This is a genomic window from Thermosphaera sp. (genome assembly GCA_038827615.1).
Classification (GTDB): domain Archaea; phylum Thermoproteota; class Thermoprotei_A; order Sulfolobales; family Desulfurococcaceae; genus Thermosphaera.
Genome location: JAWBNK010000001.1, coordinates 1,029,719 through 1,086,529 on the forward strand (window position 1 = coordinate 1,029,719; position 56,811 = coordinate 1,086,529).

General features: G+C 46.9%; 67 protein-coding genes and 5 tRNA genes (2 of these 72 only partly in view). 45 read left to right on the plus strand and 27 right to left on the minus strand.

Going from position 1 to position 56,811, the window contains the following annotated elements:
- From QXH45_05615 to QXH45_05630, 4 genes are all read right to left on the minus strand, one after another.
- Positions 1 to 732: the 5' portion of a DMT family transporter gene (locus tag QXH45_05615; GenBank protein ID MEM2078725.1), read on the minus strand. The gene continues 120 nt to the left of window position 1, outside the view; the window shows 732 of its 852 coding nt (coding positions 1-732); its start codon is at positions 730 to 732; its stop codon lies beyond the left edge, outside the window.
- A 393-nt stretch (positions 733 to 1,125) separates the two neighbouring features.
- Positions 1,126 to 1,335: an RNA-protein complex protein Nop10 gene (locus QXH45_05620; GenBank protein ID MEM2078726.1), complete on the minus strand. Its 210-nt coding sequence runs from the start codon at positions 1,333 to 1,335 to the stop codon at positions 1,126 to 1,128.
- Entirely contained in the window at positions 1,332 to 2,129 is a 798-nt protein-coding gene (locus tag QXH45_05625) for a translation initiation factor IF-2 subunit alpha (GenBank protein MEM2078727.1), read from the minus strand. Before QXH45_05625 ends, QXH45_05620 begins: the two co-directional genes overlap by 4 nt.
- 13 nt (positions 2,130 to 2,142) lie before the next feature.
- Positions 2,143 to 4,143, minus strand: a complete 2,001-nt coding sequence (locus QXH45_05630; protein MEM2078728.1) for a hypothetical protein — start codon at positions 4,141 to 4,143, stop codon at positions 2,143 to 2,145.
- 70 nt (positions 4,144 to 4,213) lie between these two features.
- Between QXH45_05630 and QXH45_05635 the strand changes: the two genes are divergently transcribed.
- Positions 4,214 to 4,642 (plus strand): hypothetical protein, encoded by a 429-nt coding sequence (locus QXH45_05635; protein ID MEM2078729.1) that lies wholly within the window; start codon positions 4,214 to 4,216, stop codon positions 4,640 to 4,642.
- A gap of 3 nt (positions 4,643 to 4,645) precedes the next feature.
- Here QXH45_05635 and QXH45_05640 read toward each other — a convergent pair whose 3' ends face one another.
- The 10 genes from QXH45_05640 to QXH45_05685 all read right to left on the minus strand — a co-directional run bounded on the left by QXH45_05640 (position 4,646) and on the right by QXH45_05685 (position 11,466).
- Positions 4,646 to 5,146, minus strand: coding sequence for a hypothetical protein (locus QXH45_05640; GenBank protein MEM2078730.1), 501 nt, complete (start codon positions 5,144 to 5,146; stop codon positions 4,646 to 4,648).
- Positions 5,143 to 6,285, minus strand: a complete 1,143-nt coding sequence (locus tag QXH45_05645; protein ID MEM2078731.1) for a DNA primase small subunit domain-containing protein — start codon at positions 6,283 to 6,285, stop codon at positions 5,143 to 5,145. Before QXH45_05645 ends, QXH45_05640 begins: the two co-directional genes overlap by 4 nt.
- Positions 6,263 to 7,009 carry a proliferating cell nuclear antigen (pcna) gene (gene pcn / locus QXH45_05650; GenBank protein ID MEM2078732.1) on the minus strand — a complete coding sequence of 249 codons (747 nt, stop codon included), beginning with the start codon at positions 7,007 to 7,009 and terminating at the stop codon, positions 6,263 to 6,265. Before pcn ends, QXH45_05645 begins: the two co-directional genes overlap by 23 nt.
- A gap of 59 nt (positions 7,010 to 7,068) precedes the next feature.
- Entirely contained in the window at positions 7,069 to 7,413 is a 345-nt protein-coding gene (locus QXH45_05655; GenBank protein MEM2078733.1) for a transcription factor S, read from the minus strand.
- A gap of 379 nt (positions 7,414 to 7,792) precedes the next feature.
- A complete protein-coding gene (locus QXH45_05660) occupies positions 7,793 to 8,071 on the minus strand; it encodes a DNA-directed RNA polymerase subunit L (protein ID MEM2078734.1) in 279 nt (92 codons plus the stop codon).
- Positions 8,072 to 8,081: 10 nt separating this feature from the next.
- Positions 8,082 to 8,705 carry a DUF2067 domain-containing protein gene (locus tag QXH45_05665; GenBank protein ID MEM2078735.1) on the minus strand — a complete coding sequence of 208 codons (624 nt, stop codon included), beginning with the start codon at positions 8,703 to 8,705 and terminating at the stop codon, positions 8,082 to 8,084.
- 13 nt (positions 8,706 to 8,718) lie between these two features.
- Positions 8,719 to 9,273, minus strand: coding sequence for an exosome complex RNA-binding protein Csl4 (locus tag QXH45_05670; protein ID MEM2078736.1), 555 nt, complete (start codon positions 9,271 to 9,273; stop codon positions 8,719 to 8,721).
- The gene (locus tag QXH45_05675) at positions 9,260 to 9,916 is read right to left on the minus strand and encodes a methyltransferase (GenBank protein MEM2078737.1); all 657 of its coding nucleotides are present in this window, start codon (positions 9,914 to 9,916) and stop codon (positions 9,260 to 9,262) included. Before QXH45_05675 ends, QXH45_05670 begins: the two co-directional genes overlap by 14 nt.
- Positions 9,910 to 10,875, minus strand: a complete 966-nt coding sequence (gene dph2 / locus QXH45_05680) for a diphthamide biosynthesis enzyme Dph2 (GenBank protein ID MEM2078738.1) — start codon at positions 10,873 to 10,875, stop codon at positions 9,910 to 9,912. The genes QXH45_05675 and dph2 overlap by 7 nt, the downstream gene beginning before the upstream one ends.
- 66 nt (positions 10,876 to 10,941) lie before the next feature.
- On the minus strand, positions 10,942 to 11,466 hold the full coding sequence (locus tag QXH45_05685) for a 50S ribosomal protein L16 (protein MEM2078739.1): 525 nt from the start codon (positions 11,464 to 11,466) through the stop codon (positions 10,942 to 10,944).
- 114 nt (positions 11,467 to 11,580) lie between these two features.
- Between QXH45_05685 and QXH45_05690 the strand changes: the two genes are divergently transcribed.
- The 10 genes from QXH45_05690 (at position 11,581) to QXH45_05735 (ending at position 18,486) form a co-directional block, all read left to right on the plus strand.
- A tRNA-Leu gene (locus QXH45_05690) sits at positions 11,581 to 11,681 on the plus strand.
- A gap of 77 nt (positions 11,682 to 11,758) precedes the next feature.
- Entirely contained in the window at positions 11,759 to 13,099 is a 1,341-nt protein-coding gene (locus QXH45_05695; GenBank protein MEM2078740.1) for a signal recognition particle protein Srp54, read from the plus strand.
- Positions 13,074 to 13,637 carry a hypothetical protein gene (locus QXH45_05700; GenBank protein ID MEM2078741.1) on the plus strand — a complete coding sequence of 188 codons (564 nt, stop codon included), beginning with the start codon at positions 13,074 to 13,076 and terminating at the stop codon, positions 13,635 to 13,637. Before QXH45_05695 ends, QXH45_05700 begins: the two co-directional genes overlap by 26 nt.
- Entirely contained in the window at positions 13,600 to 14,925 is a 1,326-nt protein-coding gene (locus tag QXH45_05705; GenBank protein MEM2078742.1) for a tRNA pseudouridine(54/55) synthase Pus10, read from the plus strand. The genes QXH45_05700 and QXH45_05705 overlap by 38 nt, the downstream gene beginning before the upstream one ends.
- Before the next feature lie 70 nt (positions 14,926 to 14,995).
- Positions 14,996 to 15,313: a 50S ribosomal protein L21e gene (locus tag QXH45_05710; protein ID MEM2078743.1), complete on the plus strand. Its 318-nt coding sequence runs from the start codon at positions 14,996 to 14,998 to the stop codon at positions 15,311 to 15,313.
- Between the two features lie 40 nt (positions 15,314 to 15,353).
- Entirely contained in the window at positions 15,354 to 15,722 is a 369-nt protein-coding gene (locus QXH45_05715) for an RNA polymerase Rpb4 (protein MEM2078744.1), read from the plus strand.
- A gap of 36 nt (positions 15,723 to 15,758) precedes the next feature.
- Complete coding sequence (locus QXH45_05720; GenBank protein ID MEM2078745.1) at positions 15,759 to 16,391, plus strand: DUF655 domain-containing protein; 633 nt, start codon at positions 15,759 to 15,761, stop codon at positions 16,389 to 16,391.
- Between the two features lie 65 nt (positions 16,392 to 16,456).
- Positions 16,457 to 17,182 carry a 16S rRNA (adenine(1518)-N(6)/adenine(1519)-N(6))-dimethyltransferase RsmA gene (rsmA, locus tag QXH45_05725; protein MEM2078746.1) on the plus strand — a complete coding sequence of 242 codons (726 nt, stop codon included), beginning with the start codon at positions 16,457 to 16,459 and terminating at the stop codon, positions 17,180 to 17,182.
- A complete protein-coding gene (locus QXH45_05730) occupies positions 17,179 to 17,781 on the plus strand; it encodes a methyltransferase (protein MEM2078747.1) in 603 nt (200 codons plus the stop codon). Before rsmA ends, QXH45_05730 begins: the two co-directional genes overlap by 4 nt.
- Positions 17,782 to 18,486 carry an RNA methyltransferase gene (locus QXH45_05735; GenBank protein ID MEM2078748.1) on the plus strand — a complete coding sequence of 235 codons (705 nt, stop codon included), beginning with the start codon at positions 17,782 to 17,784 and terminating at the stop codon, positions 18,484 to 18,486.
- Here the strand turns inward: QXH45_05735 and pyrH are convergent.
- Positions 18,473 to 19,147: a UMP kinase gene (pyrH, locus tag QXH45_05740; GenBank protein MEM2078749.1), complete on the minus strand. Its 675-nt coding sequence runs from the start codon at positions 19,145 to 19,147 to the stop codon at positions 18,473 to 18,475. The genes QXH45_05735 and pyrH overlap by 14 nt on opposite strands.
- Positions 19,148 to 19,238: 91 nt before the next feature.
- On the opposite strand from pyrH, the gene glmS reads away from it, so the two are divergent.
- On the plus strand, positions 19,239 to 21,080 hold the full coding sequence (gene glmS, locus QXH45_05745; protein MEM2078750.1) for a glutamine--fructose-6-phosphate transaminase (isomerizing): 1,842 nt from the start codon (positions 19,239 to 19,241) through the stop codon (positions 21,078 to 21,080).
- 3 nt (positions 21,081 to 21,083) lie between these two features.
- Here the strand turns inward: glmS and QXH45_05750 are convergent, their stop codons facing one another.
- Both QXH45_05750 and QXH45_05755 read right to left on the minus strand, forming a co-directional pair.
- Complete coding sequence (locus QXH45_05750; GenBank protein ID MEM2078751.1) at positions 21,084 to 21,845, minus strand: ZIP family metal transporter; 762 nt, start codon at positions 21,843 to 21,845, stop codon at positions 21,084 to 21,086.
- A gap of 8 nt (positions 21,846 to 21,853) precedes the next feature.
- A complete protein-coding gene (locus QXH45_05755) occupies positions 21,854 to 22,951 on the minus strand; it encodes a saccharopine dehydrogenase C-terminal domain-containing protein (protein ID MEM2078752.1) in 1,098 nt (365 codons plus the stop codon).
- Between the two features lie 66 nt (positions 22,952 to 23,017).
- Between QXH45_05755 and tsaA the strand changes: the two genes are divergently transcribed.
- From tsaA to QXH45_05785, 6 genes are all read left to right on the plus strand, one after another.
- A complete protein-coding gene (gene tsaA, locus QXH45_05760) occupies positions 23,018 to 23,530 on the plus strand; it encodes a tRNA (N6-threonylcarbamoyladenosine(37)-N6)-methyltransferase TrmO (protein MEM2078753.1) in 513 nt (170 codons plus the stop codon).
- Between the two features lie 85 nt (positions 23,531 to 23,615).
- On the plus strand, positions 23,616 to 23,849 hold the full coding sequence (locus tag QXH45_05765) for a hypothetical protein (protein ID MEM2078754.1): 234 nt from the start codon (positions 23,616 to 23,618) through the stop codon (positions 23,847 to 23,849).
- Positions 23,850 to 24,635: 786 nt separating this feature from the next.
- Positions 24,636 to 25,139, plus strand: a complete 504-nt coding sequence (locus QXH45_05770; GenBank protein MEM2078755.1) for a DUF2148 domain-containing protein — start codon at positions 24,636 to 24,638, stop codon at positions 25,137 to 25,139.
- A gap of 37 nt (positions 25,140 to 25,176) precedes the next feature.
- Entirely contained in the window at positions 25,177 to 26,673 is a 1,497-nt protein-coding gene (locus QXH45_05775; GenBank protein MEM2078756.1) for an SLC13 family permease, read from the plus strand.
- Between the two features lie 68 nt (positions 26,674 to 26,741).
- Positions 26,742 to 26,951: a hypothetical protein gene (locus tag QXH45_05780; GenBank protein ID MEM2078757.1), complete on the plus strand. Its 210-nt coding sequence runs from the start codon at positions 26,742 to 26,744 to the stop codon at positions 26,949 to 26,951.
- An 18-nt stretch (positions 26,952 to 26,969) separates the two neighbouring features.
- Positions 26,970 to 27,242: a MoaD/ThiS family protein gene (locus QXH45_05785; protein MEM2078758.1), complete on the plus strand. Its 273-nt coding sequence runs from the start codon at positions 26,970 to 26,972 to the stop codon at positions 27,240 to 27,242.
- Positions 27,243 to 27,251: 9 nt separating this feature from the next.
- On the opposite strand, the gene QXH45_05790 is transcribed toward QXH45_05785, so the two are convergent.
- From QXH45_05790 to QXH45_05805, 4 genes are read right to left on the minus strand one after another with little or no spacing between them, the layout of a single operon-like run.
- Entirely contained in the window at positions 27,252 to 27,995 is a 744-nt protein-coding gene (locus QXH45_05790) for a HesA/MoeB/ThiF family protein (protein MEM2078759.1), read from the minus strand.
- 3 nt (positions 27,996 to 27,998) lie between these two features.
- On the minus strand, positions 27,999 to 28,202 hold the full coding sequence (locus tag QXH45_05795; protein MEM2078760.1) for a MoaD/ThiS family protein: 204 nt from the start codon (positions 28,200 to 28,202) through the stop codon (positions 27,999 to 28,001).
- 24 nt (positions 28,203 to 28,226) lie between these two features.
- A complete protein-coding gene (locus tag QXH45_05800; GenBank protein MEM2078761.1) occupies positions 28,227 to 29,012 on the minus strand; it encodes a GTPase in 786 nt (261 codons plus the stop codon).
- Positions 29,002 to 29,601 carry an adenylate kinase family protein gene (locus QXH45_05805; protein MEM2078762.1) on the minus strand — a complete coding sequence of 200 codons (600 nt, stop codon included), beginning with the start codon at positions 29,599 to 29,601 and terminating at the stop codon, positions 29,002 to 29,004. The genes QXH45_05800 and QXH45_05805 overlap by 11 nt, the downstream gene beginning before the upstream one ends.
- Positions 29,602 to 29,704: 103 nt before the next feature.
- Here QXH45_05805 and QXH45_05810 point away from each other — a divergent pair, with 103 nt between their 5' ends.
- Positions 29,705 to 31,417 carry a radical SAM protein gene (locus QXH45_05810; protein MEM2078763.1) on the plus strand — a complete coding sequence of 571 codons (1,713 nt, stop codon included), beginning with the start codon at positions 29,705 to 29,707 and terminating at the stop codon, positions 31,415 to 31,417.
- A gap of 17 nt (positions 31,418 to 31,434) precedes the next feature.
- On the opposite strand, the gene QXH45_05815 is transcribed toward QXH45_05810, so the two are convergent.
- The gene (locus QXH45_05815; GenBank protein ID MEM2078764.1) at positions 31,435 to 32,856 is read right to left on the minus strand and encodes an amino acid carrier protein; all 1,422 of its coding nucleotides are present in this window, start codon (positions 32,854 to 32,856) and stop codon (positions 31,435 to 31,437) included.
- Between the two features lie 139 nt (positions 32,857 to 32,995).
- Here QXH45_05815 and QXH45_05820 point away from each other — a divergent pair, with 139 nt between their 5' ends.
- Both QXH45_05820 and QXH45_05825 read left to right on the plus strand, forming a co-directional pair.
- Positions 32,996 to 33,256, plus strand: coding sequence for a hypothetical protein (locus QXH45_05820; GenBank protein ID MEM2078765.1), 261 nt, complete (start codon positions 32,996 to 32,998; stop codon positions 33,254 to 33,256).
- Between the two features lie 123 nt (positions 33,257 to 33,379).
- A complete protein-coding gene (locus QXH45_05825) occupies positions 33,380 to 34,759 on the plus strand; it encodes an aspartate aminotransferase family protein (protein ID MEM2078766.1) in 1,380 nt (459 codons plus the stop codon).
- A gap of 21 nt (positions 34,760 to 34,780) precedes the next feature.
- Here the strand turns inward: QXH45_05825 and QXH45_05830 are convergent.
- Positions 34,781 to 34,874 (minus strand) — tRNA-Gln (locus QXH45_05830).
- Between the two features lie 115 nt (positions 34,875 to 34,989).
- Here QXH45_05830 and QXH45_05835 point away from each other — a divergent pair.
- Positions 34,990 to 35,063 (plus strand) — tRNA-Lys (locus QXH45_05835).
- A 29-nt stretch (positions 35,064 to 35,092) separates the two neighbouring features.
- Here QXH45_05835 and QXH45_05840 read toward each other — a convergent pair.
- The 3 genes from QXH45_05840 to QXH45_05850 are packed head-to-tail and all read right to left on the minus strand — an operon-like array spanning position 35,093 to position 38,778.
- Positions 35,093 to 36,991: a phosphoenolpyruvate carboxykinase (GTP) gene (locus tag QXH45_05840; GenBank protein MEM2078767.1), complete on the minus strand. Its 1,899-nt coding sequence runs from the start codon at positions 36,989 to 36,991 to the stop codon at positions 35,093 to 35,095.
- Positions 36,992 to 37,018: 27 nt separating this feature from the next.
- The gene (locus tag QXH45_05845) at positions 37,019 to 37,600 is read right to left on the minus strand and encodes a DUF99 family protein (protein ID MEM2078768.1); all 582 of its coding nucleotides are present in this window, start codon (positions 37,598 to 37,600) and stop codon (positions 37,019 to 37,021) included.
- Positions 37,597 to 38,778, minus strand: coding sequence for an orc1/cdc6 family replication initiation protein (locus QXH45_05850; protein ID MEM2078769.1), 1,182 nt, complete (start codon positions 38,776 to 38,778; stop codon positions 37,597 to 37,599). The genes QXH45_05845 and QXH45_05850 overlap by 4 nt, the downstream gene beginning before the upstream one ends.
- Before the next feature lie 117 nt (positions 38,779 to 38,895).
- On the opposite strand from QXH45_05850, the gene QXH45_05855 reads away from it, so the two are divergent.
- From QXH45_05855 to QXH45_05900, 10 genes are all read left to right on the plus strand, one after another.
- Positions 38,896 to 39,618 (plus strand): DUF432 domain-containing protein, encoded by a 723-nt coding sequence (locus tag QXH45_05855; GenBank protein MEM2078770.1) that lies wholly within the window; start codon positions 38,896 to 38,898, stop codon positions 39,616 to 39,618.
- 1 nt (position 39,619) lies between these two features.
- Positions 39,620 to 40,456 (plus strand): mechanosensitive ion channel family protein, encoded by an 837-nt coding sequence (locus QXH45_05860; protein ID MEM2078771.1) that lies wholly within the window; start codon positions 39,620 to 39,622, stop codon positions 40,454 to 40,456.
- A gap of 38 nt (positions 40,457 to 40,494) precedes the next feature.
- A tRNA-Ala gene (locus QXH45_05865) sits at positions 40,495 to 40,568 on the plus strand.
- 118 nt (positions 40,569 to 40,686) lie between these two features.
- On the plus strand, positions 40,687 to 40,950 hold the full coding sequence (locus tag QXH45_05870; GenBank protein ID MEM2078772.1) for a DNA-directed RNA polymerase subunit H: 264 nt from the start codon (positions 40,687 to 40,689) through the stop codon (positions 40,948 to 40,950).
- Positions 40,951 to 40,955: 5 nt separating this feature from the next.
- Complete coding sequence (locus tag QXH45_05875) at positions 40,956 to 44,444, plus strand: DNA-directed RNA polymerase subunit B (GenBank protein ID MEM2078773.1); 3,489 nt, start codon at positions 40,956 to 40,958, stop codon at positions 44,442 to 44,444.
- 7 nt (positions 44,445 to 44,451) lie between these two features.
- Positions 44,452 to 47,097, plus strand: a complete 2,646-nt coding sequence (locus QXH45_05880) for a DNA-directed RNA polymerase subunit A' (protein ID MEM2078774.1) — start codon at positions 44,452 to 44,454, stop codon at positions 47,095 to 47,097.
- Positions 47,094 to 48,323, plus strand: coding sequence for a DNA-directed RNA polymerase subunit A'' (gene rpoA2 / locus QXH45_05885; GenBank protein ID MEM2078775.1), 1,230 nt, complete (start codon positions 47,094 to 47,096; stop codon positions 48,321 to 48,323). Before QXH45_05880 ends, rpoA2 begins: the two co-directional genes overlap by 4 nt.
- Positions 48,320 to 48,649 (plus strand): 50S ribosomal protein L30e, encoded by a 330-nt coding sequence (locus QXH45_05890; protein MEM2078776.1) that lies wholly within the window; start codon positions 48,320 to 48,322, stop codon positions 48,647 to 48,649. Before rpoA2 ends, QXH45_05890 begins: the two co-directional genes overlap by 4 nt.
- Entirely contained in the window at positions 48,642 to 49,088 is a 447-nt protein-coding gene (locus QXH45_05895; protein MEM2078777.1) for a NusA-like transcription termination signal-binding factor, read from the plus strand. The genes QXH45_05890 and QXH45_05895 overlap by 8 nt, the downstream gene beginning before the upstream one ends.
- A gap of 52 nt (positions 49,089 to 49,140) precedes the next feature.
- On the plus strand, positions 49,141 to 49,587 hold the full coding sequence (locus tag QXH45_05900; GenBank protein MEM2078778.1) for a 30S ribosomal protein S12: 447 nt from the start codon (positions 49,141 to 49,143) through the stop codon (positions 49,585 to 49,587).
- A 36-nt stretch (positions 49,588 to 49,623) separates the two neighbouring features.
- On the opposite strand, the gene QXH45_05905 is transcribed toward QXH45_05900, so the two are convergent.
- The gene (locus QXH45_05905; protein ID MEM2078779.1) at positions 49,624 to 50,115 is read right to left on the minus strand and encodes a hypothetical protein; all 492 of its coding nucleotides are present in this window, start codon (positions 50,113 to 50,115) and stop codon (positions 49,624 to 49,626) included.
- A gap of 128 nt (positions 50,116 to 50,243) precedes the next feature.
- Between QXH45_05905 and QXH45_05910 the strand changes: the two genes are divergently transcribed.
- The 13 genes from QXH45_05910 to rpsB all read left to right on the plus strand — a co-directional run.
- The gene (locus QXH45_05910; GenBank protein MEM2078780.1) at positions 50,244 to 50,837 is read left to right on the plus strand and encodes a 30S ribosomal protein S7; all 594 of its coding nucleotides are present in this window, start codon (positions 50,244 to 50,246) and stop codon (positions 50,835 to 50,837) included.
- Positions 50,838 to 51,032: 195 nt separating this feature from the next.
- On the plus strand, positions 51,033 to 52,349 hold the full coding sequence (tuf, locus tag QXH45_05915) for a translation elongation factor EF-1 subunit alpha (GenBank protein ID MEM2078781.1): 1,317 nt from the start codon (positions 51,033 to 51,035) through the stop codon (positions 52,347 to 52,349).
- Between the two features lie 61 nt (positions 52,350 to 52,410).
- Positions 52,411 to 52,722 carry a 30S ribosomal protein S10 gene (gene rpsJ, locus QXH45_05920; protein MEM2078782.1) on the plus strand — a complete coding sequence of 104 codons (312 nt, stop codon included), beginning with the start codon at positions 52,411 to 52,413 and terminating at the stop codon, positions 52,720 to 52,722.
- Between the two features lie 96 nt (positions 52,723 to 52,818).
- Positions 52,819 to 52,917 (plus strand) — tRNA-Ser (locus QXH45_05925).
- Positions 52,918 to 53,038: 121 nt separating this feature from the next.
- Positions 53,039 to 53,515, plus strand: coding sequence for a 30S ribosomal protein S13 (locus tag QXH45_05930; protein MEM2078783.1), 477 nt, complete (start codon positions 53,039 to 53,041; stop codon positions 53,513 to 53,515).
- Between the two features lie 5 nt (positions 53,516 to 53,520).
- Positions 53,521 to 54,033, plus strand: coding sequence for a 30S ribosomal protein S4 (locus QXH45_05935; protein MEM2078784.1), 513 nt, complete (start codon positions 53,521 to 53,523; stop codon positions 54,031 to 54,033).
- Positions 54,033 to 54,434, plus strand: a complete 402-nt coding sequence (locus QXH45_05940) for a 30S ribosomal protein S11 (GenBank protein ID MEM2078785.1) — start codon at positions 54,033 to 54,035, stop codon at positions 54,432 to 54,434. The genes QXH45_05935 and QXH45_05940 overlap by 1 nt, the downstream gene beginning before the upstream one ends.
- A gap of 9 nt (positions 54,435 to 54,443) precedes the next feature.
- Positions 54,444 to 55,286 carry a DNA-directed RNA polymerase subunit D gene (locus QXH45_05945; protein ID MEM2078786.1) on the plus strand — a complete coding sequence of 281 codons (843 nt, stop codon included), beginning with the start codon at positions 54,444 to 54,446 and terminating at the stop codon, positions 55,284 to 55,286.
- A 2-nt stretch (positions 55,287 to 55,288) separates the two neighbouring features.
- Positions 55,289 to 55,651: a 50S ribosomal protein L18e gene (locus tag QXH45_05950; protein MEM2078787.1), complete on the plus strand. Its 363-nt coding sequence runs from the start codon at positions 55,289 to 55,291 to the stop codon at positions 55,649 to 55,651.
- Positions 55,652 to 55,656: 5 nt separating this feature from the next.
- Positions 55,657 to 56,109 carry a 50S ribosomal protein L13 gene (locus QXH45_05955; GenBank protein ID MEM2078788.1) on the plus strand — a complete coding sequence of 151 codons (453 nt, stop codon included), beginning with the start codon at positions 55,657 to 55,659 and terminating at the stop codon, positions 56,107 to 56,109.
- Complete coding sequence (locus tag QXH45_05960) at positions 56,102 to 56,527, plus strand: 30S ribosomal protein S9 (GenBank protein MEM2078789.1); 426 nt, start codon at positions 56,102 to 56,104, stop codon at positions 56,525 to 56,527. Before QXH45_05955 ends, QXH45_05960 begins: the two co-directional genes overlap by 8 nt.
- A 10-nt stretch (positions 56,528 to 56,537) precedes the next feature.
- Positions 56,538 to 56,738: a DNA-directed RNA polymerase subunit N gene (locus QXH45_05965; GenBank protein MEM2078790.1), complete on the plus strand. Its 201-nt coding sequence runs from the start codon at positions 56,538 to 56,540 to the stop codon at positions 56,736 to 56,738.
- Positions 56,739 to 56,749: 11 nt separating this feature from the next.
- A protein-coding gene (gene rpsB / locus QXH45_05970; GenBank protein ID MEM2078791.1) for a 30S ribosomal protein S2 crosses the window boundary here: on the plus strand, positions 56,750 to 56,811 show its 5' portion. Its footprint extends 601 nt past the window's final position; 62 of the gene's 663 nt are visible here — the first part of the coding sequence; its start codon is at positions 56,750 to 56,752; its stop codon lies beyond the right edge, outside the window.

A 56,811-nucleotide genomic window follows, 5' to 3' on the forward strand; every position in this document is an offset into this window, starting at 1 on the left:
AGGAGCAATAATCGTCGGCAAAGTTGAAGCCGAGACTCCCCCAACGCTCAACGCTCTAATAAATAAAGCCATCCCAAACCCAAAGCTCAAACCCCCCGCAAAAAACCCCAGCATAAAGCCCCTGCGGGAGAAAGAATTATCTAGCACTCGTTTTTTCCTAACGGCTAATGCAAGCATGAAAACGTATAGATTTCTTAACATAGTTAAGAAAAGAACATGACCATAGTTCGTGGCAAGCCTCGAGAATATTGTACTAAAGCCCCAGAATATTGCCGTGAAAAGAGCTAGGAGATATCCTTTCACATCTCTAACATTATTCCCGCCCCCGTATATCAGGAAGACGCCTAAAATTGCCAGGAGCGTCCCGACTAGAATGTTGGAGCTGAGTTCTTCTCCGAGAAAAGCTATTGATGCCAACTGGGCGACTAGTATATACAAGTAGCCAATCGTAATCGCGTTTCCACCTCCTATCCTCCTTATGGATTCAACATAGAAGTAGTCGCCGAAGTAGGGACCTATTAGAGCGCTGGCGAATATCAATACCAATCCAATTAAATCGGCTGTTTGAAAAGATCCTAGAAGATAAATGAAAACTAAGAGAAGAGTGAAAGCGTAGAAAGCTCTAACTCCATTAACTGTCACTGCATCAAGCCCATTACCATATCTCTTTATCACGACCGGGTTCAGCCCCCATAAAACCCCGGCTAAAGCCCCGTACAACAATGGAATCATTGACTTCAACCCACCAGTTATATAAGATTGACGGCTAGGAATTAAAATGAAACCAAAGGTGTGTGAAGAGGTTTAACGTAAAACTTTATAAACACTCTATCATATGGATTTCTACATCGGAGAAGGGCGTGCAGAGAGCCCGTGACCCGGGTTCAAATCCCGGCGGCGGCGCTCTCTCAACTTTTCCTTTTAAACAAAAACTAGTTTACCAATGACTTTTCTTTAAACACAATAGTTGAACACGGTTAAGAGTCCAGTGAACCAGGATTTAAGGGATTGGAGAAGGGCGTGCGACAGGCCCGCATACTAGGCCGGGCTATACTACGGCGGCATCCGGAGTAAAATAATTCAGACAAGGCCTTTTAAATTTAATGAGCTGTTTGACAGTATTTTTTATCTTTCACCAGGGATATAGTAGGGTTTTTCATCAAGCCTTATCAAACCGCTTAATCTCTTCATTCTAACCCTATAAGCGACGTACTTGTCCTCTGGACTGAATCTGGGAGGGTGAGGGACAATGAGTTCTGAGTTGCATGCAGGGCATTTATCAATTGATAACGTGTATATTCCACACTTAGGGCATTTTCTCATCAACCAGTTCAAGCCTTCTCAACCTCTACGGATAGCTCTATGTGATTGCTTCTACAGCATTTTTCTAGAACCCCAATAACCTCATTCATGATAGCCTCACCCGTCTTATAGTCTTGTGCGTAGATATCGATGTTGTACTTCGGGGATCCGGTCACGTATATCTCGTGTCTAACATTTCTTTGGGAGAGAAGACTGGATGCCTCACCCAGGCATTTCCTAATTCTCTCAACCCCATCACTAGTTATCGACCTAATCGTGAGGACTCTCCTCACCCTAACTTCCTTAACCTTAACGTGCTTCCCTGCCTCCTTCATCAACGCTTCTATCCACTCCTGGCCAATTCCCGCCTTAGACAGGACATGAGCACCCGAGGAGACTGCTTCCTCAATAGCGTACATCGGGTCTCCATACGCATCCTCAAGTTTCCAAATAACTTCTCTATACGCATCCTCCGGCTTTTTCCCTAGTTGTTGAGAAACTATTTCAGCGATCTTACAGGCTTTAACATACCTCTTCCACCATAACAGCTTCCTTTTCCTCTCGTTATCAGCTACTTTCTTCAGCGAAACATCAACTTCTTTCTTCCTCCTATCCACTCTAATTACTTTAACAACTATCTTCTGCCCCTCCCTTACCACGTCTCTTATGTCTCTCACCCATTTCGATGCTACTTCACTCCACGGTAGGAATGCCTTCAAACCATTGTATTCATCTAAGGATACGTATGCACCGTAGTCGAATACTTCCACCACAGTAGCGATAACGTAGTCACCTACGTTTGGTAACTCTTGCCTGGCAATCGGCATTTAAGACCACCTCTCAATCTAGACTGCTAACATCTAATCTGTATATTAATACGACATAATTAACCTCATATGTAAGATATGATACACTTACCTTGTAGACAGGCTTAACTGAAGCGTTGATCAGCTCGAAATACCTAGTAGCGCTGGATAGCTTCTCCTGACTGTACAATATGTTGTACACGTTAAACCCTACTTGAGACAGCCCGTGGATGGTAAGAGAAGATATCAAAGTCTCAGCTCCCTTAGAGTTCCATGCAAGTGGAACCTCGTAAACCGTTCTCCCAACGCCAGTGTTGATGTATTCGAGGTAGGACATATTGATAAGGGATGCATACAACGGTATTCTGTATAAATCTCCTACGGCTCCGTAATAGACGGTTGGCATGCCGTAGTAGTTTTGCTCCCCCGGTACTACTGCTCCAAGATATGCATTGTTGCTACGACCGCCTGTTAGACTTATGCTGATGGCGCCAGTAACTACAACGTATGCCGTGGTAAAGTTTAATGATGATGAAATATTCTTCAATATTTCAACAGCAGTTAACTCGTCGCTCAGCAAAATCCATGAAGTAAGCCTCTTATATTCGAGACTGCTTAAGGGGTTCGACAGCATCTTTACATCCCTTACATCTCCCAAGTACCCTAGTATCCACCACGAGTAATCCCAGTATGAAACGATCAATACACTGTTATTGCTGGAGGATACAGTATCTCTCAGCGAGTCAAGGGCTTCTATCCACGCGCTCTCATTCAACAATTTCTCCCCAATACCCAAGTAAACATCAACGTCAGACATGTAGAGATTTGGTTTCGCGGCCATTATTGACGAAGAGTATAATACGTTAACTCCCACACTCCCCGCTAGAATCGTCAGTGAAAGAATCGTGAAGAATACTTTTCGCTTGAAATTCACGATATTCGTCGACGATAAAGCTACAGCGGTTAGACCTATTCCAACTAAGGGTGCAACAAAGAATCCCGCTAACACAGTTAACGTAGGATCAAAATAAGGAAGCACAAGACCCGATAGAAAGCCTATAGGGAATAATGTTTTCTCGAAAACCCTGCTCGCCAGAATCTGGCTCCTCAAGAATACTATTAAGGACATCAAGCTGAGGATGCCGAGGATCCCATAGTCCATCACCGGATTAAATCTTCGCGAGAATACCTCCTGATAGCCTGCGGCAAGCCCGCTCCTCACCAAAAAGATAGACATCGCGGCTGTGTATATTATTGCTGATGAAGTCGTGAAGAGAATAGAACCAGGTTTTCCAACTCGTCTCTCAAGAAGCAGTACCAGCGCTAATGCTGTTAAAAGCCAGATCAGCCCTAAGGTGCATATTGATTGTAGATATTCGAAGCCAAAGAACATTAATGGGATGACGTAAGAGGTTATCCAGGACACTAGAACATAGATGTATCGTTTACGCTCTCTCCCACTTATCAACGCTATACTTATTGAAAACCCCATGATTACCGAAAGAGCCCAAGCGCCGGGGTATAGTATCAGCGAAAGACCATACACCAGCGGAACAGCGATGAGAACAGCCCTCCTCCCTGTTGAAACATAGATTATCGTGAGAAGCAGAGTCAAAACAGGGAGAAACATCCATGTCTGAAAACCGTAATTGCTCGCTTTAAACCAGTAGAAGACTACGGGGACCGTTGATAGGAGAATTGTGGAGAAACCCGACACAACAGGGTTCTCAAACACATACGTGTAAATGGTAAATGACGCAATGATAAGCAGTATCGCCCCAGTTAAGGTGAGGAATGTTGATGATACCGCCGAAATACTCGCGGCGTAATAAATTGATTTCAAAACCCAAGGACAGCCCCCCGGGAAGGTTTCACAGAATTTCTCAATACTGCTGGATTTCCTCGCAAAGGTTGAAACCCATGAAAGAGAATCGTCGGGAATACTGTACGTCGTGGAGCCCGCAAAACTGAAATACGTGTACAACACGAGTGAAACGATCAAAGCCGCAACTCCGATCAATAATCGTCTATTCAATGCAACCACCTTATCCCGACTGCCTATCTTATTGACAATCCTCAGAATGTAATAAAGGTTTTTATTTCAATTGAGAAATAACTTGGGATTGGAGGTATCGATGAAGGATCGGTTCAGAAGAGACTCATACTCTCATCTGATAGAATACGATGCCGTGATTGAGAAAGCTAAGACCTTATCTCTCCTGCTCTCAAGCATTCTCATTGTAATTGTACTAGGAAATTGGGCCTATAATATAATGAACATTCAGTACTTTAATCCGAGTAGTGCAACCCAGTTAATAGCCGTTTCAATCCTATATTCTTCTCTAATCTTGTTTGCAAGTATAGTAGGATTCATCCTCCCCCACTTCTCGACATACGTTAGACCCAGGGTTTTCAAGGAGTCAAGGGATGAGAGAACGCGTCTCCTCCTCCAAGGCTCGATGATCATCATCCTCTTTACGACTATTATAATATCATTGTTCATAGCTTACAACTTCTACATGCAAGTTCTCTAAACATCAAGACTTTTCTCCAAGCTCTTCCACGACAGGATGCTTAACGACTGAGATGCAGTCCTGAAGGATGCCTTCAACCAATCCGCTCTGCCCCATCAGGGTTACATCGCCTTTCCTATAACTCCTACCACCAATCACGCAGTCTTTCAATAGCACAACTAAATATTTCTCACCTACGAGGATGTTTTCAACAGATTGAATTGCTCTCTCAGCTTTAACCAGCCTTCTCGCATGCTCGAGCAGTTCTTTATCGAACGACTCGGGCAGTTCTTCATCGTTTAAAATGGCTTTTACAAGTCTGGTTTTAGCTAGTAGCTCTATGTCCTGCTCTATGTTTTGAATAAATTCTTGAATCATCCTCCTGGATCTTGGGTCGTTTATGCTTAATCCTGAGAATGCTTTATCAATTAACCCTCTGACCTCGACCAGTTTGCTGGGAGTTACGAGTTGAATATTCTTCGTGGATAACTCCTCCCTGACAAGGCGTATCAGTGGACTGCTCAAGTCTTTACCTCCAAGGACTTCAATCCATATATATGTGCTACTCCTTTAAAAACCAAATACAAAGCGTCTTCAGCGTCTAGCTCCATTCTCAAGCCTTTTTTCAAGTCGATTTTGCTCCCGTATATAGGAAAGCCAGTAAAGTCGACTAGAGGGGTTATCGAAATTCTTCCTTTAAATGGTGAAAGATCCTTGTAGGTTAAACTGCTAAACTTCATTGGATCACTTACTTCGACAACCTTTAATCCCGCCTTACAGTTCAAGCTCCCTTCAAATCTCGAAAGCCTTGAAACATCCATCGTAACGACCTTGTCAATAGATATGCATTCATTCGAGAGTAGGGTTGAGAGGTCGCTTGCATTTATCGCGAAAGCCTCCCTATCCTTAATACGCTCTCTTTCTAAAAGCCCGGTTTTCTCGGCTTGAAGTTTGACTCTTCTCCTCAGTCCAAACTCAATGTTTGTAAACAGTATCTTTTCTCCCCTTCTAGTCCTGTATGTTGGGAAAATCCTCGCCATATCCAGGTTTGAACAGGAAACATAGTCAGCTATTAACCTCCTCTCTTCGCTGTTTAAGGGAATAACCACGTCGTCAGAAACCCTAATGTGAAAACCTCTATTACCTGAGAAGAAGACTCTGACGTCTTTGAAACCTAAGTCTACCGTAAGGATTTCCCTTAGTTTAAAGGCATCGTCCAACGCCCTCTTTATACAATCCCATTGAATAAGCGATATCTCCAGGGGTTTTTCGCCTGTCTTACACGACTCTGGCTTAACACGATATACTTGATTCTCCTTCACGCAGACATAGTATGAATCGCTACACCCCTCGTAAGCGTCAGCATCTATATCGAATATTAATTCGGAACCGGACCAGGCTTTCGCTTCCATGGGTTGTGCATCGGGGTACTCGTACAAGGCCGAGGAGTAGTATAAGTGGAGAGGGGTTTTCTTATTCAAAATGAAATCGTACAGTCTGTCGATTGATGGAAAAGAGAGATGCCGTACATAGGCCTTATCCTCTAGGCTCTCCAATGCTATTTCTCTCTTGTGAATCGCGGAGGGAGGGTTTAAAGGACGCCTCCTATAATAAGCCCTGATGATATTTCTCAAAACAATGCTAGTCTGATCTCGGAGCGACATAGAATGTCAGCTTGCCCTCCTGCGGTAGACCATATTCGAGCTTGATGGGGGCATTGTCAGATAACTCTACGAAAACATACTCGGAGACTTGGGCCGCGCTCGTTATATCGATCAAATAATCTATTGTGAACCGCGACTTTGCCGGCGAGGTTGATTCGAACTCGAGGAGAGCACCGCTCGCGACAGAGAGTTCAACCCTGGCTTCAGCTATGTCTCCCGATGCTGCCACGACTAATTTCTCTTCTTCGGGGACCGCCTCGAAGAGGATGGAATCACTGATCGGTTCCATCTCCTTGATAACATCCTTGAGAATTTTTGGAAGCATCTTAACTCTTGCGGAAAACTCCAGGGAAAGCTCAGGTATTTCTTGAGGAGGAATGTCGAGATTCGGGATCGTGAATCTTCTCAACCCCCTTCCCTTGAAAACCACTGATATTCTCCCATCAGCGGTTTTCTCGAGAAGGAGCTCATCCCCCTTAGTAGCTCTTTTTAGGATCTTCGCGAAATCATCCATGTTGACTCCGAAGTATTCGTTTCCTCTCGATTCAAACACTGTGAAGGCAGACCTTGGATACTGAAAGTCTACGAGGACTATGTTCGAAGGATCCAGTGCCCTCAACCTCACCCCTGAATCGTCCACTTGGAAGCTTGCCTCATCAAATATTTTGGCAATGGAAATCATCGAGTATCTCCACACTCTTGCATCGCGGAACTCTAGTTTCAAAAGGTCTCTCACCCAGACTAATTATTTATGCAATGTTAATTAAAAAGGCGTTTCAAAAATCACTCGTATTCCCGCCACGTGTGCCCGCATTTTACACACTTATAAAACCTAGTAGGAGGCTCGTCAGCCGCTCTGGTCTGTATCATCCAATAATATGCTTCATGGTTACCGCACTTGGGACATGTTACCTCCTTGGTAACAGGCAACTTTGACGTGTCTACATCCCCTGTGACGATCGTTTTCTCCCTTGTTGAATGCTCGATCTTCGATGATACCTTGTACTTCTCGAGGACTTTTTCATCCGCCTTTATCCTATGTCCACATTTAACACAGACGAGCTCTGTCATACTTGACGATTTAACCGGTTTCATTATGCCCCCGCACTTGGGACAGAATCTAACCATTTAAATCACCACGAGAGTCAATGTATGTTTTCAACACATTTTTATAATATCCTCGCCTTGACCGCTCAGTGTAAACGTACTGTTAAAGCATTTAATTAATTTTGAAACCAGTGAGCAGCTCTCCTCCTTCTTTATCAAATAGTCCCCTCCTTCGAAAACTCTTAATCCAAGCGAAATAAACCGGTACTTATCACCTGTGCAGTTTACGATGAAGGTTAATTCATCTCTTGTTTTCAAAGACCTGATCAAGTCTTTATCGCTTAAAACGTGGTCCCTGGGGATGATGGATAATTCTTCTAAAAATTTCCCCTATATGTTGCTAGAACGTAAAAAGCTTCAGACTCGGCAATTGTTAGAATTCGAGCCTCTCTCCTAAGGCTCATTTCACCGCGTCCTCCACGGCTCTTCTAAACTCGTTTAGGTCTAGCTTTATCTTGTCCACTATCTCCCTCAAAACATTCCCTACGTCTGCTCCTTCATGAACCGTGATTATGAATTCTATTTCATCCCTTAAGGGGTGTGGAACACGGTAGGATGCATAGGCAACTTTCGGATGCTTCAACGCTTCCTTCATTAACAAGTTGCCAAGAGTATGATCCTCACCCTTAATCCTGATCGCCAGGTGATTAGGAGTCTTGTTTAAAACCTCTATCTCCACAAAACACACCTCACATGCTAAATAGTGGGGATCCATGATATTTCTTTATAAATTCATCGACCCCCTTACTCCACTCTACCTTCAGCGTTAAACCACCGTTCTCATCAGGCTCTAAGTGACCGAGAGCTATTGCTTTCTCAACCGCCTCTTCAACACTCATCTTTGTGGCTACAAGTATGGTTGTCATATAGTATTTTCCCGCCGTCCCTCTTACAATATTCTTAACTAAGCTACTCGCAACATCTATTTGATTAATCAATTCGAGAAGAATCTCTAAGCCCGCATTAGTGTATAATGCTTCATCATCGGAAGAGTATTGGACTTCATACTTATTAATAGTTAGTAGTTTGACTAGTACTGCTGGTGGAAACGTTTTCCCCGTTCGTGCAACCAGGGTTCTCAGCGCATATTTGACCATGCCTCTTCCAGCACGGGTCTTGGACAGGGGATAGCTCTCCTTGATGATCCTCCAAGCTTTCTTAATATCCGTTGAATAACCATACATTTCTATCAGCATTCCTCCCTCCCTGATGTCATATTCTATGGATTCGATAGAAGGGAGTTTCTCAGATATTCGCTGAACCAACTCGAGGCACTCTTCATGGCTACAGGGGACGTAGAACCGCCTCTTCACCAGCGGCAATCAATCACCTTAAAATATACACGTATCCAACTCCGATACGCCTTGACTCCTCGCTTTTACAGGAGAGGCACTTGAGCTTTTCTCCAACCTTGTAAAGCACTTCTCCACAGTTGGTGCACCGAGCCATTATTACACCCAGCCCCGGGTCCTTTATCGTCACCTGATATGGTACATTACTGTTTATTACTCTGGCTTTTATTATGTCTCCAGGCCTGAGCACATCCCACATTGACCTAACGTATTCGCTTGATATCTGAGTTATGTGGAGTATGCCTGAAAAATCGACCGGCATCCCGTTGGCGTTGTAAATATTCAAAATAGCAATATCGTCACTTAGGCTGGTAACAATTGCTTCAACTACCATACCCGGTTTCAAACCGAGTTCACGCTTATTGATAGGGCGGACGAGAATAGTTTTCCTCAACTTATCCATGAATGCTGTCCCTATGATCAAGGACCTGAGATAACCATGTCTGTCAACGTAAACGCCTTGAAGAGGTAGAGCCTCCTCTTCGACACCTAAAACCTCACCGGGTAAAACCACTTTAGCGTCGCTCAACAGTGTTCACCTTCCTTAGAACTATGAATAAGCTTTTAAACCTATATATCCTTGACTTATGAGTCTCAAAAACCATTGGAATCTCGAAATCCATGATCTCCATGGACACTAATTCGGCGTTGTAAGATAACGCCACCTCCCTTAAGATCTTCACTAGCCCAGGAGAGTACTTGTGAATGCTGTAAACACTTCTAGCAAGGCTTAGAGCTTTCCTCAAGAACACCAGGTCCAAACCCCTGTTTCCTCGAACAACACCGAAAGGGGGATTCATGACAACCGTGTCAACACCGTCAATGCTCAGTCTGGAGACGTCTCCCACGATGAATAAGACTCTTCCCGTATACTCCGTGAACAACTCGTTGAATACCGTGATAGCGTGTTTTAGTACTTCCTCATCAACATCAACACATACTCCAAGTTTAGCTCCAAGTATCAGCGACGCGTATAGGAGCCTGCCATCGCCGCATCCCAGGTCTGCCACAATCTTTCCTTCAACATCATTATTCATGAAGGCCGACCACAATACGTGGGCGACCATCCAGGAGGGCGTTGGATATTGCTCGAGCCTACGCTTGAGACGCCTGTAGCTAGGTATCCCGGAAATAATCATTTCGACCTTCTTCTTATCTATCACGCTCACCATGGAAATGCGTACTCCTCCTTATCATTCAAAATCATTAGGAATTCTCCTGGAGTCAATACTGGCTTGTAGAAATCGCCAAGATCGTCTATTGGGAGCCTTGGACAGCTCGTCACAACATAGAAGTCGAGCCCTAGTGAATTATCAATAGCCATCAATCTCTCCACGGAGAGATACGCTGAGGATATAACATAGGGTTTATAACCTCTCTTCTCAGCTCGCTCTCCAAGAAACCTTACTAGTTCTGGCCTGTGCTGACCCGGCCTAGTTCCAACGACTAAACCCACCGTTCGATAGGGAGCGTTCTTGACTTTGGAGACTAGGAAGAGCCTCTTGCTAACGTATTTCTTGAATTCATTGGTGTAATCCATAACCTCCTGCCTGTACGGGTCTACGCTGATGACTGGTTTTTTCAGGGAAAAGAACGCTCCCAAATGATGAAACAACCCTCCAGCTACTAGAATGTGTGCATCGACACTGGAGTCAAATCTTGCAAGGGGTGCATACATGCATCCAAGTATTGGTGCTAGAATCTCGGTTGATTCAAACCCCTTCTCCGAGAGGTACTCGTGTATTTGCCTCCTAATCTTGCTCTCAACTATCGTTGAAGAAACGGTTACTGAGGATGCAGATTTTTCTTCCAATCGCGTTGAAATCGTTGATAAAGTCTCCTCGGTTAACAAGCGATTATAGTATGCCGGAAGATACAAGATCTTAACTTTTAAGTCTGGGATAGGTTGTAAAGGATACTCTAAGTGTCCTATATGAACAATGCCGTCGGCCCCAATTACCTCCGCTTCATCCAACGGTATGTCGCAAGCCCCGTATCCCGGACTGGAAGAATAGTAGATTTCAATATCCTCAGGAATTCTATTCTCTACGCACTTGTATAGGATCTTCAAACCATCCGGTGCATGCAGGATGAGGGTTCGCGGATTATATCTCTCGATAAAATCGTTCAACAGCTGAAAAGGAAGTTCAAAGCCTAGACAGGGATCTCCGTTTGTGAAACAATATTCTTCAACTCTTTACGCGGGTGGCAACCCTTCTTTCAAGGGACGGATTACTATTCTCGTAGGCAGTGGAAGCTTGCTTCCCGCTATTCTGAGAGCATCCTTACACGTTTTCAAATGTTCTTTCTTAACTTTCACGGTGATCACTGCGTCGCCTGGGAAAACTCTCGCCGCTGTCCCAATAGGCTTCCCGAATGAGAGCCTCATACCATCTTGAAGACGGTCAGCACCAGCGAAAGCCATCATCTTGTTTTCCCTGATAACATGGTGTGGATACTTGACGACTTTCAAGTAGAAGTTGTTCTCGCCTGCAGCAGTCGTCAACACTTTCAACGCCATGACACGTGAAGCCTCCAGAGCATTATGCCTTATCTGGCCGGGCTCCTCGACAACAAGGGTCACCTCGTAGTCATAGTCGAGTTTAGGGTTACCCATTTCGAATTTGGAGATCTTCGGTTGCGGAACACCGGGGATGTACTCTTTTCTCGTGTAAGGCGGACCGCTGAAATGCGTGTAACACCTGGCAGGTCTTAAAGGCATAGCTCTCTCCTCCTGGAAAGCATAATTTTACACAGGTATTTATATATGATTCCTCTCTCTTAGATCAGAGTAAAAATTAAAGCATGTTTCAAAACTATAATAGTCTAGGAGCATGCGGGGGTGCCCGAGCTTGGCCAAAGGGGGCGGACTCAAGACTTGCCCAGGGAGAGATCCGCTGGCATAGGCCTGCGTGGGTTCAAATCCCACCCCCCGCACTGATTCTCAGGTCCACAACACCTTAACCCTATTAATAGGGAGTAGCAGATAAGTAGGATGTGCTACGGGATAAAGAATGGTGTTTGAGAACCTCAAAGAATCTATTGCGAAGTTTTTCAAAGCTGAAAAATACGAGGATGCTGTTAACGAATTCATTAAGGATTTACAGAAGGAGTTGGTGAAATCTGATGTTAACTTGAACCTGGCTTTCGAGATCACTAAGAAGATAAAGGAGAGAGCTATCTCACAAGAACCCCCTATTGGTGTTTCAAGAAAAGAATGGTTTCTAACGATCGTTTACGAGGAGTTGGTGAAGCTTCTTGGGGGAGATGTGAAGCCTCAAGTAAAGCCCGTGAAGAAGCCGTGGGTGATAATGCTCGTAGGGCTCCAGGGGAGCGGGAAAACTACCACAGCGGCTAAGCTGGCATATTTCTACAAGCTGGAGGGTTACAGGGTTGGGTTGGTCGCCGCAGACACTTTTAGGCCTGCTGCATATGATCAGTTGAAACAACTAGGTGATCAAGTAGGCGTTCCAGTGTATGGGAATCCCTCGGTGAAGGATGCCGTCAGCTTGGCTGTCACGGGAGTTAAATACTTCGTGGAAAAAGGCTTCGACCTTGTAGTGATTGATACCGCGGGGAGGCACCATAGAGAGGAAGACTTACTCGAGGAAATGAAGATGATAAGTAATAGTGTTAAACCAGACGAGATTATATTGGTGATAGATGGCTCAATAGGTCAGCAAGCCTACAATATTGCTAGGAGGTTTCACGAAACAACCCCCATAGGATCCATTATAGTGACCAAGCTCGATGGAACAGCAAAGGGCGGGGGAGCCTTATCAGCTGTAGCCGCCACAGGGGCTTCAATAAAGTTCGTGGGTCTCGGAGAAAAGATTGAAGATTTCGAGATTTTTAAGCCTTCTAAGCTCGTGGGCAGGGTCCTAGGGTATGGAGACATAGAGGGGTTGGTCGAGAAGGTTAAGCGAATACAGCTAGAGTTTACTGAAAAAGACGTCGAAGAATTCCTTGAGGGTAAGCTAAACATGAGGCTGGTTTATAAGCAATTAGTGAGTTTGAGGAAAATGGGGCCGCTCAGGAAAATCCTCCAGATGATACCTGGTTTGGGAGTGAAGGTTCCCTTCGACGTTGACCCGAAGGAGCTTGAAGGTAAGCTCTCTAAATGGCTAGCTATCATAAACTCCATGACGTACGAGGAACTCGACAACCCCGACATTATAGATAAATCACGCTTGAGGAGGATTGCACGGGGAGCAGGGGTTGACATCGAGGATGCTAGGGAATTATTAAAACAATACGATATGTTAAAGAAGCTTAGCAAGCAACTTAGAAAGAGAAGAGACCTGTTGAAGAAACTGGGAGAAGGGTTCAATGTCAAAGGCTTACAAACCATGTAGGATTGTTTTGGCAAGAACCAGCGACTCCTGCTCCGAACTCAACTATTTGAAAAACATAATCCTCTACTCCCTTCTCGTCAGTCATGGAATAAGAGTCGATACTGAACTATGGGTTCTCGCCGACAATCTCCTTGTCAAGCTGAACGGGTTAGAGCTCAGACACCTACACTCTCAAGATGATAGCCTTGTAGGGTTCGTTAAATCGGTTTTCTGCAGGCACAAATTTCCGCCGGGCGTGGAATTGGCTTCAAGAAGCGAATTGAAGAAAGTAATTGGTCATGACGCCGTTCTCTTGACGGCTAGACACGGTGGAGTGATATCACCTCAACTCCCTGTCTCGGCAAGTAAGACGTTCGTCATAGCTCTTGGAGACAACTTGACGACCCGGGAACAAAAGGATTTTGAATACATCATTAAATTACCTGTTGAAAATATGATAGAGCTGGTTAACATAGCGCACTATATTTTAGACAGGGCGTTTGGGGCCTGGGTGAGAAGGCATGGGAGAATCCAACTATATGAGAGAAGCCGATTTTAACGCCATCATGGAAAACGTTGAGAAGACGCTGGCTAAATACCCTTTATGTCACTACTGCCTTGGAAGACTGGTTGCTAAACACGGGGTGGGTTTAAGCAATTATGAACGTGGATTATCCCTGAAGGTGATGCTTAGCTTCAAGTTGCATAGAGATTACGTCTCACGGAACATTGATAAAGATTACCTACGGGTTCTCACTGAAAATAGCGGAGATCCGTTAACGAGGTTGTATGAAAAATTGTTCAACGAGCAGGTAAAACCTAGAGAGTGCTTCATATGCAAGGGAAGGCTAAGCCTTGACTGGCTTCAATCCATTGCGGAAAGATCGTATGAAAAAATGAAGGAAGCATCTATTAGTCGATTCTTAGTGGGCGTGAAACTCGATAAAAAACTTCGGGAGAAAGAACTGTCACTTGTTTCCGAGTTCGGAATAGAAAAGGCAGAGTCCTTGAAAAACGAGTTGAAAAGAGAGGTTGGGAAACTCATTAGAGACAAGTACGGGCTCATACCTGATTTCGACAAGCCCGAAGCAATGGTTATAGTGAGGCTTAATGAGGACTTCAACTACGATCTCGAACTGATAGTATCACCAATACTATTGAAAGGTATTTACAATAAGAGAGGGCGCAATATTTCTCACGTCCCCTGGCTTTTGAGAAAGGGTGGTAAGAAATACCCTATGAGCATTCAAGAATACGTGGAGTCACGCCTAGCCGAGGTTTTCAAAGCCAAAGAAGTCAAGATACACGCTGCAGGTAGAGAGGACGTCGACGCGAGAACCCTTGGGACTGGGAGACCGCTTGTTATCGAAGTGGTCGAACCTCTCGTTAGATACTACGATATCGATTCCCTCAACAAGATACTATCCACAAGCCTTCTAGAGGTTCGAGTCGCCGGCTCAGCCAGTAGAAGGGATATTGAGATTTTGAAGCAAACCTCCAGAGAGAGGAGAAAGATATATAGAATGATGATTGTATCTTCCACGCCTCTCACCGAGTCAGACCTAGCGGTACTGGAGGAGCGCTTTAAGAACACGCTCATTCATCAGAGGACTCCCACGAGGATTTTATCTCGTAAAAAAGACGCGATGAGAGTGAGAAGAGTTTACGAGGTAGTAACCAAGATGATCAGCAACAGGAGCTTCGAAGCGATAATATATTGCGACGGAGGGCTCTATGTTAAAGAGGTCGTTCACTGCGATCAAGGTAGGACAACGCCATGCTTTGCCGGCGTCTTAAACACTTCTCTTAGACCTGTGGAACTAGATGTTCTCTACATCGAGCATTGAGTAGCTTCAAGATAAGATTAAAAATGGGGGTTTTCAATTCAGTATTAAGAGCCAATAGAGGAGATAGTGCATGGTCAGAGCTCCAAGAGGTTTACGCCACAGGACTAGGAGGTTGTTGAAGAAAAACATTAGAGAAAGAGGTAGCATACCTCCGTTGAGCTTAATGCTGGTGGAGTATAAGGAGGGTGATGTAGTTCACATCAAGATAAATCCATCTATACACTCGGGCATGCCTCATAGAAGGTATCACGGGAGGACAGGCGTAGTAGTAGGCAAGAGGGGAAAGGCCTACATAGTCAAAGTTAAAGCCGGCGATAAGGAGAAGGTTTTATTCGTTAGACCCGAGCACTTGAGGCTTGCCTCAAATCCCCAGCTCAAATCCATTTAAACTCCTACACTCATATATAGACTCTAGGTGGTGTGATTATTTGACTGAAATACCCCTCTTGGAGGAAACCCCGTTAACCAATCCCGAAGCCCTGCACGAGTTGAAGAAAGTTATAGAGAGGCTGCAGGTTCAAGGAGCTTCCATTCCATTGCTACTTACCCGCACATATGAGTATTTGAAGCGGTTTTCAAAGATCCCGTATGAGAAAGTGGGCGAGGTAAAAGAGTTTTTGAAGTCGAAAGGGCTCAGGGAAGAGTCAATCATCATGATCATTAATATATGCCCCAAGAGTCTCGACGAGTTAAGACCGCTTCTCGAGCTCGAGGAGAAAACCGTTGAAACCCAGGTTGCCGAGGAAATCGTGAACTACTTAGGAAATTACTGCGTTGAAAACCCTAGACAGGAGTAACCCGTTTAGACCCGGATTCATTCTATGGTGATCTATTTGCACTCCTTCAAGCCAGACAGCTCTAGACGGCATGAACACTCCTGGGAGAATGCCCTCATCGTTCTCGACTACATGGAGCTTGGGAACCCTTCAGACCGACATTTTGAACACAGGAACCAGCCTCTTATACAGGGTGTAGGCACGAAGTATTTTACTCTACTCGAGGGTATTCCTCTACCAGCCGTGAGGATCGACATATTGGAGAAGATCGAGCTTGGCTATCCCAGTAAGGTTAAGAAGATTGTTCAAATCTCCTACGATGACCTAACTAGTATGGCTAAAGCTAATCTCAGCGAAGCCTTGAAAATGATAATAATCGAGAATGAAAAGTTTTTCACCGAGTTCTTCAACATAGCTGACCCAGTGAACATTAGGCTTCACACCCTAGAACTCCTCCCTAATATCGGTAAGAAGACTATGAGGTTTATACTCGATGAGAGAGCGGTAAGGAGGTTCGAAAACTTTGATGATATAAGGCGGAGGGTTGGAATAGACCCTGTCAAAGTTCTGGTTGAAAGATTGTTGAAGGAGTTCATGGGGGGAGAAAAGTATTATTTGTTCCTGAGGCCGACCGAGAGGGATTCCATATATCTGAGGTATCTAGAGAGGCTCTACGGTGAAATCATATAAGTCTGCCTGAACTCACCAAGTCATCCCTCTTGAGGTGGACCATTAGGGTTCTGAAGGAAAACGGGGTGAAACCTTCCAAAAAGCTTAGCCAAAACTTCGTGATCAATCCCTTCCTGATAAAAAACATGGTTGACTCAGTAAGTTTCGAAGACACAGTTGAGATAGGATGCGGTATTGGGACATTAACTTTTTTCCTTCTCCAGAAGGTGAAGACCTTGGTTTGCATCGAGTTCGATGAGAGAATGGCAAAGATAGTGTCGAAGAACATTGGGGACCCTCGATTCATACTAGCAAGAGGCGACATTCTCACTACGGGTCTAAATAGGCCTCAGGTTGTCTCAAACCTACCATACCATATTACGTCGGACGTTTTAATCTTGATAGCAAGGGATAATGGAGTAAACAAGGCGGTACTGACTCTTCAGAAAGAGGTCGGTGATAGATTAGTAGCACCACCGGGTAGCGAATCATATGGAAGACTAAGCATTATAATTCAACTGCTTTTCGACATAGATTTGAAAGGAGTTTACTCCTCGAGATCATTCTACCCTGAGCCCAAAGTTGCTTCCAGCATAGTTGTTCTTAAACGTAAGAGGAATTACGACGAGAATATTCAAAAGGTTGAGAATGTGACCAGGGTAATGTTTAGCCAAAGGAGGAGGAACGCCCGCAAGGTGGCGGAAACACGTTTGAAAATAAAACCCGAGGTGCTGGAGAAAATTATTCCCAATGGTAAAAGAGTGTTCGAGTTAGAGCCCGAGGTGTTTGAGAGATTATCGGCGGAATTGTGAAAGAATATCGCGTAGGAGAATTAAGGATCGCAATATACGGTGATGTTTACAAACCCAGTGAGGACTCGTGGCTGGTTATGAAGGTTCTTGATGAAATCAAGCCTAGCAGGGAGTTCTGCATAGATCTCGGGTCGGGAACAGGGATACTTGGGAGTTATTCAATCTTGAAAAAATATTGTAAACGCGTAGTCTTCGTTGACGTAATGGATGATGCACTGATCTCAACCCTGAAAACTATTGAAGCAAATAATCAATCAGGAAGGGGAATTGTGATCACAAGCATAGAAGGCGTCATCGACAATAAAGCGGATATGGTCGTTACTAACCCTCCCTACCTTCCTGTGAACGATTCAAGCAGAATAGACATAGCTACAGAGGGTGGTGAGAGAGGCTATGAAACCATCGTCTACTTCGTTCAAGAAGCCTCCAGGGTTTTGAAGCAAGGCGGAGTACTAGTACTAGTGTACTCCACGCTCTCCAATGAAGATATCGTCTACGAGGCTTTGATAAGCCACGGGTTTCAACCACTCAGGACTTGGGGTTCGAAATTCTTTTATGAAGAGATAAAGGTGGTTTATTCAGAGAAAGGGGAGGTCTAGGTGATTAGGGTAGTATTGGTGGGGATAGAGGGAGCATATAATTTAGGAGTAATCTCGAGGACTTGCAAAAATTTCGGAGTCGATGAATTATATCTCGTCAAACCTGAGGCCTCCCTTGAGGAAGCCCTACTGTATGCTGCGAAAGGAAGGGATTTCCTCGAGAAGGCTAAGATAGTTGATACTCTGGAGGAAGCGTTGAAGAACGTGGACGCCTCTATAGCTACAAGCGCGAAAGGATACAGGGCTGGCGACGTGTTAAGGCAGGCGATGGAAATCGAGTCTTTCGTCAACCAAATCGCGCCAAGGATCGAGAAGATCGCATTAGTCTTCGGCAGAGAGAGCACTGGTCTGACTAGGGAGGAACTGGAGAAAACCGATTTCCTCGTATCTATACCAGCAAATCCCGAGTACCCTGTATTGAACGTTAGCCAAGCAGTAGCGATATTTCTATGGGAGATTTGGAAGGCGCGAAAGAAACATGCCTCCAACATCCCGCCGACGGCGTCGCGAGAAGATCTTGAAGCCCTTGAAAACATCTTCAACACGGTTTCCTCGAGGATCATTCCCAGTAGCGATAAAGCCCGTAAAATCGGTCTCGCCTGGAGGAGAATAATCCATAGGGCGAGACCATCTGTTTACGAAGCAAGAATCCTCAAATACTGGCTCTATAGGGTTAAGCATAAGATAGAGACTACTCCGGGATGATTCTAGTACCTGGGTTAAGTCCTTCTAGCGACTCGAATATTTTATCAGGATGCTTGAAGAAGATTAAGCGTATCTCTATTCCGCTTCTCAACGCCAGATCCAAGGCTTTCTCGTCTATCAACGCGTATTCGCCTGGAAGCTGTTTTTGCATTAATATCTCCTTTAAACGGCTACCCGCGATCTCCTTAAAAGGCTTGGCATCCGGGTACTTAGCAGGGTCTTTATCATAGACATAGTCTGTCGCCGAGAAGTAGTAGATCTTTTTAACGCCGAGGGCTTCGGCCAGCTCGACGGCGACAGAAGCCGTTGACTGCCCCGGGATTAAACCGCCTCCAACGAGGATCTTGTGAGATGTAATTGCCGATAATAATTCTATGGGAGACTCAATGGGCTTCGGATACGCTTTCCCCTCCAGTGATGCTATCAAAAAGAGTGCATTAATCCTTGAAACACTTATCCCTATCATATCTAGCCAGTAATTCGATGACACGCCTATTCTCCTAGCCATTTCAATATAGTTTCTAGCCATCCTGCCCCCGCCGGTTACTACGACAACTCTATACTTCTCGGAAAGAGTGCGCAAAACCGAGACGTATTTTCCAAGCAACTCCGGGCCATTGTCGAAGGCTTTTCCCGTAATCTTCAAGACCAATACATCCACGGTGTTCTCATCTCCAAAGAGATAAATTTCTTAGGCTCATTTTATAAGTAATCCCCATAATGATTTAACACTTAGGGATTGGTGGATTAGTTTGTGCGGGATTATCGGGGCATGCTTCGCAGGGCCAGCGTGCATGGGTTTCAAGATCGGTGAACTCCTTTTCAACGGTCTACTCAAGCTCGAGTACAGGGGTTATGACTCAGCCGGAATGGCTGTTCTAGGGGGCGAGTTAATAGTTAGAAAAGGTAAAGGAAAACTTTCGGAGCTAGACTCTCGGTTAAACTTTAAGGAGTTGACTGGTTGCCTGGGTATTGGACACACCAGGTGGGCCACGCATGGTGTGCCAAACGATGTTAACGCCCACCCCCAGGTAGATTGCAAGAATTCCTTCGCGGTAGTGCACAATGGGGTTTTAGAGAACTATTTAGAGCTGAAGAGGTTTCTCCGTGAGATAGGGCACATATTCGCAAGCGACACAGACACTGAAGTCGTGCCCCATCTCATAGAAGAATATTATGAGGAAACTCGCAGCGTTTACGAATCCTTCAAGAGGGTTGTTAAGAAGTTAAAGGGAACTTATGCTATCTTAATGATTTCCAAGTATGAACCTGATAGAATTTTCTTTGCGAAGAAGGACAGCCCCTTGGTGATCGGGGTTGGAAACGGGTTTAACCTCTTAGCTAGCGATATCCCGGCTATCCTAGAGCACACTCGAAGGGTTATCGTGTTAAGGGATCATTGGATTGGCTTCATCACTCCCACAATGATTTATATAGAGGACCTAATGGAAGAGGAGCCGGTGGTTCCTGAGAGATATGTTAGGAATGTCGAGTGGAGCGTTCAAGATGCCGTGAAAGGAGGATATCCTCACTTCATGTTGAAAGAAATTTACGAGCAGCCGAGAGCGTTGAGAGAGACTATTAGCGGCATAGTCAAAGACCCCGCGGTCCAGGAAGCGTTGAAACTCGTCTTGAATGCTGAGAGAATCTATGCTACGGGGGCTGGCACAAGCTTTCACGCCGTAGAATACTTCTCTATTGCTACCACAAGGATCGTCGGGAAGCCAGTGTTCAGTTTCATTTCAAGCGAGTATGAGACCTACTTGACCGCTTCAGGAGAGGGCGACGCACTAATCGTCGTAAGCCAAAGCGGTGAGACGATGGATTCGCTGAAAGCGTTGAGGGCATTTAGGGAAAGAGGTGTTAAGATCATTGCCGTGAGCAATGTCGTTGACTCTGCTATCCCGCGGGAGAGCGATGTAACCTTGTATACTAGAGCAGGCCCAGAGATAGGTGTTGCTGCTACGAAGACTTTCACCACTCAAACCGCTCTATTATCGTATATTACCCTAGAGCTCGGCGCTTCCTCGGGCAGACTGGATAAGGCTGAGAGAAATGAGATTATGTCTTTCATAGAGAACGTTGGAGAGCTTGCCGAGAAGAATTTACAGGCGGCAGGCGACTACGTTAAAAAGCTGGCAACCGAAATCTCGGATGCCCGGAGCATCTACTACTTGAGCAGAGGTATCGGTGTCCCAGTGGCGAGGGAGGGAGCTTTAAAGATAAAGGAGATAGCTTACATTCACGCCGAGTCGTATCCTGCTGGGGAGTCCAAGCACGGTCCTATAGCTTTAGTTGAAGAAGGGTTTCCGGTCGTTTTCATAATACCGAGCGATCCAGTGTTGGATACGCTCCTGCTTGGGAATATCGAAGAGATGCGGGCTCGAGGAGCATTCACTGTTGGCGTTGGACCATCGGACTCGAGGGCTGTTGACCTGGTTGATGTATTCATACCAGTGATCTCGCCTCACTGGATTGTTACCCCCATTACTCACACGATACCGCTACAGTTACTAGCTTACCATACCGCTGTTGAAAAGGGATTGGACCCGGATAAACCCCGTAACCTTGCTAAGACGGTTACGGTTGAGTAGGTTTCAAACCAGACTGTCGAGGAGTAGCATAGTAATGAATCCGAGGATGAAGCCGAGAGTAGCATATTCTTCGTGGCCGTACTTGTGAGTCTCGGGTATTACCTCATCGCTCACAACGTAAATCATCCCCCCTGCTGCTAATGCTAGGAGGAAGGGAATTAATCCCATGCTTGATTCGATAATCAGCCCGGTGAGGACGCTGGCGACTGTTTCGCTGAGGCCTGAGAGGGCTGATATGAAGACTGCCTTAAACTTGTTCCTCGTTAAGCTTATCAAAGGGTAAGATACCGCGAAGCCCTCTGGAACGTCTTGAAGAGCTATAGCGATCGACAAAGCCAAACCCTTCTCGAAGGGAAGGGCTGAGCCCGCTCCTACAGCCATTCCCTCGGGGATATTGTGGATGAGGATGGCTAGGACCGTCAAGTACAGCGCTTTCACTCTTCCCTTCAGCCTCAAGGGGCCTTCAAACCGCTCCTCGAGGTGCTCGTGCGGCGTGATCTTGTCGACACCATACATTAATAAGACTCCAGCGGTGAAACCTGCAGTGGATAAGAATACGTTGGATAACTCAATCGAGGGGAGAAGTAAGCTAGTGAAAGAAGCTACGAGCATTAGCCCCGCAGCAAAACCCATTCCGAGATCAAGGTATGAGTCGCGTGAACGAGGCATTATGGCGCCGACTACGCCTCCTAAAGTAGTGCCCAGAGCTGGGATCAACCCGAAAACAAGGCTTCTGAGGAGGATGTTTTCTTCGAACAAGATCATGAAATCCCCTATTGCTTCACGGCAATCTTCACTAAGACTCGCTTATCCTCCAAGTATTTCGTGAACTCGTTCTTGAACTCCCATAGGTTCTCCAAGGGTTGTACGCCCGACTTCACCTTCCCCTTAGAGACCAGGAAGGCCGAGTAAGCGTGGACTAAAGCTGTGAAGTAGGGAGTCGCCGGGTCCTCTAGAGTCCCATGGAGAATCGCCGTCTCCACATATTTTTTGCCGGAGCTGTTGAAAGCCTCGACGTGAAGTATAGCGATATCCCTCACTTCTCCCTTCAATTTAAGTTCGAATAGTTTCGACAACAGTTTAACGGGCTGTACTTCGCAATCATCCACCTTCACGGTTTCATGGCTCATTAAACCCAATTCCCTCAACAGCTTCATCGAGGATATGTGTCCAGGCCACCTCAGGGTTATCTCCCTCATGCTCGAGGCTTTAACGTTCCTGATCAACGTTCTAAGCCCATCAGATACGAATCCCTCCAGTCTTCCCACTCCTTCAATCTCCACCGTGACGATTTCGGACAACGGGTCAACTGCAACGAGTTCTCCATCTCGCACTATTCTAGCTGGTCTCAAGTATTCTTCAATCAAGTCCAGCGGATTCCACGTGACTACGTAGCCTAAGGGGGGAACTGGCTTCTCCGGTATGCCTCCGACCATTATATCGATTTTCTCGAGTCCCTTCAGGATCTGGGCGGAATATCCTGCTACCAAGTTGCTATAGCCCGGGGCAAAGCCTGCATCAGGCACAAAGACTGTCCCACACTTCTCGACTATTGGCTCGAGAAGGTACGGGTCCTCCCGCGTGAACGACACATCCACTACGTCTACACATCCCTCGCTTATAGTCCTCAAAATGTTGAACGCTCTGGAAGAAGGGAGTGCAGTTACAAACAAATCGGTGGTTTTCAAGAGCCTTCCCAGCACCTCTTGCGAGTACGTGTAGAAGGATACTCGCTCCAGTTTTTCGACCAGGGCTTTAGCCTCTGGGTTGGCGTCTACTGCGTTGAAGTTGTGTTGAGGTAGAAGTTCGAGGAGAAGTTTAAGGGTTCTAAACCCTACTCTACCAAGCCCGAGCACGGTTACTGTACTCATGGATACTCCTCCACACTCTGTGTTATTAGTCACGCTCGTTAAATAATTAGAGTGGTGTGTTTCACATTGGGGTTTGCTAAAATAGAGCTCACGCCAATAGGAGTCGTCCACGTTGATGCAAGCGATGAAGAAGTGAGGGAGAGCGTCAACGGTGTTGACGGAGTAGTCGAGGTTTACCAGGAGTATGAACAGGCCCTGAAGGGGCTGGAAGGGGTCTCACACTTGATTCTAGTGACCTACTTACACAAGGTCAGCGAGCAGGATAGGAAAGTATTACTGGTAAAGCCGCGTAGGCTCGTCAAATACGGAATCCCCCCGGAGAACCTCCCATTGATAGGAGTCTTTGCCACTGACTCACCGGTTCGCCCCAATCCCATCGGCATTTCCATTGTTGAGTTGAAAAGGGTTTTAGGGAGGTTCCTAGAGGTAAGAGGATTGGATGTATTCAATGGAACCCCAGTATTGGATATTAAGCCCTATACTGCTGGGAGGATTGTTCAGAACCCGGTGCTACCCAATTGGTATTCGGAATTGCTTAAAATGGTTGAGAAGACTGCTCCAGGAGTTAGGGAATTGTGATGTATTTAAGAATGTTATGTGAAGAATATATCTGGAAAACATGAGCGTATTTGCTTCGAGATTTATTTTCCATGGTGGAAGGAGTTTGATGTTGAAAGTGGAGTATAAGAAGAATAATGCGAGGGTTGATGTTTTCGGGGCATTCTTTGAATCCTACACTACCACACCCGATCGACTATTAATCGACGGCCGAGCAGTGTTGCCCGAGCCCGAGAGCGATATGACATTTTTCATCGACGCTGTTCTAGTGAGAATAGTTAGAAGCAAAAACATGCCTCCTTTAATAGAGATTGTGACAGCTTTGAAATCCAAGAGCTGAAAACATTAGAATTGTCAGTGAGCATATTTAGAATTAGTAAATCATGCCATAATTACTAGTGAAAAATGATTAGCTTTGTTGCTTTTTTATGATGGTATTACCGCCTTAAAGTGATCTTGAAGAAACACGGGCTCAACACCTATACCATATCCCCTAGGGTAGCCCGGCTCCCTGTTCAACAGTATTATTCACGTGCTTTGAACACTTTGAATCGGCTTCGACTTCTTTAAATCAATCTTAAACCATATCTTGAGCTCTTATTTTTTAAAATAAAAAACACCAGTGTTGAAAATCTAGGCGTATTACCCATCAAGAGCGATCTAGTACCCGAGGCTTCCTGGGAGCTAGCTCCTCAGCCCAGATGATCAATAGATGGCGTTGGAAAGTGGTTGCTAGGGTTTTATCGGAAAACGTGTAAGTGAGTTGACTCCACAATACTTCGTTCCCTCAGTGATGCAGCGTTAAAACGTTTTTGTATCACGAGACATCGGGGACCACCGTTCTACTTCGTTTTCAACGATAATCCCAGAGGATTATTTCGCGTGTAAATCGCTGTTTAACTGGACACAGGTTTAGTTAATTAGCGATTAACTACCCTATTTGATCATGTTACAGTTATCACATTACCGAGCAGTATGCGTAATTTTAAACTCCGACCAATAAACATGCAACAAGGGCGGTTCCCCGCTGGAGGCCGCAGATCTAGTCACATATTTTTGTATAAAAATCAAAAGCGAATAGCATATAAAACCTAATCCAAGATACTATCAATCCTGGTGAAACGCCGTGATCACCGAGGCAGAAGCCCTAAGAAATGCCGTGAAAACAGTTGCCGAGCTCATGGTAACCGCCGCTAAGACGGCTCCAAAGGCAAAGGGCGTCGACAACATAGTCGCATCCATAATAGACTCCAAGGAGGAGCTCGAGAAGCTCGCCGCTAAAATGGAGGAGCTTGCCCCAGAGTACGGGGAGTTCTTCAGAAGGGATGCACAGAACGTAAGGAACAGTATAGCAGTGGTTTTGATAGGGTGCAAGATATCAAGTCTTCAGTTGAAGCAGCCCAGCAATTACCCGCTTGACGCGGACACGGTTAATTCACTGGTGAATTTGGGGATAGCCCTGGGCTCAGCTGTTAAGGTGGCGGGCATCTTGAACGTGGATAACAGGATAATGTTTACGATAGGAGTGGCTGCCCAAGAACTCGGATTGTTGAAGGCTGACGTAGTCTACGGTATACCGTTATCGGCGTCGGGTAAGAACATCTACTTTGATCGCAAATGGCCTCCTTAATCGATTAAGCAAATAATCCAGGATGAGATGACTAGTAATGAAGAATAAAAAGATATTTTACGTCCTACTAATGGCATTTACTACTTCAATTATGATCTCATTTTTTCTGAAGATCCCGGGAGACCAGCTTGGCTTGGAAATAATTAACTATTGGAGAGAGACCACAGGCAACACGGGGGATATCAATGACCCGGCGAGCTTTGTAAAGCAGACAATATCGCTCGGCGTGTTCTTGACAGTGATAATCCTTACCGTGATATCCATGGAGTACAGGTATTACGGGGCCTTCCTAGGGATATCGTTGATCACGATCCTGGGAACCGTTCCACCCCAGAGCCTGATTAGCGGGGTTGAGTGGAACTTGATAATGTTCTTGATAGGGAGTATGACGCTTGCATTCATACTTAGAACCCTGGGGGTGTTCGAATACATTGCTGTGAAAATACTCGAGTTTTCACACGGCTCAGTGAAGAAGCTTCTTTTCACTATTCTATTTTTCTCCTGGTTTCTAGCTATGATCGTCGATGAGGCTACGAGTATTGTTTACGTTATGCTTTTGATTTTTGAAATAAAACGTATGTCGCATCATGAAGTAATGCCATTGGCAATTATATCGGTATTAGCAACTAATATTGGGAGCATGGCTTTACCTGTTGGAAACCCCATTGGCATATACATTTCTTTTACGGCATCTCTCTCCGTTTCAGACTTCCTGGCGAGAGCTCTCCCACTCTCCCTAGCACTGCTCCTCACTACATACTTCATCGTCTACTTCTTAAACAAGAAGTACCTGAATGGGCTCGCGCTCGAGTTGAACCCTGAGAGAGTGAAGAGAAGAGTAGAGGTTTACTACTCGAACACGCGAAAGGAGGATTTGGTGAAAATCAAGATAGGATTAATCCTCACCGTGATTTTCCTGCTAATGATATCCACGGTGGATTTCCTAGCAGAGCTTATAACGAGTTTCTCGGGTAACCAAGTGCAACCACACTCCCTACTATCGTTTATACCTTACGTCTTCATAATGCTCGCTGGACTCCTATACGGTCCCCAAAAGCTTGAACAAGCCATAATGAAGGGGGTCGAGTGGCCTTCAATACTATTCTTCATATCCCTATTCATGCTCGGGTTCTCTCTACTCTACACTGGCATAGCCTCAAAGCTAGCATACGCAACCATCAAGCTGAGAGGCATCGTTGAGGGCGATACCGGTTTTCTAGCAGAAGTGATCCTAGTCTTCTCAGCCGTTTTAAGTAGCTTTCTCGATAATTTAAGCGTCATAGTAGCATTAACGCCCATAGCCAAAACCGTTGAGGCAGTGTTCTCCACGAGAAAAGTCTACTGGAGCATGCTTTACGGCGGAGTCCTAGGCGGAAACTTCACTCCCATCGGTTCAACTGCAAACATAGTTGCAATAGGGTTATTGAGCAAGGAGAAGATGAGCGTGTCGTGGAGTGATTGGTTTAAAATCGCTCTTATTCCCACGCTGATACAAGTCTTGATCGCCCTCCTCTGGAACTCGATGCTCGCGTGAGCCATATAAGAGTGCTCATTCAATATCCCTTATCAGAAAGTAACATGGATTTTAGGGGCGCCGGATAATTGGTATGCGCGAGAATACTGCCAGACAATATTGAAAAATGTACAGAAAAGGACCGAGTTTCGCTGAGAGAGTTACTTGATTTTTTGAGAGAAGAGATAGAAGGATATGATGTAATAATACTGGTAAACGATAGTCTTGCCGAGGATCTAGATTCAACAGTATCCTCGGACGACCGAGTCATCGTGGTGAAAGAAAATATAGGGGGTTGATGATATTAATTCTTGAGGATGACATCCTTGAAGATTACAGTGATCTTCCTGGGAAGGGCAAGCGAGATATCGGGAAGGTCGCTTCTCACCGTGGAATTACCAGATAACGCCACGCTGTACGACCTGCTGAAAAAACTAGGAGAGACCGTTAATTCAAGAATATTCACTAAATTCCTGGATGGACAGTACGTATTCGTAACCTACGTCAACGATGTCCCAACGATCTCCCTTAACACGCCCTTGAAAGACGGGGACAGAGTCTCCCTTATAACTCCTGAGATGGGCGGTTAACAGCTACAACTATTCACTACATAGTTTGCAATCAAACTTCTTTAACTCAACTACTTCGAGGTTGTTTGTTTTTCCATTGAATAATGCTATCTTATTAATCATTGGTTCCCCTACTCCGAGCAGTATCTTAAATACTTCATTAACTTCCAGTAACCCCACTATTCCAGGGATATGAGGTAAAACTATCACTGGCTTTGTGTTCTTGCCGGCTATTCCTTGAAACAAGCATCTTAAACACGGAGTCACGCCTGGAATAAGCGTTGTCACCTGGCCGTAAAACTCTCCCACCCCGCCGTGAATAAATGGTTTCCCATGCCTCCAGCAAGCCTTATCAAGTATGAACCTTGTATCCCAGTTGTCTAATGCATCTACGACAACATCTACCTCCTTAACATATTTCTCGGCCACGTTTTCGTCGATTCTAGCATGAACTGGGATTATCTCCACATTTGGATTCAATTTTTTCAGTCTTTGAGAAGCAACCAGCACCTTAGGCTTACCGATGTCATCCACCGTGTAGAGTATTTGCCTTTGAAGATTGCTGAGCTCTACTACTCCTTCATCGATGACAACTATCCTGCCTATCCCTCCTGCTACGAGATAATACAGTATTGAAGAGCCAAGCCCTCCTGCGCCCGCTACCAGCACGCTCGCCCTCTTAAGCTTCAACTGACCCTCTAAGCCGATTATAGGGATCTGCCTACTGTATCTTTCGATCTCCTCGTCGGTTAGACTCAACCTCCCCGCCTCCATGAGTCAACCACCGGACTTGACGGTGAAGATCGTTAAAACATCCCCGTCGAAAACATCATCTTCATCGGTCAAGACCTCGTTGTTCCTTAAAACAACGTGCTCGTTAGAGTTCAATCCAAGAATCCCTAAGATCTCCTTGACTTTGGCTCTAGACACATTCAAACTGCGAGGCTCCTTCTCACCGCTTATTATAACAGTAAGGGGCATCGGAAGCCCTCCTCCACTACTTACTTATCCGGGTCTCTCATAAAAAGGGATCTTACCGTCATGGTAATCCCTTATAACGGCCCTAGCAGCCTCCTCGATCAATGGCTCCCTAGTCGACTTGTAAAACCAGCCCCTTTTCGCAGCATATTGTTCGAGGATCTCAAGGGGGTTTAGTGAAGAAATACCATACGCTAGTTTAAAAGCATCCTTGTTAAGCGAAATTACTTTTTCAATTAACTTTAAAGCTGGCTTAACGGGATCCCCTAGCTGCTCCGGGGAATAACCCCTCAGCACTCTTTCCAGCTCGCCGCCTTCAACTGGAATAACGCCGGGCGTGTCGATCATGTAGAGATCGTCGTCTATCTTGTATACTTGGAAGGTCTTGGTGTATCCCGGGGTCCCGGGATAGGGGCTTGTCGGAGCGGAGTGCCGCCCCTTAAGAGCATTGATTATGGTCGACTTGCCGACCTTCGGGTATCCTGCAACTAACGCTGTAGTTGGGAGCTGTTTTGAAAGATGCTTTATAGCTCTGCGAAGCCTCAGCGTACCCATATGCTTCGACGCAGCAGTATAGACAGCGTGATATCCCCGCTCCTCGAAATGCTCCTTCCACTCCTCCGCTACTTGCCTCGGCACTAGGTCGGATTTGTTGAGGACTATGAGCAACTCTTTACCATGTCTGCTCACAATTCCCTCTAGCTTTCTACTGAAAGTCTCAACCGGGGTCCTGGCGTCTAAAACCATTAATACGACGTCGCCTTTCAATATCATCTTCTCAAGCTGGCTCCAGGAAGCTAGCTTAAAAGCCATCAACCCCTCCCCCGTAGTTTTCAAACCTGTCAAGGACCTCGGGCTGAACCTCCTCCAACCAGTTGACTCTCAGGCCTGGCTCGATTTTCCCCGTGTTGTTTACGATCTCCATAACGGTTGCCAACACCTCGTCGACACTCTTTCCGGAAGCATCTACCTCGTATACCTTATCCTCGCCGAAGGCTTCAACAGCGTTTACGGAGACTATCCCCAGTATCTCCGCCATTACGTTTTCATTGATCTTCTCCCGACTCCATCCTCGCTCGGAGAGTCTCTTCTCGAGCTCAAGAGGGTGGAGCCTTAAAACAACAACCTTTTCCACGATCCCCGGATCGATTATCTCCGGGTAGTGAGTGTCCAATACTATATAATTGGACGAGCCTTCGACCACCTCTCTGACTTTCATCGAAACGCGATCTTCATCTATTATGAATGTCCTCCTGAATTCATCGTACGATAGAATAAGGTTGTTCTCTATTGCAAACCTCGACAAATCTATCGAGATTGTTTTCAAGGCCTCTGCAAGCTTCGAAGCTATCGTCGACTTACCGGTCCCGGGGACTCCTGCAATTATGATCGCCTTACCCATGGGTCAACACTTTCATTAAGTGATTCCTTTCTCTCATCCTGCTCGTATGTATGGGAACGGCTACAGACCCTGAAATATGTTTTTAATTTCCCCTCACTATAACATGTTTATAGACTTAATGGTGAGTGATTTGAGCCAACAAGTAGTGAAGAAGCCGGGCGAGATATCTTACTCTCTGCCGAAGCTTAAACAGGGTGAAGAAGTTCTCTCGGTGACCTTAAGCGTCTGCCCATACTGCTACAGGGAGTTGCCAAGCATAATTGTCGAGAGGGAGGGCAAAGTCTACATAAGGCGCGTCTGCCCTGAGCACGGGGAGATCGAGGAGCTATACTATGGTGACGTCGCATTCTATAAGAAGGTGACAAGCTGGTATGAAGAGGGGCGTGGAACACGCCACATATATACTCCCGTCAAAACTCTCTGTCCATTCAACTGTGGACTGTGCCCCATGCACAAAAACCACACAGCCCTGATCAACATGGTTGTGACAAACAGGTGTGACCTGAGCTGCTGGTACTGCTTCTTCTTCGCCGAAGCAGCAGGCTACGTTTACGAGCCTAGTCTCGAGCAGATTAGAGAAATGGTTCGCAACATTAAGAAGCAGGGCGTGACTGTAGCCATACAGTTAACAGGGGGCGAACCGCTACTCAGGGAAGACTTAGTCGATATTGTGAAGCTACTTCGAGAAGAAGGCGTTAGGCATATTCAGCTTAACACGAACGGAATAAAGTTCGCCAGGCTCTACATGGAGGACCCTGCTAAGGCTATAGAGTATGCTAGAACCTTGAGAAGCAATGGCGTAAACACCGTATACTTGAGCTTCGACGGCGTGTCCCCCACGGTTAACTGGAAGAACCACTGGGAGGTCCCATATATTTTCGAAGTATTCAGGAAGGCTGGGATAACGAGCGTTGTCCTGGTCCCAACAGTCATAAAAGGCGTTAATACTCACGAACTAGGCGCCATAGTAAAGTTCGCCGGAAGAAACATGGACATCGTTCGCGCAGTGAACTTCCAGCCAGTGAGCTTGACAGGCTACATGAAGAAGCATGAGAGAGAAAAATACCGCATCACTATTCCTGAAGTCGTGAAACTATTGGAGGAGCAAACCAATGGAGAGATACATTCCAACGCCTGGTTCCCCGTCAACGTGAGCGCCTTATTCTCTAGGTTCATCGAAGGGTTCAGCGGAGAATTCAAGTTTGAAATGAGCAACCACCCAATATGTGGTGTTGGGACTTACGTGTACGTGGAGAGAAGGGGGAACAATATTCGATTCACTCCGATAACGGATTTCGTAGATATCGAGGGATTGCTCGATTACTTGAGAGATAAGTGGGAAGACCTTGTAACCGGCTCTAGCAGAATAACAACGGGTCTACGCCTCCTCTACAGCCTAAGGAAGTTCATAAACCAGGAGAAGGCTCCGGAAGGCTTCGACCTCTACAAGCTACTATTCAATATAGTGGTAAAGAGGAGCTACGAGGCCCTAGGAGAATTACACTACAAGCTACTATTCATTGGGCAAATGCACTTCATGGACCTGTACAACTACGATATTCAAAGAGTTCAAAGATGCAACATTCACTATTCTACTCCAGACGGCAGGTTGATTCCTTTCTGCGCGTTCAACATATTCGATGACATATATAGGGACAAAGTACAGAGAGATTACAGCATCCCCATCGACGAGTACTCTGCCAAATACAATCTTCCAAAGGGTTACTTAACGAAAAAGTATGTTAGGGATAGGAGAAAACTGGAGTCAACCGAGATTTATAAGCTCGCCTATGATGGATTGTTGGAGAAAAAATAGTGAGGATGCTTGGAAAACTACTTTTTAGCCTCGCCTGTCTCATACCTATGTCTCGAGTAGAAATCCTTGATCAACTTTAAAGCCAATGGCGAGAAGTAGGCAACTGCTATCAAGTTGGGAATAGCCATTAACCCGTTAGCCATATCGGAGAAGTTCCAGAAGGTCTCAAAGTACTCGCCGTAAATAGCAGCTGGAATAATAGGTATTATCCACAGAATCCTCCATATATATCTCAACGGTTTCTCGGGAAGCCTTAGGGTTCTAACCCAGAAGTACACCCAGTTGATCTCTCCATACCACTCCCACGTTAGGAGCGTAGTATAGGCGAAGAGCGCGAGGGCTATTCCAAGGATTATGGGAGCATAACTACCGTAAGCCCTATAGAAGGTCTCCATGGCTAGTGCCGCGCCGCTTAAGTCTGGCCTGTCAATGTATGTTCTCGCCACAATGTTGGCAATACCTGTAATAGAGCATATTACGATAGTGTCCATGAATACCTCGAAAACCCCGTAGAAAGCGACTCTACCAGGGTGATCAACAGTCATGAAAGCGTAAGCGTTGGGAGCGCTTCCCAGTCCAGCCTCGTTTGAGAACAATCCTCTTGCGAATCCATACCTTATAGCAGAGTACACAACCCATCCAGATAATCCGCCTGCCGCTGCTTGAGGAGTGAACGCGTATTTAAAGATCTCGGAGATACCGGTTAAGAAGTTCCCGCCAAACTTGATCCAGACGCCTACTCCGAAGATAATGTACCAAGCCGCCATAAAGGGGATCATGTAGTTAGCTACTTCAGCTATTCTCTTCAGGCCGCCCAGGACAACCAACGCTGTGAAGATGACTATCAATATTCCTACTATCAGCCTCAGCTGGAATATTTGATCTTCAGTTTCATACCCGAATAATTTACCCACATACTCTGCTCCAAGAGCAACATTGTTGGCTTGAACCATGTTTCCAATTCCAAAGGCCGCAATGAAGGTGAAGACGGCGAATAATACTGCGAGAACAGGGCCGATCACAGGTACGAGTCGGATATAATAAGGTGTGCCTCCCTCAATTCTTCCATCGGGCGTAACTCTTCTAGACCAAACACCAAGAGTTGCCTCCACACCCTTCAAGCCCATACCCAGGATCGCGCACACCCACATCCAGAACAGAGCTCCAGCACCGCCCAGGTGTAAGGCTGTTGAGACACCCGCTATGTTGCCTACTCCGACTGTTGCACCCATTACAGTGGCCCAGATGGCGAAGGGTTTGACTTCGCCTCTTCCACCCGCCCCCTTATACAGCATTGTTTTCACTGCCGTTCCAAATTTCCGAATCTGGTAGAATCCTCCCAGTATTCCTATTGCCAATCCCGTTCCAGCCAGGATAATAATCGCGGGTAGACCCCACACTAGCCCATCTATGTAGTCAATAATTGAGACTATATCCAAATCCTCTTCACCTACAAATCTTAATATTTTATCATTGTAAATATAAATACTTTACCGCAAAGATTCAGCCTATAGAGGTGGGATGGGCTTAAAAGGTTTAAATACAAGTAGAGATAACATATATTATCATGGTGGTCTAATGGTCGAGTTTGAAGTTCCTCCTTCACAGAGAGACGCTAGCATGATCGTCTGGATTATATCCCTCATAGTGCTTGGCGGATTACTGTTGATGCTGGGATTTTCAACCAACATTGGAGATGTCGTTGGGAGCGACCCTTACTTAGGATACAGGTACATAGCCCACTTGATCGTCGTAGCCATAGTCATATTGATCGGCATCATTGGATGGCTAAGTGGTAGAGGGAGTGTTGAGAAAACTGGTCTATTCAAGTTTGAGTAGCATGGTTTAAATCAGCTTAAAAACCCGTGAAACCTCGCGATACCGTTTTTACGAATTCCCCACATACCGTCGAGCTAGACAAGATTATTAACTATTAAACGTAGATCTTAACATGTGATATTAATGGATAATTCGCTCAAAATCCCTTCTGCAAAGAAACTAGATAAGAGTATTCCCGTTGTCGAAAAATACAAGAAGTATGTCTCACAAAGTCAGGCATTCAAATATTTCCCAATCGCCGTTGCGAGAGCTAAGAATGCGAGAATATGGGATGCTGATGGAAACGAGTACATAGACTTCCTAGCTAGCGCCGCATCGTATAATATCGGGCATTCCAATGAGGAAGTGGTAAAAGCCGTTAAAGACCACTTAGACAGGTTCATCCACTACTGCTTGTACTTGTATCACGAACCTGTTGCAGAGTTCTCAGAACTCTTGGTCAACATAACCCCTTGGAGCTACGACAAGAAGGTAATAATAGGGTTGAGCGGGGGAGACGCTAATGACACGGCTTTGAAAGCGGCCCTAGCATATACTCGGAGACCGAGGATAGCCTCGTTCACATACTCATACCATGGGACTACAGCCCTCGACATAGCAGTGGGGGGTTCTTTCGACCCTGAGCTGAGGAGCGTTATACCCTTCCACAACGTCTACTTCCTCGAGTTCCCGGATACGTATAGGTGTGTCAACAATATAGATGACCCCGAACAATGCGGCGAGGAATACCTATCCATGGCTGAATCGTTCTTCAAGAGATACGCTGGCGAATCCTTCGCCGCACTAATAATAGAACCCATCCAAGGGGATGGGGGAGTCCTCGTACCGCCTGAAAACTTCATGAGGGGGATTAGAAAGATAACCGAGGAGCACGGGATAGTGTTGATAGATGATGAAGTCCAAACCGGTATGGGTAGGACTGGTAGGTTGTTTGCAATAGAACACTTCAATGTTGAACCCGACCTGGTGGTCCTCGGAAAAGCCCTCGGGGGCGGGATGCCTGTTTCAGCGGTAGTGGGGAGGAGGGAGATTGTCGAGTCGGCTCCCCCGCAATCATTCTTCGCCACCTCGGCTGCTCACGCGTCGTCTGTCGCAGGAGCAATCGCGGCTGTTAAATACGTGTTGAGAAACAAACTAGATGAAGCAGCGAGAGAGAAAGGCAAGTACCTTTTGAAGAGATTGAACGAGCTCAAGGATAGATACGAGGTAGTGGGGGACGTCAGAGGATTAGGCCTCATGCTAGGAGTAGACATTGTAAAGGATAAAAAGTCGAAACAACCCGACAGGACGCTGTCTCTGAAAATAATCTGGAGGGCTTGGGAGAAGGGACTCATAATGATGACTTATGGGAAGTATGGCAATGTATTGAGGATCGCCCCACCGCTCACGATTCCATATGAAGACCTAGATAGAGCCGTTGAGATAATCGACGAATCAATCAAGGAAGCATTAGAAGGCAAGGTACCCGATGAAGTAGTAAACTACATGACAGCGTGGAAGTAGTAAGACCCGCGGGAGAGATAGTAGCCGGGCGGGGATTCGAACCCCGGTCACGGGGGTTCTCCCCCTGGCCGAAGGGACCAGAGCCCCGCATCCTTGGCCGCTAGACGACCCGGCTATCAGTATCAATTAATCTTGACGAGCTTTTTAATCTTTAATCTTTCATCGATTAAACTTTCTTTTAAAGGACAGCATGTTTTAAAAGCCTATTCAGATTAATTCAATAATAGCCTGGGCCCGTAGCTCAGCATGGTAGAGCGGCGGGCTTTTAACCCGTAGGTCCCGGGTTCAAATCCCGGCGGGCCCGCATAAATTTTCTCCTTTACACTCGAAATCCTATGCTCTGTCAAGCTTGAATGGGCTAACAGGGTCTCCGTACTTATCCCTCGCCTTTACCAGCCTTCCCTTCTCCTCCCTCAGCACGTCAAAGAATAACTTCGGGGTATCTGGGATTTCAGAGTAAGTGACCCATATTCTCTCTATCTTCTCCAAGAGCTTGCTCACTCTCACGCTGAATAGTTTCTCATACAAGTGCTCGCTGAACTCCTTGTTCAACTCCTTTCTAAACAGCTCAACAAGGTCATTGTAGAGTGGAACATACCCTGTGGGGGTCTCCAGTGCGTCGAGTTCGTTGTGAACCCTTTTCTCCATCCAGCGTAACCAGACTTTTTTATCGACTTTTTCCGTTAAGAATCGGCCATCCTTGTCCCTTAGGAAGTAGTTTACCCCGTAAATCCTTGGCTGTCTTGAAAGCCCCTCCGCGAATCTAAAGTGGAGCTCGGTGAACTGACCCGGAGATATCGAGAGGAAGTCTAGGATGGCGTAAGGGTTGAACTCCCTAACACCTGACTGCCCCAGCACTGCCGTGGTTCTCTCAGATTCGAGTGAAGCCCCCTTAGTCACGATTCCGTGAACCCAGTTGAAAGCCTCCTCGACGGGAGGCAACGTGTCCGAGTCTCTCCCCCCGAAAATCATCCCTGAGACCGGGACTCCCATGGGATCATTTATTCTGGGGTCTACTCTACTGAGGTAGAAGATGCTCGTTGTGAACCTTGCGTTCGGATGAGACGGGGGAATCTCCTTCCCGTTCTCATCCCTAATCCCCGGCCGCCATTTTCCCGCGTAGTTTATCCCTGGCCTTGGTTCTTCACTCTTACCGTTCCACCATACATCGCCGTCTTCAGTGTATAAGACGTTGGCGAAGATTACCTCCGTTTCCCTCGAGGTCAGTATTTCGTAAATCTCTTTATCGTCAACGGGGTTAACACCATCGATGATTCCGAACATGCCTATCTCCGGGTTAATGGCCCTGGCCTCGCCGTTCACGTTCCTTATGATTGCTAAGTCGTCGCCAACCACGAGATCCGACATTAAAGCAGTAGAGGTTTTACCACAGCCAGCTGGAAAAGCCCCCGTGAAATAAGCTACCTTGTCGCCGCCGCCCTTCATTCCAATGATGAACATGTGCTCGCACAGCCACCCCTCCTTAAATCCCTTATACACGCACAGCCTCAGCGAGAGCTTCTTCAACCCAACCGTGTTGCCCGCGTACTGAGTGTTGACGCTGTATGTAATCATCTCCTCCGGATCAATGTATATCCTCCTCTTAGAAACGTTCTTGCTCCACCCGTTCTCGTCTCTCTCGCCGGAACTGTGGAGAAACCTCATGTACTCGATACTATCCGAGCGTGTGAACTCCTCATAGCAAACCCTGTAGAGGATGTTCTCGCTGTGAATCACGTAGGCCGAGTCAGTGACCTGGACTCCTAGTAGGGTGAATGGGGAACCCCTTGGTCCAAAACAGTAAAAGCCTATGTACATCTCCTTGCTTCTCATTATATCCCGATAGATTTGCCATACCTCGTTTCTCAACTCCTCTCGATCACCACTGTTAACCAAAGGTATTTGAACCCCTCTGCTAGTCATGATCTTCGTGTTTCCTCTATCCCTGGCCAAGTCCTTAATGCCGTCGAAGTGAACCGTGTGCAAGGAGTTGTAGCGTGACACATACTCCTCTCCGTTTTCAACGGCTCTTCTACGAATATAATCGAGGTCTTCTCTTGAACCAGTATTGACAAATATCGAGGAGGGATTCAAGTGTTCTGCTACCTGCTTGATCCAATCTAGTAGTTCACAATTCTTTATCCTTGCCAGCTTCTCGATTTCAACACTACTTGCATATTTCTTAAGGACGCTGATAGATTCGACGCATTTGTCACGAGGTTCTTTAAGCATTGAAACACCCGTTTATAATGAGAATTTTCAACCAGTTATTAAAAACAAACTCCTCTGTTGGTGAACTAGTTTGGATATGCTAGAGGCGAGCATGTCGGCGACTCTCAAGGGCTCGGGTATGGGGCTGTAAATACATGCCTTCTTGTAAGCCTCAACTGCCTTGTCAAAGGACAATCCCACGTGATATATTTGAACAGGCTTCCACGGCGTGTCGACGTAACTCATTGATGATGCAACCCTCTTAATTACTTCAAACCTCTCGCCGCCGTCGGGAAAATGCTTGAGCAACGCCCCCTTTATCCTGTTAAGGTCCAAGGGATAGTGCTGCACCACTATGACTGGTTTACCAGTCTCTTGGAAAATCCAGTCAGGATCCACTACGTCGAACCCAGAGTACGTCACTCCATCAAGGAAGACCAGTTCTCCCGCCATCATCTTGGATATGTTAATGATGATGCGTGAACTCTCCCTGCCGTCGACCACGACCCTCCCGTAGCCTACCCTGGTTAGAAGGTTCTCCTCGAGCTCGACGCCTGCTACTACCGTTGCCCCCCTGCCTCCTTTGAACCATGCCGGGAAAAACCCGTCGTCAAATCCTTCCGACTTCATCCCGAATCCTTCAACGCGTCCTCAATGTTCTTGATTATGTCAGGTTTAACCTTAATTATCTTAGTGACCCCGTGCCTACCCCTGTTAACCACTTCAGCAACAATAAGCCCCATCATGTCTAATTGTGATATGATTTCGCTCACCCTCCGCTGAGTCAGGGGTTCGAAGCCAAGCTCCCTTACCTTGTTCATATAGGCAAGATATACCTCGCCCGTTGTCGCCGAACCCTTCTCCTTCACAATGTCCACTATCACCTTTAAGACGAGCTTCTGGTGGAGAGGTAGAACTGTCACCGTTTGGTAGACTCTGCCTTCCTCTATTTCAATGGAGGCTTTCTTCACGTGCTCTACAGTCACCTCGCTCGCGTTCTCCCTCTCAGCAATCTCCCCTGCAACCCTTAAGAGCTCTAATGCTCTCCTAGCATCTCCATGCTCTCTCGCGGCCAGAGCGGAGCAGTACGAGATAACGCCATCCGTTATGGCTCCCGGCACGAACGCCTTATCAGCCCTCTGCTTCAAGATAGTGTATAGTTGCTCGGCATTGTAGGGTGGAAATACCATTTCCACCTCGCCGAGGCTGGACCTGACCCTCGGGTCGAGATTCTCTACGAAATTGATATCGTTGGTGATCCCTATTAGGACTACTTTAGAGCTCGACAACTCCTCGTTGATTCTAACGAGCTTGTAGAGCAGGTCATCACCCTCCCTTCTAACATAATAGTCTATCTCGTCCAGGATCACTACGTGGAGCCCGCCCCAGTTCTCCAAGGCGTTAACGTATCTCCTGTAAACCTCGCTGACAGCTAGCCCAGTATGAGGGATCCTGAGGCCCATGCTCGAAGCTATTCCAGCTATAACTCTGTAAGTTGTGTCAACTTTCCGGGTATTGACGTAAGCATAGTTAAGCTTAGCCCCAAGCGATGCGGATTTCTCAACAATCTTTTTAACGACATACTTGGCTACGGCCGTCTTACCAGTACCCGTTAACCCGTAGATTAAGACGTTGCTTGGCCTCACGCCTTGCGATACAACTATCAAGTGTTCGGCAAGCCTCTTAATCTCTTCCTCCCTGTGGGGGAGGTGGTCGGGGACGTAGTCCGGGTGTAATACTTCTCTATCGCGAAATATTTTCGAGGCAACTCCTCTCTTCTTAATCAATTCATCAATAATGTCGCTCATAGCGGGTCACTGAAGCAAAGGTGTTTCAACTCGACGTTTCTAAATCCCATCAGGTTTCATTATAAACTATTAGTCTCATAATTTCTAGGGAAACGGTGGAGAGACGGTCGAAACCTGATGTACGGAGTAGTAATAAAAGATATCTTACAGGTTGGGAAAGCCTTAATAAGAGTTGAGCGTTCAGGCAACTATTTGAAATACGTTCGAACGATCGACAGCGATACCAGGGAGATTATTCTCGATAGAAACGCCATAATCGAGACTCGCCCCATGTATCCGCTGTTTCACCCATCATACATGACGAGCTATATTATCGTATATCTCAGCAAGCCAATCGTAGTGTCGCCTAAATCATCTATAAAACTATCGATACGGTTACCAGTTGACCTAGCCATATACGCCTTCAGCGGAGATTACTATGAAATGATAGATGTAATACCGTTGCACACCTCATACAAGTTTGCCCTCTACGGACCCATTATTTCATCGGTTGAGGCAGCTGGCCACGTTGCCCGGTACGTGATGGCGGATCCCCTGACCGGTGACAATATTAAGCCGGAGCCAAACTACTGCACATCGACAGTATCCATATTCAATAAAACCCAGGATTTCGCCAGGGTCGGGAGAATACTCCTTGATGGAAAACCCTTGAAAATATTCTACGTGACCGGTACGCTGGAGTGCTATACCCAGAATATTAGAATGACCATTACTTCGAGCGAGCATGCATCTATTACTTACGAGGAGAAACCCTGTAGCGGCTGCGACGAGCTGGAAGAGCCGAGAGTGTTCAGAGGGCTACTGATGCCACTGTCTACTGAAATGTTATGGGGGTATTAGCATGAACTCGCTGGCCGAGCCGCTATTATCTTTCTTGAGGAATCCGGAGGCGTGGAGAGTAATCATAGCCATAGCGGTGTTCGCGGTTGGCTACCTAATAGCGTTGATAATACGTAGAACGGTCTTCAAGATCAGCGCTAGATTCTACGCGAAAAATATCGCGAGCCTGGTCTCGAGAACGATGTATTACATAATTCTGCTTATCGCGCTATCCTCTGCGCTAAGCTACCTCGGGATAGAATTGTCGGGTCTAATAATAGCTGGAGGATTCGCCGGCATCATAGTAGGTGTCGCGCTTCAACCCTTAATGGCCAGCTTCTTCGCCGGCTTATACATAATGGCTGAGAGAATAATTCAGCCCGGAGAAATAGTGTCCATTGGGAACACCATGGGCGAGGTTATCGAAGTCTCGCTGATGTTCACTAAAATCAGAAGCTTCGACGGAATACTGGTGACGATGCCTAACAGTCAGCTCCTCTCCACAGTAATTCAAAACTTGAGCAAAGCAGTAGCCCGGAGGACAGAGTTCAATGTTTCAATAGCTTATAAGGATGACGCTGAGAAAGCCTACAAAGTCATCCAGCAAACGATAGCCAACCATCCATACGTTCTCGCGGAGCCGCCCCCAGACGTGTTCGTCTCGAAGCTGGCTGACAGCGGGGTAGTCATCACGGTGAGAGTGTGGGCCCCCCGGCAACTCGTCTACCCGGTCACCAAAGACTTGTTGTGGAGGATAAAGAAGTCGCTCGACGAGGCAGGAATAACAATACCGTTCCCGCAACTAGACGTCTGGATAAAGACGCCTGTTGTGCTCGGTAAAAAAGACGAGAGCAGTTAATCCTTATAAACCCGGTAAGAACTTATCTATGTGATGATGGGCCGGTAGCTCAGCCTGGAAGAGCGCTCGGTTGGCATCCGAGAGGTCCCGGGTTCAACTCCCGGCCGGTCCACTTCTTTCCCATTTTGCGAACATATTTATAGGGAGTTTAAACGATATTTTTAAAAATCTGTCTAAGATTTGATAAACCAGGAGGATATGTCCGGTTTCCCCTGTTTAAGGTGCTTATTATGAAGAAGGGAGTTAATATTCTGGAGCATGAACTAGTTCCAAAGCACGAGGTTCTCAATCATAAAGAAGCAACTGAGGTCCTTAAGAGACTTGGCCTACAGCCCTGGCAACTTCCATGGATTTCCATCGATGATCCTGTGGTCAAAGCTATTGGAGCTAAGCCGGGCGACATCATTAGAATCTACAGGAAGAGTCCTACAGCTGGCACATCAGTCGCCTATAGATATGTTGTGGTAGATGTTACCAAGAAGGCGGAGGCTTAACGACCATGAGCGGTCAGCTGACAGTGGACGATCTATGGTTAGTTATGAAGAAGTATTTCGAGGAGAAAGGGCTTGTCAGACAGCACTTGGACAGTTATGATAGATTTATTCGGGAACTCCTCCCGGAAATGTTGAACGAGTTTAAAGAGGTCCGGATCACTGAGGATGTTAAGATAACGATAGTTGACTACAGCATAGGCGAGCCACAATGGATCACCCTAGAGGGCATTGCTGAGAAGAAGACCCCAATGGAGTGTAGGCTCAGGAACCTTACATACGCAGCGCCGGTAATGGTGAAAATCAGGTACGCGGATGAAACGGGTAGGTCGAGAGAGCAGGAATTAAAGCTCATGGATCTCCCCGTCATGCTGAAGTCAAGCATTGACCCGTTGAGGAAGATGAGCGCTCAAGAGCTAATCAATATAGGGGAGGACCCCAAGGACCCCGGCGGCTACTTCATAATCAACGGTAGTGAAAAAGTGCTCGTTGCTCAAGAAGACCTCGCAAGCAACAACATTATAACGGATGTGGCTCCAGAGGGCTCATCCTACACTCACTTAGCCAAAATAATCAGCGTATCAAAGGGTAAGAGGAGCCAGCTCGTCATCGAGCGGAGAAAAGACGGCCTACTATACGCGAACTTCCAGGGACACAAGATACCGGTTGTAATACTCATGGCAGCCCTAGGCCTTGCGAGCGAGGTTGAAATGTTGAACGCCGTGAGCTTAAACCCTGAAATCCAAGTCCACCTGCTCCCCTCTATAACAGAGGCTCAGAAAATATTCCCGAAGCTCGAAGTCCCCGAGGGATTACCCCCAGAGGATGTTGAAAAGGTTGAAAGCAAGTACAGGGAGAAAGTGATCGAGGAGGCGCTGGATTTCATAGGTTCCAGAATAGCCATTGGAAAACCCCGCGAGGAGAGAGTCCGCAGGGCCTTGCGGGCCCTGGACGAAAACCTCCTTCCACACATCGGCACCGACTCTTCTCAGGAGACGCGATTAAAGAAGGCTGTTTTCATCGGTCAAATGATATCGAGAATAATCGAATTACACCTGGGATATAGAGAGCCCGACGATAAAGACCATTATAGGAATAAGCGGTTGAAATTAGCTGGAGACTTGTTATCGGTGTTGTTGCGAAACGCTTTAAACGCGTTCACTCAAGACTTGAAGGAGAGCGCTGAGAAATACCTGGCTAAAAACCGTAGGCTTGACCTTAAAATGGTGATTAAACCCAGCGTTATAACCGATAGGATTCTACACTCAATGGCGACTGGAAACTGGCCTGGAGGCAAGACCGGGGTAAGCCAGCTATTAGATAGAACCAACATGCTCAGCACCCTAAGCCACTTGAGGAGAGTCGTATCCCCTCTCTCCAGAGGCCAACCCCACTTTGAAGCCAGAGAACTCCACGGCACGCAGTGGGGTAGAATGTGCCCCTTTGAAACCCCTGAGGGAGCAAACATTGGATTGGTGAAGAACCTATCCCTAATGGTTAACGTCAGCATTGGAGTCCCGGATGCCGAGATAGAATCGATTCTCTACAAGCATCAAGTAAAGCCGTTGATAACGATCACGGATAGATCAACTGGTAAGCCGTTGAAAGGAATCCTCGACGAAGTGAAAGAGGCAGTCAAGCAGGGAGTAGATTTATCCAGCGAATACGAGGGATGGAGCAGAGTATACCTCAACGGGAGATTAATAGGCTATCATCCAAACGGCGAAGAACTCGTGAAGGAGTTAAGGAAGATGAGGCGCCAGGGTAAGCTGAGCAGCGAGGTGAACGTAGCCCATATCAGGACTGAATACCTCGACGAAGTTTATGTAAATACTGATCCAGGCAGGATAAGAAGACCCCTCCTAGTAGTTGAGAAAGGAGAAGTAAAGCTTAGCCGGACGCACATCGAGAAGTTGAAGCAGGGAGAGATGAGCTTTGAAGACTTGGTGAACAAGGGCATAATAGAATATCTCGACCCGGATGAGGAGGAAAACGCCTACATAGCGTTGTCGGTTAACGAAGTGACGCAGGAGCATACTCACGCCGAAATATGGATACCGGCCATACTAGGCATCACGGCATCAATAATCCCATATCCTGAGCACAACCAGAGCCCGAGAAACATGTATCAAGCAGCTATGGCTAAGCAAAGCCTCGGATTATACTCGGCCAACTTCCAGAAGAGAATGGACACTAGGGGCCACTTCCTCCACTACCCGCAGAAACCCCTTGTTCAGACACGGTCAATGGAAGTAATAGGATATAACGAACGCCCATCAGGCCAGAACATGGTGGTAGCAGTCCTAACGTTCACCGGGTACAACATGGAAGACGCCTTAATAATGAACAAGAGTAGCGCCGACCGCGGGCTAGCTAGGAGCACGTTCTTCAGGCTGTACTCCACCGTCGAGTACAAGTACATGGGTGGTCAGCAAGACGAGATTCTGATCCCGCCGACGAATATTAGGGGTTACAGGGGCCTCAGGGCTTATGAAAAGCTGGAGGAAGATGGAATAGTAGCGCCTGAAAGCCAGGTGGCAGGCGGCGACGTCCTCGTCGGAAAGATAAGCCCGCCGAGATTCCTTGGAGCGCAGGAATACATGCTCGGAGCTGGCTTAACTAAGCAGGATACGAGCGTCGTCATGAGGCACGAGGAGAAAGGAGTAGTAGACACTGTTTTGATAACCACGGACAGCGAGGGCAATAAGCTTGTCAAAGTGCGCGTCAGAGACCTGAGGATCCCCGAGCTCGGGGATAAGTTCGCCTCAAGGCACGGGCAGAAGGGAGTTCTCGGACTCCTGGTTCCACAATACGACATGCCGTTTACGGAGGACGGAGTCGTCCCGGACCTCGTGATAAACCCGCATGCATTCCCAAGCCGTATGACAGTTGGACAGTTGATCGAGAGCATTGCCGGGAAAGTAGCTGCCTTGAGCGGCAAGGTGATAGATGCTACTCCATTCCACAAGACCCCTGTTCAGGAGTTAGAGTTAGTTTTAAAGAGACACCACTATCTGCCCTCAGGGGAGGAAGTAATGTATGATGGGAGAACAGGGGAGATGATTCAATCTCCAGTGTTCATTGGAATAGTCTACTATCAGAAACTCCATCACATGGTTAGCGATAAGGTTCACGCTAGGGCTAGAGGTCCCGTTCAAATACTGACTCGCCAACCAACAGAGGGTCGTTCAAGAGCAGGGGGTTTGAGATGGGGTGAAATGGAGGTTGATTGTCTTGTCGGACACGGCACATCCCTATTGCTCAGGGAAACAGTATTGGATAGAAGCGACGTCACAAGGATTTACGTGTGCGAAATATGCGGGCATATTGGATGGTATGATAGAAACAAAGGCAAGTACGTATGTCCGATACACAAGGATAAGGGTTCCTTAAAACCCGTTGAAATGTCCTACGCGTTCAAACTACTCCTCCAGGAGTTGCTTAGCTTTGGAGTCAAGCCAAGACTCGTCGTAAAAGACACTAGAAAGGAGGTGTGATGGAGACATGGTTAATAGAATATCGGAGATAAAGTTTGGAATACTCTCACCCGATGATATTAGAAAAATGAGCGTTACCCAAATAGTGACTTCCGACGTCTACGATAACGATGGAGCCCCAATAGACGGGGGCGTGATGGATAAGAGGCTTGGAGCCATAGAGCCCGGCGAGGTCTGCCCTATTTGCGGTAATACTCGAGAATCCTGCCCAGGCCACTTTGGACACATAGAGCTCGTGAAACCGGTTATCCATGCGGGGTTCTCGAAACACATACTGGTGTATCTCAAAGCCACCTGCAGGGAGTGTGGGCGAATAAAGATACCGGAGAACGAGAGGCAGGAATACCTTGCGTTAATGAAGGAGCTAGAGGAGTTAAACCTCGTATACCTTCTCAAGAGGTTCTACGAGTACGTGAAAAAGAAGGCAAGCGCCACTATGAAATGCCCTCACTGCGGAGCTAAGCAGTATAGATACAAGCTGGATAAACCCCATGCCTTCTTCGAACAGAAGGAAACCGGGCTTGAGAAGCTTACTCCAACCGATATAAGAACGAGGCTTGAGAAAATACCTGACGAAGACGTTAGGCTCCTGGGAGGAAATCCCGAAGAATCCCGTCCCGAGTGGATGGTTTTAACCGTTCTACCCGTTCCCCCGAGAACTGTCCGCCCATCCGTCCTGTTAGAAACGGGTATTAGGAGCGAGGACGACTTAACCCATAAGCTAGTGGACATCATTAGAGTTAATACAAGGCTCAAAGAGCACGTTGATAGCGGTGCACCCAGCGCTATTATCGAGGACGAATGGGAGCTGCTCCAATACCACATCACCACATACTTCGACAACGAAGCACCTGGAATCCCGGTGGCTAAGCACAGGGGTGGAAAAACTCTCAAGGGAATCGCCCAGAGGCTGAAGGGGAAGGAGGGGAGGTTCCGTGGAAACCTTAGGGGCAAGAGAGTCGACTTCTCAGCCAGAACGGTGGTAAGCCCAGACCCCAATTTGAGCATTAATGAAGTGGGAGTCCCGGACGTCGTGGCAAAGATCCTGACGATACCGGAGAAGGTTACTCCGTGGAATATAGAAGAACTGCGCAAACTGGTTTTAAACGGACCCGACAAGTGGCCTGGAGCAAACTACATTGTAAGACCAGATGGGAGAAAGATAAGCTTGAAATATGTCGACAGGAAGGCTGCGGCGGAGTCTCTCGCGCCCGGGTACGTGGTGGAGAGACACTTGCTGGACGGAGACATAGTATTGTTTAACAGGCAACCCTCTCTTCATAGAATATCGGTGATGGCTCACGTAGTCAGAGTCCTCCCCTACAAGACTCTCAGGCTGAACGTGCTCGTATGCCCGCCGTACAACGCTGACTTCGATGGAGATGAAATGAACCTTCATGTTCCACAGAGCGAGGAGGCAAGGGCTGAGGCAAGAATGCTGATGCTTGTTGAGAAACACATTTTAACACCCAGGTATGGCGGTCCAATCATCGGAGGCCTGCAGGACTATATAAGCGGAGCGTTCATTCTCACCAGCAAGTCCACCATTCTGAGGAAGCACGAGGTGGCTGAGCTATTAGGGGTGGCAGGTTATCATGGAGAGATGCCTGAGCCGGCTATTCTAAAGCCGAAGGAGTACTGGACTGGTAAGCAACTCGTATCAGTGTTCCTACCTAAGGATATGAACTTTAGGAGGAACTCTAAACTCGCCGGGGCTTCAGCCCTGAGATGTGTCGACGAAGACTGTCCCCACGACAGTTTGATCATTGTGAAGAAGGGTATTCTGCTAGAGGGCGTGCTCGATAAGGCGAGTATCGGGAGGGAAGAGCCTGAGAGCCTCGTGCACTGGTTGATCAAGGAGTACGGCGAAGACCTGGGCAGAATATTCAAGGATAAAGTATACAAAATGTTCCTACGGGCGAGCGAGAAATACGGCTTAAGCATGAGCCACTCGCACTTGTCACTACCGGGGCCAGCCAGGGAGAGGATTAAACAGATCATACTTGACAAGAAGGCTCGCGTAGATGAGCTTATCAAACAATACAAAGAAGGGAGACTCACGCCAAGACCCGGGAAGACTCCGGAGGAAACCCTTGAGGATGAAATAGTGGATCTCTTGTCGAAGAGGCTACTGGACGATGTTGCAGACACCATTACTCCATACTTCACTCTGACCAACCCAGTCGTCGTAATGGCTAGGACCGGTGCGAGAGGAAACCCTGTAAACCTCACTCAGATGGCCGCGCTCCTAGGCCAGCAGACGGTGAGGGGGAAGAGGCTTTCGAGAGGATACTTACACCGATCCCTACCACACTTCAAGCCGAAAGACATCGGCCCAGAGGCGAGAGGATTCATATCAAATGGATTCGTGAACGGGCTAGAAGCGTTGGAGATGTTCTTCCACGCAGCCGCGGGTAGAGAAGGGTTGATTGACACCGCTGTAAGGACCAGCCAGTCGGGTTACATGCAGAGGAGGCTGATAAACGCGCTACAAGACTTGAGAGTAGAGTACGACGGCACTGTAAGAGCTACCTCGGGCGAGCTAGTCCAGCTCGTTTACGGTGAAGACGGTGTAGACCCCATGAAGAGCGATCACGGTAAAGCCGTGAATGTTAACAGGGTTATCGAAAAGATAGTGGGGTGGAAGCTGTGAGCCCTAGGAAGCCATTATCCAAATCCGAGGTGGAGGTTCTTCTGAAAGAAAAGCTGGAAGGGCTTGTCAGCCCGCAGGTGTTCAACGAGGTTAAAGATAGATTGATTGAACTAGCCGGTAAGATAGAGCTTTACGAGGACGAAATAGAGGCCATAATAGCTGAGGTCGTGCGAAGATACAGGTCATCCCTAGTGGAGCCTGGGGAAGCTGTTGGAACCGTTGCTGCTCAGAGCCTTGGAGAGCCTTCCACTCAGATGACGCTGAGAGTTTTCCACTACGCAGGACTGAGAGAATACAACGTAACTCTGGGATTGCCGAGGCTTATAGAGATAGTTGATGCTAGGAAGAAGCCCGAGACCCCGATCACCGAGATATACCTGGAGGACGACTATAAGTATGATGAAGAGAAGGCGAAAGAAGTTGCCAGAACGATCGAGACCACTTTGATCGAGAACGTTGTAAAAGAAATAAACATCTCCCCCTTCGAAGGAATAACCATTGAATTAGACGAGGAGATGCTCTCGGATAAGGGCGTAACGGTTGAAACTGTAGTAGACGTCCTGAGATCCCTGAAAATAGGCGATGTGGAATGGGATCCTGATAACCCTCACTTGATAAAGATCAGCCTTGAGACGGAGCTTGATTACTCCAAGACCGAGAAGCTGAGACAGAAAATATTGTCTACGAAGCTGAAGGGAGTGAGGGGAATAAACAAAGTTATCATTCAGAAGAGGGGAGGGGAATACGTCTTAATCGCTGAAGGTAGCAATCTTGAAGAATTGATGAAGGTCCCCGGCGTAGATTATAAGAGGTTGTATACGAACAATGTTTTCGAAATCGAGAAGGTCCTCGGAATAGAAGCCGCTAGGGCCGCCATAATCAGGGAGATCAAGAATGTCCTAGACGATCAGGGTCTTGACGTCGACGTGAGACACATCATCCTGCTGGCCGACATGATGACTTGGACCGGGCACATTAGACAAGTCGGTAGAATGGGGGTCGCCGGCGAGAAGCAGAGCGTTCTAGCGAGAGCAACGTTTGAAATGACTGTTCAGAAACTCCTCGAGGCCGCCGCGATGGGCGAGTCAGACAAGCTTTACGGCATCACCGAAAATATTATAATGGGGCAAGTGATTCCAGTAGGGACAGGGATGGTTCAAATTTATATGATTCCAACCTTGATAAAACCTGAAACCGATAAGCAGGGAGAGGAGAACTCGCAATGAGCGCGACCACAGTCGAGATGGTTAAAGCTTTGCAAGTGTTGGCCAAAACCGGTCAATACAGACTGGGTTCCAAGCAGTCGAAGAAGCTGGTCTTGCTTGGAAAAGCTAAAGCCGTTATCATCGCGTCCAACGCGCCCCCGGATGTTAAGAACGACTTAAAATATTACGCAAAGCTAGGCAACATACCGGTGCTTGAGTTTCCGGGAACAAACTTCGAGCTAGGCGCGTTGATTGGAAAGCCGTTCAGCGTTTCATCAATGGTTGTCGTCGACCCAGGACAGTCCAACATATTGGACCTAGCTAAGGAGGTCTCGAGCAATGAGTAAGGAGAAGGGGCAAGTGAAGATCACCCCAGACGAGTTCAGATACATGGCTCTCCTACACGAGATTACCGGAGCCGTCGTAAGAGACTGTATAATGGATGAAGCTGAGAATCGCGTAATATTCCTAGTTAACCCCGAGGATGTTGGAAAAGCCATAGGGCCCAAAGGATTCTTCGTGCAGAAGCTTAGAAAAATATTAAACAAGAACATTGAAATAGTCGGCTACAGTGAAAACTTAGAGGAACAGGTCAGGTACGCTCTTGCGCCAGCCAGGATCAAGGAGATCAAGGTGACCACAAAGCCCGGTGGAGAAAGAGTCGTATACGTGGCCGTAGACCCATCAGATAAGGGACTCGCCATCGGGAAAAACGGTAGAAACGTGCAGAAGGCAAAGGTTATTTTAAAGAGACACTTCAACATAGAATCTCTCATAATAGCATAAAATTTAAGAATACTTAAAACCATTTGAGTCAGAAGAGTGCAGGGATAGAACCATGCCAGGGAAAAAAGCACCATATGGAATGTACTCTGCCAGAAAATTGAAAAGGAAGAGGCTTAAGCTTAGGTGGAGTCAGAGGGACTTCAAGCTCAGAATGCTTAAGAAGCAGGGTAAGATCCGGGACCCGCTTGAAGGCGCTCCAATGGCCAGAGGCATTGTGCTGGAAAAGGTTGGAGTCGAGTCACGTAAGCCTAACTCCGCTCTGAGAAAGTGTGTACGCGTTCAATTGGTTAAGAATGGAAAGGTCGTCACCGCCTTCGTTCCATGGGACGGTGGAGTGAACTATATCGACGAGCACGATGAAGTAGTGATAGAGGGTATTGGAGGACCCATGGGCGGTTCTCTCGGAGACATTCCGGGTGTAAAGTACAAGGTGGTCATGGTCAACGGTGTCTCATTGAAAGCCCTGTGGCTGGGGAAGAAACAGAAACCAGTCAGGTAATGAGAGCTCTTTTATTATTGAAGAAAAAGAATGATCTCACTCACTATCATCCTCCCCGTCTTCAAGCCTGGATAGCTCCTCGAATATCCTGTATAGTCTCTCCTGCTCGTCGACGAGTTGTTTGCTAACGTATATAGGCTTACCCGTGATCAAAGCGAGATAGATTGCGTGACTGGGGATCATGACGCGCTTTGTGCAAACCTTCCCATTGGCGAATTCGACAGTAGCACTGTAAACTCCTTTCTCAGGGTTGAATCCGTCTATTGCAACGTACCTGAGATTCCTACTGAGAGTTGCGATGAACTCCGGCGAGTTTTCAATAATATCGGTGATCATAGCTCTCTCATCGTCAAATAATTCCTCCCCGAGGTTCCTCCTAATAGACACGAATATGTCGTAGGAAACATTCTCCATATAGAATTTCCTGCCGTCCTCTAGGTGAAGGATCAGTCTGGGAGCATTGCCTTCTCCAACCGACACGCCTGTAAATACCTTCTCCACTAAAAGGTAGCGCGGCTCCAACGGCAAGGCCTCCTAAGCCGTGATAATAGATATATGATTTTATAAAGTGTTTTCTTGAGACATGGGCAGAGTCTTGGCTCTACAATAATTTTAAAAAGCCTGTTAAACTGATTAAGGTTATACAGGTGTTTACATTGGCTACTGAAGGACACGTTGTGAAACTAAGCGAGATAAAGCTGTTTGGCAAGTGGACCTACGATGGGATCGAGGTAAAAGACCCAAGCTTGAAGAAGTACATTTGCCTCAAACCATACATACTCCCCCACACAGGGGGAAGACACGAGCACAGAAGGTTTGGAAAGGCTGAAGTACCCATCGTGGAGAGGCTCATCAACAAGTTAATGAGGCCCGGCGAGAACATGGGTAAAAAGCACTTGGCATACAACATCGTTAAGAAGTCCTTCGAGCTGATACATCTGAGAACCGGTGAAAACCCGATACAAGTTCTAGTTAGAGCCATTGAGAACGCTGCTCCTAGGGAAGAGACTACGAGAATCATGTATGGAGGCATCTCGTACCATGTTTCCGTGGACATTTCCCCCATGAGGAGAATAGACATAGCGCTTAGACACCTCACCGAAGGCGCTAGGGAGAAGGCCTTCAATTCTCCAATACCTATTGAAGAAGCACTGGCCGACGAGATAATAGCGGCTTCTAATAATGATCCCAAGAGCTACGCGATCCAGAAGAAGGAGGAAATCGAGAGAATAGCTCTGAGCAGCAGGTAGCTTCTTTTATTGATCAAACCCCAACGCATTGATAATTCTCTTTCACCATACCTTCCAAACAGGTTTCGCCAAAACCCGTCCTTCACCTGGGTGCTTGAACAGGCGTCTTGTTAACGCAGAGTTGTAAAAAGGTTTTAAAAAGACTTACTCAATTTATTAAACTCAATGAACATGAAACAAGTGTGGTGAATGCAAATGAGCTCTGCATCGCAAAAACCCCATTTGAACCTAGTAATAATAGGGCACGTTGACCATGGAAAAAGCACAATGACAGGGCACATTCTCTACCGTCTAGGCTACTTTGATCAAAAAACTATTCAGATGATTGAAGAAGAATCCAAGAAGATGGGTAAGGAAAGCTTCAAGTTCGCTTGGCTCCTAGATAGAATGAAGGAGGAGCGTGAGCGCGGAGTAACTATTTCGCTGTCTTACATGAAATTCGAGACGAAAAAGTACTTCTTCACCATCATCGACGCGCCCGGCCACAGGGACTTCGTTAAAAACATGATTACCGGTGCAAGCCAAGCAGATGCTGCTATACTCGTCGTTAGTGCTAGAAAAGGAGAGTTCGAGGCTGGAATGAGCCCCGAGGGGCAGACCCGTGAGCACGCTATTCTCGCGAAGACTATGGGTATCAACCAATTGATAGTCGCCATCAACAAAATGGATGCCACCGAGCCACCTTACAGTGAGAAGAGATATCAGGAAGTGAAGGAGGTTCTAGGAAAATTCCTGAAGAGTCTCGGATTCAACATTGAAAAGATACCCTTCATACCTATCTCGGCCTGGACTGGCGAAAACCTCATAGAAAGATCCCCTAACACGCCCTGGTACAACGGGCCTACTCTCGTAGAATCATTGGATATGCTTGAAGTCCCCAGCAAACCTATTGACAAGCCATTAAGAATACCCATACAAGATGTCTACGCCATCTCGGGAGTTGGAACAGTGCCTGTTGGAAGAGTTGAAACCGGAGTACTGAAGGTTGGCGACAAGCTTATATTCAACCCGCCGGGCGTTATTGGAGAAGTGAGAAGTATTGAGACTCATCACACCAAGATCGAGAAGGCTGAGCCTGGCGACAACATCGGGTTCAACGTCAGAGGTGTCGAGCGCAAGGATATCAAGAGGGGAGACGTTGCTGGCCACCCGACCAACCCGCCGCTAGTTGCCGACGAGTTCACAGCCCGTATCTTCGTGATATGGCATCCCACTGCCATAACAGTTGGATACACTCCAGTTATACACGTCCACACTGCTAGCATAGCATGCCGGATAACCGAGATAGTTGCTAAACTCGACCCCAGAACGGGTAAAGAGGTTGAAAAGAACCCGCAGTTCGTTAAACAGGGTGATGCCGCAGTAGTGAAGTTCAAGCCGATTAAGCCGCTAGTAATTGAAAAGTATTCCGACTTCCCAGCGCTTGGAAGGTTTGCCATGCGTGACATGGGTAAGACGATAGGAATCGGTCAAGTACTTGAAGTTAAACCCTTTGAACAACAGAAGAAGTAAATGTTTTTTTAAACCCCTAAAATGCTTAAAGTCTTAGCGAGATTGTTTAAGGATGATGCTTATGTCAACGGTGAGAATGGTTAAGATCAAGATATGGAGCACGAATATAGACGTGCTCGAGGACTTCATAGGTAAGATAGCCGACATCGTGAAGAAAACCGGCGTGGGCATGAAGGGGCCCATCCCATTGCCAACGAAGAAATTGAAGATTAGGACTCTGAAGCTACCACACGGAGAGGGTAAGAAGAAGTATGAGAGATGGGAGATGAGAATTCACAAGAGACTACTATATATTGCTGAAGACGAGAGAGTTATGAAGCAATTAATACGAATAAGAGTTCCGCCGGAGATTTGGATGGAGATCGAACTCTAATCATTTTTAACATAACTCGATAAACCATTCTAAGACCCTGGGCTTGAAAACTGAGAGATAGGGTTTAAAGCCCCGGTAGACTAGAATATTTACGGGGCCGGGGTGCCCGAGCGGTCTAAGGGGCTGGCCTGGAGAATCGCCCCAGGCAGCCAGTGTCCCTAACGGGACGCGCGGGTTCGAATCCCGCCCCCGGCGTCCAGATAATCACGCGCGGTCCTGGGAAACAGTTAGGGTAAGTTTTAAAATATGATATAAGCTTAAAAACAGATTACTACATGGTTAGTTAAAGGATACTGCTTACCGAACGGTGGGAAGAGTGAGCACTCAGCAATCTTTCAGGCAGATCATCAGAGTGTTGGAAACGGATATAGATGGGTCTCTCCCATTACTGTACGGGCTCGCGGAAGTCAAGGGTCTAGGTTACGCTTTCTCCTTAGCAGTGACTCGAATTCTCGGCCTAGACCCCAATACACGAATTGGCTACTTAACCGATGAAGAAGTTAAGAAGATTGAAGCCCTCGTGAAAAACCCGCAGGCTTATGGCATTCCCTCGTGGATGTTTAACAGGAGAAAAGACTATGCAACTGGAAAAGACCTGCATTTGATCGGTGCTGAGCTTATCTACTTCGTCAAGGAAGACATTGAGAGAGAAAAGAGGATAAAGAGCTGGCGCGGAGTTAGACACGCGCTAGGGTTGAAAGTCCGCGGCCAGAGAACACGTACCACTGGTAGGCTGGGAGTTACGGTGGGAGTTAGAAAGAAGAAGCAGGCTCAACAGCCGAAGCAGGGGTGATGTAGATGGGTGATCCACGTAAGCCTAGAAAGAAGTGGAGTGGTCCGAGACATCCATGGAGAAAGGAGATACTAGTATATGAAACCCAGTTGCTTGGCCAATATGGGCTCAGAAACAAGAGGGAGTTGTGGAAGGCCTCGTCAATTATACGATACTACCGTCACAGGGCGCGCTCACTGCTTGGTGAGCCTGCTGAAGTTCGCGAAGTACAGGGGAAGATCCTCATAGAGAAACTAGTGAAGCTTGGCCTTCTCAAAGAGGGTGCTAAGCTCGAGGATGCTTTGAACTTGAGGGTTGAAGACATATTGGAGAGGAGGTTGCAGACGATAGTCTATAAGAAGGGGCTGGCTAAGACGCTATATCAGGCGAGACAGTTAATAGTTCACGGCCACATAGCCATCGCTGGAAGAAGAATTAAGTCGCCCGGATACATAGTTTCGCTCGAGGAGGAACCCCTTATCGATTATGCTCCTTTCAGCCCATTCAAAGAAAGGAGCGCGGGAGAGGGTGGTAGCTAATGTCGTTTTCCTCAAGAGAGTTGAAGTGGGGAGTAACCCACATATATAGTAGCTTAAACAACACTATTATTCACATCACAGACTTGAGCGGCGCGGAAACAGTGAGCAGGTATAGTGGGGGAATGGTCGTTAAAGCCGACAGGGAGAAGCCGAGCCCCTATGCTGCCATGATAGCTGCTTCAAAAGCAGCGTATGAAGCAATGGATAAGGGTATCACTGCGATTCACATCAAAGTAAGAGCTCCAGGCGGCCACGGGTCGAAGACGCCGGGGCCGGGCGCGCAAGCCGCTATTAGAGCTCTGGCTAGAGCAGGCTTCGTCATCGGTAGGATCGAGGACGTTACCCCGATACCTCACGACACGACCAGGCGGCCAGGCGGAAGGAGAGGTAGAAGAGTCTAAAGAATAGGTGTGTTAGCTTTGAAGATAGAGGTGTTAGAACAGAAACCGCTGCTCATCCGCTTGAAAATTAGTGGAATCAGCCTACCGCTCCTAAACTCCGTAAGGAGGGTCATAATAGCTGAAGTGCCTACAATGGCCATCGACTACGTCGCGTTCATGGAGAACTCGTCGGTCTTCTACGATGAGTATGTTGCACACAGGCTGGGGCTGATACCCCTAACTAGTGATGAAGCATTAGAGAAGTACAAGAATCCAGAAGAATGCCGAGAAGCCGGCGAGAAGGGGTTGTTCTCAGAGGACTGTTTCGTACGCTTAAGCCTCGAGGGCGAAGGAGGAGACCAGGTAGTCACGCTATACAGTGAATCCCTGGTTTCAAGCGACCCCGATGTGAAACCGATTTTCGAGAAAATCCCCATTGTAAAGCTAATAAAGTCTCAAAAAGTAAAGCTTGAAGCATATGCAAGGCTTGGAAGAGGAAGAGAGCATATTAAATGGAGCCCCGTCTCAGTCGCCGCGCACAAATACGTCCCTAAAATACTTCTGAACCCTAAGCTCTGCAAATCACAGGATTGCTTAAAGTGCATTGAAGTCTGCCCCAAGGAGGTTTTCGAGTTCCGTGAGGGGGAAGTGAGGGCGAAGAAGGAGAAGGTATTGGATTGCACCATGTGCAAGTTGTGTGAGAACGCGTGTCCAACCGGGGCGGTCAAGATAGCTCATGAGGAAGACGAGTACGTCTTAACCCTGGAATTAACGGGTGCTTTATCAGCTAAGAATGTTTTATTAGAGTCTGTTAAAATACTTGAGAAAAAGCTTGATGATTTCGTTAGCGCGCTGAAGGAGAAGGGTGTTTAAACATGATTGAGTTGAGGAAGACGAACATAGTTTTGAGAAGAGTGATTAAGGAGTTGGAGAAAGCCTCTAAACAGAACGATGCCCCCATATGGGAGCGCGTCGCCGAGGAGTTGTCGAAGCCGACTAGGAGGCGCCGAGCTGTTAACTTGAGCAGGCTGAACAGACATACTGTTGACGGGGACGTGGTGGTTGTTCCAGGAAAGGTTTTGGGTGCTGGAATAATAGACCACAAAATAACCGTAGCTGCTTATGCTTTCTCTAGGACCGCCTACGATAAGCTTTTGAAAGCTGGATGTAGGGTGGTCAGTATCACGGAGCTTGTGAGGGAGAACCCTAAGGGGTCAAACGTCAAGATAATAGGGTGAGAGCGTTGAGCGGGGAGAAGGTATTATTCGTAGACGCATCAAACCAGATCCTCGGGAGGCTTGCAAGCATTGTGGCGAAAAAGCTCCTTGAAGGATACAAAGTCGTCATAGTCAACTCCGAGAAGGCTGTTTTAAGCGGAGATAGAGTCAGGGTTATTGAGGGCTACAAGATCATTTTAAAGGCCAAAACCCATCGAAATCCCGAAAAATCGGGTATTCACCGACCCAGGACCCCTGCTACGATACTGAAGAGAGCAATCAAGAGAATGCTCCCATACGACCAACCAAAGGGTAGGGAGGCTTTAAGAAGACTAAGGATCTATGTTGGTGTTCCAAAGAGTTTAATAGGAAAAGAATTCGTTAGGTTTGAAGAAGCCGATGTATCTAGGCTTAAACAAAGATATGTTTACGTCAGCGAAGTAGCCAAGGCTCTGGGATGGAGGGGTTTGAATGAGTGAGGCGTCCGTTGAGAAAATGAAAATAGTCGTAGCCACCGGGAAGAGGAAGACGAGCATCGCTAGAGCATTGATTAAGCCCGGCAAGGGGAGAGTTTGGATCAACGGAGTCCCCCTGGAAATTTTTCCAGTAGAACTTGCGAGAGTAAAAATCATGGAGCCGCTAATGCTTGTTGGAGACTTGGGCAAGAGGATTGACGTAAGGGTAAACGTACAAGGTGGAGGAGTAATGAGCCAGGCTGAAGCATGCAGAACCGCCATAGCTAGGGGATTGCTCGAATACGTTAATAATGACGAAGAGATCAGGAAGATATTCGTAGAGTACGATAGACACATGCTGAGCGGCGACCCTAGGAGGACAGAGTCGAAGAAATGGGGAAGATACAGTGCTCGTAGGAGATGGCAGAAGAGCTACAGGTAGGGTGTAGTAGATGCTATTCCCCGTGAGATGCTTCACTTGCGGCGCCCCCATAGGACATTTATGGGAGGAATATGAGAAAAAAGTTAAAGCAGGCGAAGATCCTGGGAAAGTCTTAGATGAATTAGGTGTTAAAAGGTATTGTTGCAGGAGAATGTTTTTATCTTACGTGGATGTCTCAAAAGAGGTTTTACAATTCCCCAAGATATCGTGAGGTGAAAACACATGTTTGAAGGCGAGCCAATAGACAGTTTGGGCGAACAACCCATAACTCCGAGACCCGGTGA

Coding starts and splice junctions, on each gene's coding strand:
- QXH45_05790 (MEM2078759.1), bottom strand. CDS start 27,995: ATGGAGGCGGGGAGGTTGAGTCTAACCGACGAGGAGATCGAAAGATAC.
- QXH45_05870 (MEM2078772.1), top strand. CDS start 40,687: ATGAAGAAGGGAGTTAATATTCTGGAGCATGAACTAGTTCCAAAGCAC.
- QXH45_05875 (MEM2078773.1), top strand. CDS start 40,956: ATGAGCGGTCAGCTGACAGTGGACGATCTATGGTTAGTTATGAAGAAG.
- QXH45_05840 (MEM2078767.1), bottom strand. CDS start 36,991: ATGCTTAAAGAACCTCGTGACAAATGCGTCGAATCTATCAGCGTCCTT.
- QXH45_05900 (MEM2078778.1), top strand. CDS start 49,141: ATGCCAGGGAAAAAAGCACCATATGGAATGTACTCTGCCAGAAAATTG.
- QXH45_05965 (MEM2078790.1), top strand. CDS start 56,538: ATGCTATTCCCCGTGAGATGCTTCACTTGCGGCGCCCCCATAGGACAT.
- QXH45_05685 (MEM2078739.1), bottom strand. CDS start 11,466: ATGCCTTTAAGACCTGCCAGGTGTTACACGCATTTCAGCGGTCCGCCT.
- QXH45_05950 (MEM2078787.1), top strand. CDS start 55,289: ATGATTGAGTTGAGGAAGACGAACATAGTTTTGAGAAGAGTGATTAAG.
- QXH45_05625 (MEM2078727.1), bottom strand. CDS start 2,129: ATGCCGATTGCCAGGCAAGAGTTACCAAACGTAGGTGACTACGTTATC.
- QXH45_05750 (MEM2078751.1), bottom strand. CDS start 21,845: ATGATCTTGTTCGAAGAAAACATCCTCCTCAGAAGCCTTGTTTTCGGG.
- rpsJ (MEM2078782.1), top strand. CDS start 52,411: ATGTCAACGGTGAGAATGGTTAAGATCAAGATATGGAGCACGAATATA.
- tuf (MEM2078781.1), top strand. CDS start 51,033: ATGAGCTCTGCATCGCAAAAACCCCATTTGAACCTAGTAATAATAGGG.
- QXH45_05695 (MEM2078740.1), top strand. CDS start 11,759: ATGGTGTTTGAGAACCTCAAAGAATCTATTGCGAAGTTTTTCAAAGCT.
- QXH45_05940 (MEM2078785.1), top strand. CDS start 54,033: ATGTCGTTTTCCTCAAGAGAGTTGAAGTGGGGAGTAACCCACATATAT.
- QXH45_05795 (MEM2078760.1), bottom strand. CDS start 28,202: ATGCCCCTTACTGTTATAATAAGCGGTGAGAAGGAGCCTCGCAGTTTG.
- QXH45_05655 (MEM2078733.1), bottom strand. CDS start 7,413: ATGGTTAGATTCTGTCCCAAGTGCGGGGGCATAATGAAACCGGTTAAA.
- QXH45_05700 (MEM2078741.1), top strand. CDS start 13,074: ATGTCAAAGGCTTACAAACCATGTAGGATTGTTTTGGCAAGAACCAGC.
- QXH45_05810 (MEM2078763.1), top strand. CDS start 29,705: ATGTTTATAGACTTAATGGTGAGTGATTTGAGCCAACAAGTAGTGAAG.
- QXH45_05855 (MEM2078770.1), top strand. CDS start 38,896: ATGTACGGAGTAGTAATAAAAGATATCTTACAGGTTGGGAAAGCCTTA.
- QXH45_05805 (MEM2078762.1), bottom strand. CDS start 29,601: ATGGGTAAGGCGATCATAATTGCAGGAGTCCCCGGGACCGGTAAGTCG.
- QXH45_05755 (MEM2078752.1), bottom strand. CDS start 22,951: ATGAGTACAGTAACCGTGCTCGGGCTTGGTAGAGTAGGGTTTAGAACC.
- QXH45_05850 (MEM2078769.1), bottom strand. CDS start 38,778: ATGAGCGACATTATTGATGAATTGATTAAGAAGAGAGGAGTTGCCTCG.
- QXH45_05775 (MEM2078756.1), top strand. CDS start 25,177: ATGAAGAATAAAAAGATATTTTACGTCCTACTAATGGCATTTACTACT.
- QXH45_05785 (MEM2078758.1), top strand. CDS start 26,970: ATGACATCCTTGAAGATTACAGTGATCTTCCTGGGAAGGGCAAGCGAG.
- QXH45_05895 (MEM2078777.1), top strand. CDS start 48,642: ATGAGTAAGGAGAAGGGGCAAGTGAAGATCACCCCAGACGAGTTCAGA.
- QXH45_05710 (MEM2078743.1), top strand. CDS start 14,996: ATGGTCAGAGCTCCAAGAGGTTTACGCCACAGGACTAGGAGGTTGTTG.
- QXH45_05935 (MEM2078784.1), top strand. CDS start 53,521: ATGGGTGATCCACGTAAGCCTAGAAAGAAGTGGAGTGGTCCGAGACAT.
- QXH45_05960 (MEM2078789.1), top strand. CDS start 56,102: ATGAGTGAGGCGTCCGTTGAGAAAATGAAAATAGTCGTAGCCACCGGG.
- QXH45_05820 (MEM2078765.1), top strand. CDS start 32,996: ATGGTCGAGTTTGAAGTTCCTCCTTCACAGAGAGACGCTAGCATGATC.
- QXH45_05880 (MEM2078774.1), top strand. CDS start 44,452: ATGGTTAATAGAATATCGGAGATAAAGTTTGGAATACTCTCACCCGAT.
- QXH45_05860 (MEM2078771.1), top strand. CDS start 39,620: ATGAACTCGCTGGCCGAGCCGCTATTATCTTTCTTGAGGAATCCGGAG.
- QXH45_05890 (MEM2078776.1), top strand. CDS start 48,320: ATGAGCGCGACCACAGTCGAGATGGTTAAAGCTTTGCAAGTGTTGGCC.
- QXH45_05845 (MEM2078768.1), bottom strand. CDS start 37,600: ATGAAGTCGGAAGGATTTGACGACGGGTTTTTCCCGGCATGGTTCAAA.
- QXH45_05645 (MEM2078731.1), bottom strand. CDS start 6,285: ATGTCGCTCCGAGATCAGACTAGCATTGTTTTGAGAAATATCATCAGG.
- QXH45_05675 (MEM2078737.1), bottom strand. CDS start 9,916: ATGGTGAGCGTGATAGATAAGAAGAAGGTCGAAATGATTATTTCCGGG.
- QXH45_05800 (MEM2078761.1), bottom strand. CDS start 29,012: ATGGCTTTTAAGCTAGCTTCCTGGAGCCAGCTTGAGAAGATGATATTG.
- QXH45_05825 (MEM2078766.1), top strand. CDS start 33,380: ATGGATAATTCGCTCAAAATCCCTTCTGCAAAGAAACTAGATAAGAGT.
- QXH45_05705 (MEM2078742.1), top strand. CDS start 13,600: ATGGGAGAATCCAACTATATGAGAGAAGCCGATTTTAACGCCATCATG.